Origin of the sequence: Undibacterium sp. GrIS 1.2 (assembly GCF_040544435.1) — a bacterium.
Taxonomy (GTDB): Bacteria; Pseudomonadota; Gammaproteobacteria; order Burkholderiales; family Burkholderiaceae_D; genus Undibacterium.
On record NZ_JBEONP010000039.1, the window covers coordinates 1 to 48,249 of the forward strand.

Here is a 48,249-nt window from a genome sequence, read left to right on the forward strand (position 1 = left end):
CCAATACTGGGATCGGCGGCATTACCCCGAAACAAAAGCTAGCACTTGCCGCTTAGCCTCTACTTATCGGCCGCATTAAAAATGGGGGGATTACCGTCAATCTGCGCATACTGTTTGAATATCCGCCAGAGATACGCAAAGCGATCTATACGACGAATGCTATCGAATCATTGAATAGCGTCATCCGCTCGGCTACAAAACGTCGCAAGCTATTTCCAAGTGACGACTCAGCACTCAAAGTCGTCTACCTTGCGATTGCACAGGCATCAAAAAAATGGACGATGCCCATTCAGAATTGGCGTATGGCGCTGAATCGATTTATGATTGAGTTTGGTGACCGTATTCAACAATACGACCACTAAGTTGTTCCGTGGCATTTACACAGAATTTCTTACAGGCTCTGCTTTTCTGGCCGGAGAATTTAATATTTACTTTTTCGACATGATTGTTGATGACAATTGGCTTCAGTTTTAATGTTCTTGGCAAGCTCTTTTGTCAACGCTTTGCGTTTCTCTCAGTCCATTACAATGTCTATCGGTAAGTTCCTCGTTTGAGGTTAATAGACCGCGGACATTTACACAAATTTATTTACAGGCTCTATTGCACTTGAAAAAAATAGAGTAACAAAATTTTTGTTCGTGCTAATTCTTATACTAATTCCATCCCTTTACCAGGCAATCGCCGCAAAACTAACGCCGACGTCCTATATCGGGATCATCACTTAGATATGCGTTTTATCACTCCAGCCATTCCTTCGTTGCTTAAAATTTCCCAAGTCCGTTTACTTATTCTTCTACGATGATCGGCATTCAATAATGCTTGCAAGAGATGTGCTGTCAATAATCCTAAACTCAATTGAGACTGACTTCTCCCAGCCTGAAAACCTGGCGTGAGTATTTTATGTAGTCGGACTATTTCTAATGCCTCGGTAGTCCTATCAAACAGTTTTGGGTATTCTGATTTGCCATTGGATTCTATCCAGGCCTTAAAACTATCTTGACCAGTTAAATAAGGATTTGGAAACTTTTTTTGTAGATCTATGCGTTCGCGATAGATCATGCGTTCCAGTGGACTGATCTTATTTCCATTGGCAAAACTGCCAAAATGCCACGAAACCTGGCTCAACGGATCAGTACTTAAATTCTCTGTTACTGTGCTATACCAATTAACCAGATCGGTAACTGTTTGATTTCCTGTTGCGTTCTTTTTTGACATGGTCATGTGTGCTCCACTGTCAAAGCCTGTGAAGTGATAAAAGCCTAATGACTCTCCGTTAACCAATACTTGATCTGGTACTTTGCCGGTTAGTTTGCGTGTTGTGAGATTCCATGGGGCGACGTTGAGTCTTGGTGATCGTAAAATACACACCCCTTCAAAGAACGCAGGTGCCAGATCAACCCAGCGTTGATCTGTAAATAAGCCGTTTGGAATATCCGCTCGACAAAAATAATATAAACGTTCAGCCCACCATGCTGCAAAAGTCTTGCCAATTTCGGTTACATTAACAGCAAAAAAACCTAAATTATAAATGCCGTGTTTCAGGCTACAAATTTCATTGTCCATCACTGATGCGACAGAAGACTCAGGCTTCAGCTGATGTGGAGTCAATGCTAGATTACAGTTTTCAAGCGCTGTTATAACCTCATCTAGCCGGGAAAACAGCACAGTATCCGGATCGAGATAAATTACGCCGGCACAGTCGTCACGATCCAACAGGGTTTTTAGCATAAATGGTTTGATCGCTGTCGAAAGTTCGACAATATTATGACAAAAAGACCAACCCATAAAATCAGGTATACCCAAACTATCTGCCGGATGAATTTCATCAAAAGGCTCTTTGGACAAATCTATTTCAGGTGGAAGTTGATCGGACAATGCCAAGTGAACGACCCATTCTGGATGCCATTGTTTAATGGATTCTATTAATACTCGAACTTTCGGAATGTAATTACATGCAGCACTGGTAAAAACGTGTATTTTTTTCATGCTAACGCGCTCAACCATATAACTTCTTTCTTTTTTAAGGCTATTTGCCGCCAAAAACATTGTAGTTCATCCAGTATTGTAGCGGGTTGCATCGAGCTCAGGACCAATCCGTTCTCGTACGCTTTGGCTAGGTCTGCGGGAGCACCAAAGTTAAAGCAAGCAAATGGAACACCCATATCGACCAATTCATGTGAGACGTACGAGAAGGTTTCTGCCCAAATTGAGGGTAACAAAAATACGTTTGCTCCCGATTCTTGAACGATGCGACTAAGTTCTTTTGGATGATATGGACCCGTGATATCAACAATATGGCTGGGAACTCTCGCCTCTATCGCGCCGATAATAGTTATTTTTATATTTGAATGTCGTTTTTGGATTTCACGTGCCAATCCGTTGACGATTTCAGCACCTTTATGCTTACCTATCATACCCACTACACCAATATGCAGTTCCTTTGAATGAGATATAGAGATTCTTTTAACTGATGTATGAAGTGCATGCGGTTGTACTCGCCAATTATTTTGAGGAACGTCAGGATATGCCCGTTGTAACAGGCGTTTGGACGCTTCGGAGAATAATCTTACTTCATCTGAAGCGATAAGCAATGCCGACCAGGCGAGACGCCATTGGCGTATGTCTCTGATGTTGCTGACAGAGACGAATCCGTCAGTATGCTCGTTAATGCAACGCTGACATTCGTTAATGCCTGGAACATCACAAAACGTGCCTTTATCATTAATCAAAAAATGGCTAGGGCAAATGGCAAAGTAATCGTGTACAACAACCTGTAATTCACAATGCATATGCTTTCTTAGAGTGACTAACATCTTGACTACGCTAAGTGGCTGTCTGAACGATACAGCACAGTTATAAAGGATATGGTGTATTTTGGCATGCCCTAGCAAATAGACAAACGCTTCTATAGATGTAATCGAATAACGTATTGGTGATCTACCGTCAAAGAACTCAACAAAGTATTGCAAGCTAGCGATATGAAAGCCTAGCATCAAAACATTCTCATCAGAAGCGAGCCGCTCAGCAATATGTCTCTGGCGATATATATTAGCACCGCCTCCCATATCATGATCAATCACTACAGCACAGGGGCGTGATTTAAGTTGATGAATGAGTTTTTTCCAAATTACTGAGTCTAGCGCTTTTGGTTTACCCGAGTTGTAACGTAAAATCTTATTAACTACCGCTTTAGGGCCTGAGTTTTTCAGCAATAGCAGAGATTTTTTTGCTAAAACAGCATAGTGAGCTACCTTGCTAAGAGCGTTTTCATGCTCCTGACGCTGAGTGAAATGAACTGGTGTCGTGAGGATGCTGTTATCCGATAATTCCCAACGTAGCTCTATGCTTGAAATTTTTTGCTCACCTGTCTCTGCTAGTAATAAAAATCCAGCATCACTTGCTTCCGGTATGACGTGGTATTTTTTACGAACGTCATCCCTACGTTGACCATAATTAGCGTCAAGCTCAATATTTGCCTTTATTCTATCGAAGTGCAAGACAAGCACAACTTTACGTATGTTTAGTCCTGGCACAAAACCCCAGCCATACGCAAAAATTTGATTTTCTCGAATTAAAACGTGATCAACACCATGTTTTAACATTAGCCCCCCTTCTTGTCTTATCAAGATAAGAGTTGCGCCAAGCATAAGTAGTTCATAAAATAATTTGGTGTAAAAATCTAATGAAAGAATTTTTACGCTCCCGCAAGACTTAGTACCTCATCAACGGTTGTAATGCCCTGCCACACCTTAAGTATGCCATCGTCGCGCAGCGAGCGGACATTGCTTAAGCGTAAGTAACGAACGATATCTGCTTCACTCGCGCCTGTCAGAATTTGATGTTGCAAAGTAGCGTCGACCTCGAACAGTTCATAGATCGCTACGCGACCGCTGAAACCGGTCTGATTACAATTACGACATCCTACGGGACGACGTAATTGAGGTTTCCTGACAAGCTCGTCGCTCCAATGCTTCACACCTTCCAGTAAAACTCGATGGGTTTCCTGACTTACCTCTGTTGGCTGCGAACAATGTTCGCACAGGCAGCGGACCAGGCGCTGAGCCATGACACCTTTAAGGCTCGATCCTAACAAAAATGCTTCAATTCCCATATCGACTAGACGGGTAACTGCACCTGCAGCACTATTGGTATGCAAAGTTGAGAATACTAAATGGCCTGTTAATGCTGATTGCACGGCGATTGCGGCAGTTTCCTGATCGCGAATTTCACCAATCAACACTACGTCTGGATCATGTCGTAAAATGGAGCGCAAAGCAGCGGCGAAGGTAAATCCAATATCAGCATTGACCTGAATCTGAGTAATATCTTTTAACCGATATTCGACCGGATCTTCTACAGTAATAATCTTGTTGAGTCCATCATTACCGATATCTAGGGCGGTATACAGTGTCGTGGTTTTTCCTGAGCCGGTCGGTCCGGTAACCAATACGATACCGTTCGGCATCTGGATCCAGCGCTTAAACAATGCTGCGTGATCTGGCATCATGCCTAGATCTTCAAGATGGTAGGGTTTGCGGTCTTGGCGTAACAAACGCATTACTACAGACTCACCCATTGCACCCGGCAGTACCGATACACGGACGTCAAAAACTTCGCTATTAACGCGCGCTGTCATGCGACCATCTTGTGGTAATCGACGCTCTGCAATATCCAGCTGAGACAAAATTTTGATGCGGCATACCGTCGCATCAAATTTATCCAGTGGCATACGGCTCAGTTCTTGCATTACACCGTCTACCCGCAAGCGAACCGCAAACTCGTATTCACCTGGCTCAACGTGAATGTCTGAGGCACGGCGTGTTACCGCCTGGGACAACACCGTGTTTACTAGCTCAATGATTGGCCCTTCTTCTGCTAGCTCGCGCAAATGTATGACGTCGCCGGTTGCTGCCATCTTTGGTTCGCGTCGTTCCAGCGCAGCATAAAATGCTTCAAAGGTGGACGGGCGTATCAACGAGTACTGTAAGACAATATCTGGCGGCGACTTAAGTCGTAGTACTTCTTGTACGTTGGCGCTGATTGCTTCTTTTGCTGCGCATTGTGTAACGTTGGAATCTTCTTGTTGCCAGAGAATCATACCCTGAGCCTGGCACCAGTGAGACAGCAGACCCCATTGATTGATCGTCGGTTGAAAGGTGATTTGTGCATGATGTAAGTCATCATCGTTTACCAGTGGCATGCCGCTATGCAGGGCCATTTGCTTATAAAGAACATCTTCTGACAATGCTCCCATCCGTACCAGCAGCGCTGGTAGCGGGGTGAATTGTTCCCGTTGAAGCAAGCGCGCATTATTCAGCGTCTCTGGAGGAACGATCGCATTGGTTTCTAGAAATTGTTCAAAGGAGATAAAGGTACTCATTACCAGATCAAATTTATTTATTGAGGGTTAAAGCCCAAAGGAGCTATTTAGTTGCAATTTTTATATCATTTGTAACGCTATACCATTTACCCCCCGCTCGTACCACTAACAGCAACTCGCTACTTTTCGCCAGTTTTATTGTGACGCGAATATCAGCCTTACCCATATTCGGGATTTCCTGTGCTGCTAACACGGCAGATTCACCTTTAGCTGTAGTCGCATTTAAAAGTAAAAAAAATTCTGTGCCCGGCAATTCACTCATTAGGTGAAGTGGAATTTGACCTGCGGGAGCTATAGCGGGATTGTCTAGCAATAAATAATCGGATTTTACTAGTTGAGTTTTACTTACAGGTGGTTTGAAAATGGCCAATACTTTTTCGACACTATCCGCTTTCAATAGATCCGGCATGAGGCTCTCTAATGATGTGCCTGGTACACCGCCAACGCTAATTTGTGCTTGAGTCGTTGTTGCGAATGATAGTGCTATAAGTGTAACAGCGAATATTCTATAAATATGGTGAATGTCTTGGTTGGAAATGCGGGTCAAATAAAACATAAACATTTCGCCTTTTGTAAGAGCTTGAACAACGTAGTGAAATTAACTTACGATATTGTATACCTTGCCACTACTAAGATCTCTCGAATTATCCTTATCTGTGAATAATAATCACAGAAACAAAAAAGGGAGGCTTTCGCCTCCCTTTTTTAACTAACTAGAAAGATTATTTTTTCAGGCCAGTTTGTGCATCTTGATCTTGGTATTGACCTTCAAGAGCTGGTGCACGATCAGTTGTGCCATCAAAGTCAACGCCTTGGGTAGAGGACGCTTCGATGAAGTTCTTGCTATCTGGGTTGTACAGGTAGTTTTGTACGCGCAGGGAGCCTACACCCTCAGCTGTAATACGCAGACGATCACCAGCACCGTTAGGATTAGCTACTGGTTGAGCTGCGCCTGGTGTTACGGATACTGGTACGTTAGTTAACAATGCGTTGATTGCAGTTGCTGTCATATTGGATACAGCGCGTGGAGCCAATGAACCCAATGTACCCCAGTTACCATATGTACCGTCAGCGTGTATTAATTGAGCATACACAACTGCTGTGTTCACTTCGCTTGGGTTGATCAGACGAATAACGCTAGTCCAGTTACCGCCAGTGGATGGTGTTGCGTAGTTACGTACATCAATCTTTACGCCACCGCTTAATGGGAACAGTGGACCATTGCATGAGTTGTTTTGCTCAGGAAACGGCAACGCGCCTGGAGCTTTTGTCAACACTGCAGTAGCAGAAAAAGTCGATGTAGGAATAGCTGCTGTTGCCGCTGAAACGTCGTAGCAAACATACACCGGGTTAGTACCTGTTGCTCCGAATGCTGCATTTACCTCTGTACTTGCCAATGACAATGTTGCGGTAGTGCGGTCAGTGCTATAAACAGCTGGGTTTGCAACGTTAATGGTACCTGCGCACGTCGCTGAGGATGACAAATAAGCATTGCCGCCAGCTACGAAGCCTTTAGGCGCACTGACAGTCACGTCGAAAGATTTAACTTCAACTGCACCCGTAACGCCAACTGCAGTTGTAACGCCTTTAACACCTGCAGGAGCTGTGACAGCATCAGCTAAGATATATGGCTTGGTCAAGCCGCTATCGTAGCCGTTAGCTTGTTGTTTCAAAGTGGCGTTACCTAGATTCAACAAGGTTGGAGTGATCAATGTTGCGCTAGTGCCGCCGGCTACACCAGTAGTAAATTTAGTGTTACCTGCAGCTGGATCAACTTTAGCTGGACCAGCGGTAGACGTTACCGCTACAGTAATATTCGTTGGGAAGCTCATCAACACGTTATTGTTGTTGGAACCGGCACGAGCACTTTCATCTTCAAACGCACCGTTGATACCATTCACTGCTAGAGTCGTGCTGCCTGGAGCAACGCCCGTAAAATGCTTGACTTTGAATGGCAATTGAGTCGAATTCTTGTCGCATGCTACTACTGAGCCTACCACGGAGAACAAGTTATTCAAGCTCGATTGTGTACCAGTACGGTTGAATGACACAACTGGTGTTTTGTAAACCTGGCCATCTTGTGGAAAAGTCAAAGTTACAAACAAAGTAGAACCGTCTGCGCTAACAGAAGGTAACACCGGCGCGCCAGTTGGTAATATTTCAGTCAGGCCGTCGGCCTTAAAAACTCTAATAGAACCGGCAGTTACGGCTGCTGGATCCCATTGACCGCCACCAGTCAAGATCAATTGCACTTGCATTGTCTGGATCTGGGAAGCTGTGTTCAAGTCACCTTGGAATGCATATGACGCTTCTGGTGCTTTAACGTCTTGTGTATTCGCTGTAATAACTTCACGTGCGATTTGCGGGTTGGAAGATGCAACGTTACCTGCAGAAGCTACGTTAGCAGCAAAGGCTGCCACTAGGCTAGCTGCCAGGATACTTAGTTTTTTTTGATTCATTTGAATAGCCTCTCTAGAAAAGACATTTAGTTGTTACTTAAATAAAATGTACAACGTACGTTTAATACAAATACTTGTCATACGAGTACTCATATGACTAGCCGAGTCGGATTAGATCATGTTTTTACAATTACAGCAAGTTACTCTGCGCAAATAAATTTAAAACCTAATTTTAGGCAACATTTCCTCCCCTATAGGTCATATCTGTAAGATCGACAATTCTATAGTATGCTGAGGTGGCGGTTAGTGCACGTGATTCTTAAAATTTGTGCGAATGGTTGTTGTTACATGGGTACATATGATGGTTTAAATCATTGATTTCTGCTTTTTGGAAATGGATTCTTGCCTAAATGGTCATTGATCGTGAGGTTCGTATTACTGCAATGCAATAGGTGCGTTTCGCCGGATGAGGGTCGGTCTGATCTTTTGCTGGATACAATCCTAAGCAATTTACTCCTTGTGGCTATTACTCACTCGCTTAATGAAATACAATTCGATATTTTTTAAAGTCATATATTGTCAAATTTGTGCCTACGTCGGACGCAGTCGCTTTGCGTGTGCAAACAGTTGGTTTGCCAGTTAAATACTTTTGATAGGTATGTCATTTTCTTGAATTGTTAAAGTCACTATGCCTGAATATCGTTATCAAGCAACTGAACCTCAAGGCGGTATCGTTAAGGGTGTTCTTACTGTTGAAACAGAGGCCGAGGCAATGTCGCAACTGCAGCGGCGCGGCTTAATGGTATTTGAGATGCAGCAAGCGGCTATTCCCAAGTCGATACGATTATCTCAGCCAAAGCGAGCTGGAAGAGACGCATTATTGGTTGTATTGCAAGAGTTGGCTACGCTGCTGGATGCTGGTGTGACACTTGCGGATGCTGTGGAGAACGTAGCTCGGGGCTACGTCGATTCTCCGCTGGGGGTTGCCTTCACTAAAATTTATGCCCAGCTACGTGGGGGTGTAGCTTTCTCCAGAGCGCTGATTGAGGCTGATTTACGGTTACCCAACTATGTTATTGAGCTTTGTAAGGCAGGAGAGTCCACGGGTAAGTTGGCAGGCTCTCTGCGATCCGCAGCTGAGCAGTTAGAGCTTGAGCAGAATTTCCAGCGTGAAGCGCGTAACGCGTTAATCTATCCCATGGTGTTGGTTATTAGCGGTTTTTTGGCGACGCTCTTGGTGTTTGTATTTGTTGTGCCGAAGTTTGCAAATATTTTAAGTAATCCGAAAGCAGATATTCCGCTTTTGTCTGTTTGGGTGTTGGCGACAGGCATGTGGTTGACAAAAAATAAGTTGCTGTTGGCGGCGATAGTCGTCGGGGCTGGCATCGGAGGTTATCTGTTAGTCCGTCAAGAAAAGATACAGCAAAATCTTTGGAATTGGGCTGCTGGACTGCCCGTTATTGGTAGCTGGATCATGCATACTGAAATGGCTCGCTGGAGTTCGATGTTTAGCGTGTTATTACAAAATCATGTTTCGATATTGGAGGCACTGGCGCATGCACAAAATGCTTTGCGTGGTGATGTGTGGCGACAGAAGGCGTCGTTAATTCTAGGTGACGTCCGAGGTGGTAAGACTCTTGCAGAGTCGCTGCAACTACATCAGTTTATTGACGCTACCGGCGTAAATCTCGTGCGAGTTGGTGAGCGGTCGGGCGCATTGGGGAAGACGACGGCTTCCCTAGCAAACATGCATCGTTTGCATAGTCAGCAACAGATGAGGCAATTTTTAATTTTGCTCGAACCAATAACCATATTACTAGTCTCAGTTGTGCTGGGCGGTATTATGATTTCTGTTATGTTGGCGATTACTAGTTTGACAAATGTTATTTAAACAGGATTGGTGTAGAAATTACTGTCTCGTATTGAAAAGACATCGAGCCTGGGCAAAAAGCCAGTTTAGATGTTACTTGTCCTGATGACACACAGCCGAGTGTGAAAGCTCTTTGCGCGCACCGACTAGGCTCTTCTCATTTTCAAGTTTGTCCGAGAGGACATATGAGATGACCAAATATTGTGCTGAAGCTTGGTCGTCCTTGTTGGAACGAAATGCGACTGGAAGTTGTGCGTAGACTGCGAATTTAATGTCGTCGTTTTCTCTCCTGTGTGAGAGTAAATATCACAGATAAATGTTATAAAGTTCTGTTTTGAAAGGGTGTTATGTGTAGAAAATTATGGAAGCAAAGTAAAACTAGACAATCGGCAGGTTTTACCTTGCTGGAGATGTTGGTGGTGATGGTGATCATTGGTTTGTTAGCTGGTTTGGTTGGGCCGCGTATCTTCGGAAAAGTAGATTCTTCTAAGGTGCAAACTGCGCAAACACAAATCAAAATGCTGGAGAGTGCATTAAACATTATGCGACTCGACGTAGGACAAGTGCCTCCTCCAGAACAAGGGCTCCAATGGCTCTTAACACCTCCCTTAGATCCAAACCTGCAACCGTTATGGAAGGGGCCTTATATTGAGGGAGCAATTCCTCTTGATCCATGGAGTAATCCATATCAATACAAAGTTCCGGGCATTGATAACAAACCGTATTCCGTGTATTCGTTTGGTGCTGACGGTAAAGCAGGCGGAGAGGGACTGAATGCAGATATTGGCCTCGGCACCCCAGCGAGATAATTAATTGGATTTAATGTTTGCATTTTAGCAGAGTACTTTTTGTGACGATTTTATCTCTTCGACATCAGGTTGGCCCTGATTGTCAACACCTTGTTGCCAAGCGGGAGATTGCGCGTGGCTTTACTCTGATCGAAATGATGGCAGTCCTAACGCTGACTGCTATCATGGCTGGCGTAGCAGTACCTGCTATGCAAAGGTGGTTTGATTCTGTTTCCGAGCGTGCACAATTGACTGAGATATCGATACAGTTTCAACGGCTGGCATCTCGAGCAGCATTGTTGTCCGAAACGGTAAAACTAAGTAAAGTAAATTGGATGAGTAAATTGGGCGACGGTACTGCCGCGCTTAGTTTGCCGGACGGCTGGTCTATTGCGAATGGAAAACCCGTAGTTTTTTTTCATAGCGGGATATGTGAGGGTGGAATTATTGAACTTATAGATCCGCAAGCACGCAAGGTGAAATTGAATATTGAGCCCGTCAGTTGTGACGTTAGTATTATTAGATCATGAATGCATTTATGCCGGCGATGTCCCAAAACAAAGTGAGCCTCATTCAATCGCGATCACTCAATGGAAAGCAGTTTGGCTTTAGTCTGTTGGAGATGATCGCAGCACTAGCTATATTGACCATAGGTTCAGTCGTTTTATTTAGTTGGCTTGGGCAGACGATGGGGCAGCTCAACCGCTTTCAATTGCAGGAAAAAGAATCTCTGGCAAAAATACAGGCGATTGATTTTCTTTCTATACAAAATCCTGCGTTAGCTCCAGACGGTAAGCAGGTATTCGATTCTTTTAATATGGAATGGCGCAGTGAGCCCGTTGCGGAGGTAAGAGATGCCGTGTCACCTTCCGGCGGTTTGGGCCTATATCAAATGAGTATGTACAAAGTTCAAGTGAAAGTACGCGACAAAACAGGCCGTACATGGTTTGAGTTCCCATTGAGACTGGTTGGATATAAGCAGGTTCGCCAGCCAGCAGCAGCGACGCCATTTTGATATGTTAAGTCTGAAACATGCCTATTTGGACGAGTGTGATCCTGCGTTTAGCAAAGCGATTCCTAGTCTGAAACAAGATGGGCTAACCTTGATTGAGTTGCTAGTCAGTCTAGTGATCTTAGGGTTTGTCGTCGTGATTATGTCTGGGGCATTTTTTCAAGTTGCGCAAGTGGTGCGCATTGCTGAAACCGTCAATGGCCAATTTCAGTCCCAATGGATACGTATTAACTCACTTAATGACCTAGTCGGCAATCTTGTATTGCCTGAGAATGTAGAGAAACCATTCCAAGGCGATAGCAATGGCTTTGAGGCTTATTCTTTATCTATGCCGAAAAATGATTGGGGTAATCTGCAACAATTTAAGACGAAATTAAGCCCTGCTAAACAGGGCAAAACTGATTTGCTTGTTATCGTAGGTGACGCGCAACCGGTGGTTATTGGTACTTGGGATATGCCCATTCAACTGGAGTATCTAATGCTAGACGGAACCACCTCATCAATTTGGCCTCCACTAGGAAAAGTGATTGATGACATGCCTCGCGGGATTATTGTGCGAGCTACTTCGGGTGACCGATTGTTGCAGACAATTGCTGTTTATGATGGACTGCGTAAGGTTGAGCCAAATACAAAAAATGAAATGGGTAAATTGCTCGGGGTAGATGTGAAGTGATTAGGGTGTTTCATGTTATTGCTACCAAAAATAAGAATGGGTTTGCATTAGCTGCCGTGTTGTGGTTGTTGGCTGGACTCACCATATTGGCAGCTATGATTAGTCAATCCAATCAGATACTGGCGGAGCGTCAAGCTAAGCTAAAACAGCGCGCTGACGCCGAGCAGGCATTTTTATCTAGTCGCAGCGATGCGTTGTATTGGCTCTCGACTAGCAAAGCGACAGAAGGTGGCTTTGGCTGGTCTGGGCAATATTTGCGTGTTGACAGCAGAGGGTATGCTGCTGCGGATAATAGCACTATACAATTTCAAGATGTACGAGGATTATTAAATTTAAATCGTCCAAAACGGAATCTATTGTCAAGGCTACTGGTTAGCTGTGGTGCCGATGAGTCTCAAACAGACGCGTTGATGGATGCGTTAGAGGACTATTCTGAGCCAGGTAAATTGAAGAGATTAAATGGTGCCAAGGATTTTGAATACTCTATGGCTAGCTTACCACCGCCGCGTGGTGCACCGTTATTGGCTGAGCCAGAGATATGGAGCGTCTATGGTTGGCAAAAATTACACCTAATATGGGATGAGCGCCACTGTTTTGAAGATGTCACTGTTTGGGGGGATAGTAATTTTAATCCAGGTACTGCAACAGCTAAGACTCTTGCAGCGTATGGACTGACACCTGAACAAGTAGCTACTGTTGATAAGGAGCGCGCAGTCGGCGAATCGACTACGATCAACGCTCTGCAACAAAGCAATCAGGCAAATAACTTTTTAGGTTTGCCTGACGGAAGGTATCCCGCACGAACTTTGCGAGTTACTCATTCTATGCCTGGTATGTCATGGGTTCTCCGTTATGAATTAAAATTGCGGTCCAACTCTGAAGGTGCTCCTTGGGAGATATCTTCACCTCGCCGAATACCATTGGCTTCGGTTATTATGCCGACTGGTCGTGCCGAATGGCCAAAAATCGACCAAATTTCTGATACGGACAAGAATGCAATTACGCAACCGATACTACCTTTCTGACTTCGCCGAATCTTCCAGCTCGTCCAAAAACGATGCTGCCAGAGAGAAGCCCTTTATGCAGTCGAGTTGGATTAAACCATTATGGATAATGCCGCGTGCCTGGTGTGTTACAACTTCATTGAAAGCTAAAGGCGTGCCTAGTCACAAAACAGCGGCGCTTGTGCAATTGCATTTAAGTCGATTGGTTCCTTTTGCAGATTGTGGTGTTTATGCCTGCCGCTCAGGAGATTGGGTGCATCTTTGGTTTTGGGAAAATAGGCATGTTCGGGAATTTTGTACTAAAAGCGGGCTGGACTTCGCTTCTCTTCAACTTGTTCCAGAAAGTGTGTGTTTTCCAAAACGTAAAGATGGCGCAGTTGTTTATCAATGCAAAGAAGGCATTGAGGCGCAGTTATGGCACCAGGGTATCTTGATAGACAGTGCCTGGTGGCCAGACAGAATTACTGTTAAGGAATGGGATGAGTGGCGTCCTACCTCTGCTGCCGGAGCGGGCGATCGCACTCAACTTGTAAGCTGGCCGGAAAAAATGCCGGCATATGTTACGCCCGTTGAAGTGTTGCCTGTCGTTGATTCGGCGCGACTTGCAGAGCCATGGGGTCGCAATGTCCTAGGTGCCCAATGGTGGCATATCGTCAAAGATTTTCGTGTTGATATGCTACTGGTACTCGCCGGGGGGCTTTTGGCGGGATTTGCCGCGTATTTATTCATACAGTGGTGGTCTTTACAGGCTTTGCAAAAGAAGATCGAAGAAAAAATCGTCACATTGTCGGTACGTGTTGATCCTTTGAACGACGCTCGCAATAAAGCAATGTTACAACAACAATGGATTGATAAATTAGCGGCACTACGCAATCAGGATGGAATTCAGGACATGCTGAAAAGTTTGCAGCCTGTTCTGCAGCAACAAGAAGCTGCTTTGCGTGAATTCGAGTATCTCGATGGGGAGTTGCGATTAATGCTCGTGCCGATTAATACGGAGTTAAACATTGTTTCGTTGATACAAGATATGGAGTCGCTGCCCAAATTACGCAATATACGGTTGTTGCCGGATAGCGATGTAAAAGTCGTCAGAATATCTGCGAAGATGCAACGCTTTGGGAAATCATCTGGTGATCTGCTGGTTTTGGGGCAAATACAAAAACCAGTTGAGCCGCTCAAAGCTGATCAATCTCCCTCGATAAATAGAAGCGGCAAACGAGAAAAGGGGGAGTGAAATGAAAACTAGTGAACGTTTTTGGCAGTTGGTTGGCATAGTGATGTTGATACTTGTTGCTTATGGGCTTGCTGAGTTGTATGACGTAATTGTGATACAACAAAAACAGTTAGAAAGTCAGAATCAATTATTGGGTCGCCAAGAAGGTCTGTTGAAGAACAATCGATGGCGTGAGAATTTGCAAGATGTGCAAAAAGTGCAAAAAGCTTGGGTCGAATTTTTACCCTCTGAAAAGTCGCCTACTTTTGCTAAAGCGAGATTACTGAGTGATATTCGTGATTTAGCTAAGGATGCGAGAGTTGCTAATCTTGTAGTGACGGCTACCGATGCTGAGAACGGCGATAAAACTGGCCTATCTGCCGGAGCGTATGGAGCAAAACAACCTTATCAATCTAATGACGATAAAAATAAGCTTGATATGTTACCTTCTGGCGTTCAGATGATCAAGTTGACGGTGACAGGTCGGTTTGACCCGCTGGCATTTACCAAACTATTGCATTCTCTGGAGGAGACGCAGCGATTTACTGTTATCGAACGAGCAATAGTTCGCGGAGCACAGATGGAAATTGCTATTCGCTGCTATTGGCGTGTTGATACTACGCTTATTAAAGATAAAACAGACATTCAATCTATATCGAAGGCACTCTGATCTGAAATGCTTATGTTAAATACAAAGAAATTTTCTAGCCAACAGTGGGTCGCTATCATTTCTATAATTGGGTGTGCAGTTGTCGGTGCTTTATTAGGTCGGTATGTTTTATTTGATTCTTTGACCCAAATGCGGAGTGAGAATGAACGAAAACAAGCGCTGTCAGATCCTGCTTTTATAGTGCCAGCAGCTCCTCCAGAAAAAGTGAAAAAGGACGAAATTCTGAGTGCCGAAGATGCGTCAAAAGGGAGCGTAGATCCGGGTGAGCTCCGTGTTTGGGAAGTTACGGTTCGGCAGCCACTACCTCCAAGGAAGGAAGCCTTGACGCCGCCTCGCTGGAGAATAGTTGGCGTGACCTCTGTGGGGAATGAGAAAAGTGTACTCCTTTTGTTTGAAAATCAACCTGCGACAGAGATTAGAAAAATTGGTGAGAAATTACCCGGTGGTGCCAAGATTGTTGAGATCGCCCAAGACCAATTAAAAATTTCTTTGAATGGCCAACTTATGAAACTGAATTTACGTAAGCAATGAAAAAATCTTCTTCCCGACTTAATACAAGAATTCTGGTGAATCGTCTTGTCCCAGTTTCTGCGATAACTATGCTGTTATTTTTATCTGGCTGTGCAGATCCAAAACTGAATATTCCTAAGAAAATAGAATTTGAACGCAGCTCACAACTAAGTTCAGCGTCCTTATTAGGGGATGAGCAAATAAAGCGTAAATATTCAGAAACTGATACCCCTAAAATGCCATCGATAAAAAATGGGAGTAGTAAAAATACTGCTGTTGTATCGGGCGATTCTACGAGTGAGAAGTCTGAGTTGTCAGTGTCTTTTGATCAGATGCCTTTGCCGACATTCATTCAAGCTGTATATGGAAGTGTTCTCAAAGTAAATTATTCGATGGATGGTGCAGTAGCTGCAAGAACTGACTTGATAACCTTTCACACCCCTAGACCACAATCGCATAGTCAAATGGCAGATCTTGCCAGAATGCTATTGAAAAGTTACGGTATTGCTGTTCAGGATTTCGGTGGAGTTATTCGACTCGTGCCTGACACCGCATCTAATAGCTATTCTCCCGCTATCCGCCGTGGTCGAGCGCAGCCTGATACTCCTCCTAGCTTGCGACCTATTTTTCACTATGTAGAGTTGGATGCAGTTAGAGTTAGTGACTTTAGTAGCTTATTACGTACGATGTTTGGTAATAAAATTCAGGCTCAAGACGATTTACCTAGAAACGCATTGTTATTAAGTGGCCAGCCAGAAGATATCTCCGCCGCAATGGAAGTGATACAGGTTTTCGATCAGCCAATTATGCGAGGTTTGCGTACTAAAAGAATTAGCCCTGTCTTTTGGACCGCAGAGGAATTCGGTAAACGTTTAGTGGAGGTATTATCTGCAGAAGGTTATTCAGCCAGTACTTCATTAGGAGCTGGAACGCCAATTCTTATTTTGCCTATTGCACCAATTAATAGTGTCATTATTTTTTCGTCGTCAGAAGTGATTTTAAACCATACTCTCCAGTGGGCTAAAGACTTAGATAAGCCGTCCGACAATCAGGCTGGGGGAGCATTTTTTACCTACCCTGTCAAATATGCGGATGCGCAGGCACTGGCGAAAACTTTATCCGAATTGATTGGCGGAGGCAGCAGCAGTACAATCGCGCCAATTGGATCTACTGCCGCACCAACTACATCGACACAATCGCCGACGTCTTCTCGTGGAGCATCAAAAATAGTTGTTAATAACGCAACAAATAGTTTGATTATTCAAGGCGGTGGCCCTGATCAATATCGGCAATGGATGGCATTGCTGGCAGAGCTGGACAAACCAACGAAGTCCGCACTAATCGACGTGATGGTCGCTGACGTATCAGCCGGAAGTATAAATACTCTTGGGGTAAACTGGAATTTTCGCAATGATGCAGCAACAGGAAACTCAACTACAAGTAGCCCTCGAGGAACTGTTACTTCAGCTTCTGCGGGGGGGGGGGGGTTAGTTTTTAGTTTTTTGAATTCTGCAGGATTGTTAAGAGCAGATGTATCCGCATTGGTATATGCATCGGGTGGTCAAATTTTATCCAGTCCTAAATTGATGGCGCGTAACGGTGAAACTGCGACGATTCAAGTTGCCGATGAAGTTCCAGTTTTGGCTAGCCAAACGGTTACGCCAGGATTTCTTTCGGGGACTACAACTACTCAAACTGTAAACTATCGTACAACCGGTATGATTTTGAAAGTCAGGCCCGTCATCAATTCTGGCAATAGAATTGACTTGGATGTTTCTCAGGAAGTGAGTAATGTCAAACAAGGGGTTTCCGGCGGGCTCCCTTCGCCAACGATTAGCACGCGTAAAGTGGATACTAAATTGACTTTGAGAGATGGTAGTACAGTCATGTTGGCCGGTCTTATTTCGAATGACAATTCCTCCAGTGATTCGGGAGTTCCTTTACTTAAGGATATCCCAGGTATTGGTAGCTTATTCAAATCAGAAACTTCCAGCAAAAATAAAAGAGAACTTATTATTCTAATTACTCCTTACATTATTAATGATGATTTTGAGGCGGAATCCATTAGTAACGCTTTTCAGAGTTCTTTGGGTGATTGGGCTAAAGATTTGAAGGAGAGGACTGATCTGCGTGCATTGAAACGCACACCATCTCCCAACGATTCTGCAACGGATATTGTCCCGGTTAAGACGCAAGACACTATCAATCAATCTGTGGTTGAGCCAACTCGAAAAGAGATGATGTCTGATGATGTGCCAGTTGAGCACAGTGAGGGACAGCTTCAGGGGAAGTTAGGTAGCAAAGAATCTTTGACTGATAAAGACTCTTTAGATTCTTCGGAAGTAATTATGAGTAAGCCCGAAACACCAACGCTACCTTTATCAGTACCGAGTGGGAAAACGGAAGCGAGTAAAAAAGCCAAAACAAGTACTTCAAACACAAAGCCGGTTCCTTTGTTGCCAGGAACAAAGTCGGTTGAAAATGCGGATCTGCTAGAGGAATTAAGAGGTGCTGTCGAGAAGCGATAATAGAAAAGGGCTGCAATTAAGCAGCCCTTATGTTTTGCAGCGATATGGTTGAATTTTTTACCTGCAATATTTGCTCAGATTCTAAATTACGCCCTACTTGCACTCGCTCAAATTAGGTTTGCACTCCCATATTTTGAACGATATGCTGAGACTGCGGCTTTATGTTCAATCATTTGAATATCTTTATCTAAGGACAGGTAGTCAAATAAATCGTCTAAATTACCGATAGATACTACGGGCATCTCATATGATTTACTAATTTCCTGTACAGCCGAAAGTGAAGATAGAGCATCGTCTTTTCCGGATCGCTCCATACGATCAAGCGCTATTAATACTGCACACGGCGTTGCGCCCGCTGCATAAATCAATTCAACTGATTCTCGCACTGACGTGCCCGCTGAAATAACGTCGTCGATGATGACGATTTTGCCGGCGAGTTTGGCGCCGACGACGGTGCCGCCCTCGCCGTGATCTTTTGCTTCTTTGCGGTTATACGCAAACGATACATTACGTCCCCTGGCAGCCAGCGCGACGGCAGTGGCGGATGCAAGTGTAATCCCTTTATATGCAGGGCCAAATAGCATATCAAATTCTATTCCGGAGTTGATCAGCGTATCTGCATAAAAATTGGCTAACTTCCCAAGGTTTTCCCCATCACTGAACAGCCCAGCATTAAAAAAATAAGGTGACTCACGGCCAGCTTTTGTAATAAAGCTGCCAAACTTAATCACTCCCGATTTCACTGAGAACTCTATAAATTTTTGTCTTAAATTGGTCACTATTTCCTCAACATATTATCTGAACGGCTCATCCCATTAGCTCGCTAATTTTTTCTTTAATAGTTCGTTCACCTGAGCTGGATTGCCTTTGCCTTTGGTAGCTTTCATCGCTTGGCCTACCAGTGAGTTAAAGGCTTTTTCTTTACCTGCGCGATATTCATCAACGGATTGTTGATTGGCCGCCATGACTTCGTCTATGATTTTTTCTAGTGCGCCTACATCGGAGATCTGTTTAAGACCTTTGCTGTCGATGATCTGATCTGCCAAGTTGATGTCAGAGGATACTGCTTGCCACATGGCTGCAAAAACTTCTTTGGCGATTTTGTTGGATATCGTGCCATCGGTAATCCGTTGCAACAGCAATGCTAATTGGCTGGCCGTGACGGGAATGGCGCCGATATCGATATTTTCACGGTGCAGGGTGGACGATACGTCGCCCATCATCCAGTTTGCGATTTGCTTGGCTTGTGCTGCTGGATTGCCGTTGGCGTCAATAGCACCTGCGGCCATAATTGCGGCCTCAAAGTAGGTTGCGGTGGCTTTTGACTGAGTGACGATCATGGCGTCGTACTCGGAGATGTTGTATTGCTGGATGAGGCGTGCACGCATGGCGTCGGGGAGTTCTGGCATTGTTGTTCTTACGCGCTCTATCCAGGCGGCGTCGATCTTCAACGGTGGCAAATCGGGATCTGGGAAATAGCGGTAATCTTGTGAATCTTCTTTGCTGCGCATGGAGCGTGTTTCTTTGCGATCTGGATCGTAGAGACGTGTCTCTTGTACGACCTTGCCACCGTCTTCGATCAACTCAATCTGGCGGCGTACTTCAATGTTGATGGCTTCTTCCAGAAAGCGGAATGAGTTGAGATTTTTGATCTCAGCGCGCGTGCCGAATTCTTTTTGTCCGGCCAGACGCACTGACACGTTGGCATCGCAGCGGAAAGAACCTTCTTGCATATTGCCATCGCAAATATCCAGCCACATGACTAGTGAGTGCAGGGCTTTGGCGTACGCGACGGCTTCTGCCGCGCTGCGCATACAGGGTTCGGTAACGATTTCTAATAGTGGTGTACCAGCGCGATTCAGATCTATCCCTGTCATGCCCTGGTAGTCTTCGTGCAGCGATTTTCCGGCGTCTTCTTCTAGGTGGGCGCGGGTGAGTTCGATGACTTTTACTTCGAATTTTCCGTCTTTTTCGACCACGCAAGTGACGCTGCCGCCTTGTACTACAGGGATCTCAAATTGGCTGATTTGGTAACCTTTAGGCAGATCAGGGTAGAAGTAGTTTTTGCGGGCGAAAATAGATTCTGGCGCAATGACCGCACCAACGGCTAAGCCAAACTGTATTGCTTTTTCTACAGCAGCCTTGTTCATTACCGGCAGTACTCCAGGTAATGCCAGATCAACGGGACTCGCTTGTGTATTTGGCTCGGCGCCAAATTGGATGGCAGAGCCACTAAAAATTTTTGATTGGGTTTTGAGCTGTGCGTGAGTCTCAAAACCGATGACGACTTCCCATTGCATGTTGAATCCTTTTTTCGTTCATTTGCATGAATTGCATTAATTTCTTTTGCACTACCGGTCGGCTTGATTTTAATAAGCGACTTTGATTACAACTTATTTATTCATCGTAGCGACATTGACCGCTTTTAAGATTGACTGTCAGTGCTGTAAAGTTCACCCTTGATCCGCATAAGGCGGGGCATGTAGGTTTGATTTGCAAATCATTTCCTACACGTTCTAACCGAATGCTGCAATTGAAGCCGCGATCAAAATCATATCCACGTCGTGTGCGTGCTGCACGCGCATCTTTTAAGCTGATTCGCCAGCCCTTCTCAGTCACTTCTGCCTGCGGGTCATCACTGAGATCGATGCTGCATTCATTGCCGTGGTTACTTCTGAACAAACTGGATTCCCACTGAAATGTTTTAATCACGTTGCCCTCAATGCGGATATGCGCCTGATCAGCGTAATCCAAACGTTCACCACCATTAGTTTCTTGCTGCACCAAAGCGCAGGAGAAATTAGCTTCCAGTACATCGGTCTTAGACGATTGCTGTGCTTTTGCCGTAGTCGCCGATGTCACTGCTGCTGGTGTCGCCGCCGATAATGTGGGCTTTTCTGTCTGCGCGAAAGCGCCACTGCACGCGAGCAAAAGTGTTGGAACAAGAAGCGAGCGGATTGATTTCATATGGGCGCTTTTTGATGCCAGTCAGTCGCCAATTGGAATTGGTGTGCGACATTCAGTAATTGGGCTTCTTTAAAATAATTACCAATGATTTGTAGACCGACGGGGCGCAGGCTATTTTTTTCACCTTGTCCAAAACCACATGGAATTGACATGCCAGGCAAGCCTGCCAAACTGGTCGATAAAGTAAAAATATCTGCCAGATAATTAGCGACAGGATCATCTGTTTTATCGCCTAAATCCCATGCAACAGTGGGCGCCACAGGCCCCATGATGACGTCACATAGCTCAAATGCAGCCTTGAAATCTTGCGCGATTAAGCGCCGTATTTTTTGTGCCTGCAAATAATAGGCGTCGTAATATCCGTGCGATAAAACATAAGCACCAACCAGGATACGACGTTTGACTTCATCCCCAAAACCTTCGGCACGCGATTTTTTGTACATGTCGTTAAGATCTTTGTAATTGGCTGCACGATGGCCGTAACGCACGCCGTCGAAACGGCTTAAGTTCGATGATGCTTCTGCCGGAGCGATAACGTAATACACCGGGATCGACAGTTCAGTTTTTGGTAAGGAAATATCGACTAAGACGGCCCCTAATTTCTCATATTCGGCGAGTGCAGCTCGGACGGCTTGTTCTACATCTTTTGCTAAGCCTTCACTAAAAAATTCACGCGGCACACCGATACGTAAACCTTTTAAATCTCTGTTTAAATCCCGATTGAAGTCTTCTTTTGGTCTTTCTAAGCTGGTTGAATCTTTTGGGTCAAAACTCGTCATTACATTGAGTAGTAGTCCGCAATCTTCAGCACTTTGTGCGATGGGACCGCCTTGGTCTAGTGACGAGGCGAAGGCAATCATGCCGTAACGAGAGACGCTGCTATAGGTTGGTTTAATCCCGGTTACACCACAAAATGAGGCCGGCTGGCGGATCGATCCGCCAGTATCAGTTGCTGTTGCCGCTGGCGCTAAACGTGCCGCAATCGCAGCGGCTGATCCGCCCGAGGAACCGCCAGGTACTGCACGTAAATCCCAAGGATTTTTAACCGCGCCAAAAGCAGAATTTTGATTGCTGGAGCCCATCGCAAATTCGTCACAATTGAGTTTGCCTAGTGTGACCATACCAGCTTGATTAAAATGTTCTACTACTGTTGCGTCAAATGGACTAGTGTAGTTTGCCAGCATGTTGGAACCTGCGGTAGATCGCCAGCCACGCGTAACAAAAATATCTTTGTGCGCAATCGGAATGCCTGTAAGTACAGTGGCATCACCATTGGCTAAACGTACATCAGCCGCTGTGGCTTGTTGCAAAGTTAATTCTGGATCAACATGCAAAAACGCATTCAGCTCACTAGACTGAATTCTACCCAAATAATGCTGCGCCAATTCAGTGGCGGAAATCTGCTTGCTGTGCAGCATGGCAGACAATTGTTTTAAAGAGTGCTTATGCATGTTCTGAAATATCCTGATGATTCTCGAAATAAGTCCTAATTTTTTTCTAAGACGGCTCTACGGCTACTCTAAGACCTTAGGTACAAGATACAGTCCGTCTTGAGTTGCCGGCGCAACTGCCTGGTAGTCGTCGCGACGATTGGTCTCACTGACGATATCTTCTCGCAGGCGCAATCCTAGTTCTGGCATTAACGCCGCGATTGGATGGCTGAGTGGCGTGATGCCGGTGGTGTCAACAGCTTTGAGTTGCTCAACCAGCGAAAAAATGCCATTCAGTTTGTCCAGCGTGCTGACGGTTTCTGATTCGGATAGTTCGAGTTTTGCTAAGCTGGCAATTCGCTTAACATCGGATAGGTCTAGTGACATGGCTAAATCGCGTAGTGCGCGTAATGGGTAAATAAAAGTATCGAATTGTAATAATAGATGGTGATAACAACTCTTGTAGATAGAAGCAAATGGAAACAAAAGCAAAATTTACAAGACTAAATGTCGGTTAATGTTGCCAACATCGGTAAAAAATCCATTTTCAGTAGATATGGTAGATAGCCTAATATTCCTAAGATTATAAGGTAGAATATAGGGTTAATACCTCATGAAGCTCTGAAAACCTGCTGCGCAGCACAATATTGCGTTTGTGAAGCCTGCCTTATCTTCGAAATACGATAAAGCTGAGTTTCTCGGCCTGCATTGAAACGCTTGCGAGGGTTTTGAGGGCTTCTTTGCTTATGGTGATTCGTCATTGTTCATCATTATTATTCGGCATAAGTATAACGCTGAGCTTAAAGCAAGATGCGGTTAGACAAATTCGCGCAGAACTGCTGCGCATGACGACAACACAAAATACAGGATTCTTACATGTTTGGTTTTTTTCGTAGTTACTTTTCTAATGACCTGGCAATTGACCTGGGTACAGCAAACACGCTGATTTATGTGCGTAACCAAGGTATCGTATTGGATGAGCCATCCGTTGTTGCCATTCGTCAGGAGGGTGGTCCTAACGGTAAAAAAACCATCCAGGCTGTCGGTCGGGAAGCCAAGCAAATGCTGGGCAAAGTACCTGGCAATATCGAGGCTATTCGCCCGATGAAAGACGGCGTCATTGCTGATTTTACGGTGACTGAGCAAATGCTCAAGCAGTTTATCCGCATGGTGCATGACACTAAGTTTTTTAAGCCTTCTCCACGTATCATCATTTGTGTGCCTTGCGGTTCTACCCAGGTAGAGCGCCGCGCGATTCGTGAATCAGCTTTAGGTGCAGGTGCTTCTCAGGTGTATTTGATTGAAGAGCCTATGGCTGCGGCGATCGGTGCTGGTTTGCCTGTATCTGAAGCAACAGGCTCTATGGTTGTAGATATTGGTGGCGGTACTACTGAAGTCGGGATTATTTCTCTAGGTGGCATGGTGTACAAAGGTTCAGTGCGTGTTGGTGGTGATAAATTCGATGAAGCGATTGTCAATTACATCCGTCGCAATTACGGTATGTTGATCGGCGAACAAACTGCTGAGGCGATCAAGAAGGCAATTGGTTCTGCGTTCCCCGGTTCTGAAGTTAAAGAGATGGAAGTGAAGGGACGTAATCTTTCAGAAGGTATTCCACGGTCATTTACTATTTCCAGTAACGAAATCTTAGAAGCGCTGACTGACCCTTTAAACAACATTGTCTCCGCTGTAAAAAACGCGCTGGAACAAACTCCGCCAGAATTGGGTGCTGATATTGCTGAAAAGGGCATGATGCTGACAGGCGGTGGTGCATTGCTTCGTGACTTGGATCGTTTGCTGATGGAAGAAACGGGCTTGCCCGTCATTGTCGCCGAAGATCCACTCACTTGCGTAGTGCGTGGCTCAGGAATGGCGTTAGAGCGCATGGATAAGCTGGGATCTATTTTCTCTTACGAATAATTTCCCTAAGTGGTGCGAGACTAGGTGCAATTTGCTCCTTGCTTGATGTCGACATTTTATCGACGAGTTTTAGTCCGAACTTTTATCTAATTTATGCAATACAGTCCACCACCACTTTTCAAACAAGGCGCTTCTGCCCGCGCCAAAGTGGTGTTCTTCGCGATTTTGGCGATTTTTTTGCTAGTCGTCGATTCTCGTCTAAATACATTAATCTTTGCTAGGCAGATGTTGGGAACGGTTTTGTATCCCATCCAAATGCTTGCTGTGGTTCCGCGCGATGCCGCAACGAAGGTTTCTGCCTACCTCACATCTACCAGCGTTCTAGAAAAAGAAAACGTTCAGCTGAAGCGTCAGCAAATTTCCAATGCCGAGGCACTGCAACAAAATGGCCAGCTATCAGCTGAAAATATGCATTTACGGAAAATGCTGGATGCACGTGAAAAATTAACGGTGAAATCCGTTCTGGGCGAGATTATTTACGATGCTCGCGATAGTACTACTCGTAAAATTATTCTGGATCGTGGAAGCCAAAATGGTGTCGCTCTCAGTCAGCCAGTGATTGATGATCTAGGTGTTGTGGGTCAGGTCACACGGGTTTTTCCTTTGACGTCAGAGGTGACATTGTTGACCGATAAAAACCAGGCGATTCCAGTCGAAATTCTCCGTAACGGACTGCGTAGCGTCGTGTATGGACGAGGTCAATCGGGCTACCTGGATATGCGGATGACGTCTAACGCAGATGTTCACAACGGAGATGTGTTGGTAACATCAGGTATTGATGGCGTATATCCCGCTGGTTTGGCAGTGGCTAAGGTAGTTAAGGTGGAGAACAAAGCAACAACTCAGTTTGAGAATATTCTTTGTACACCCTCAGCAGGTATTGATAGAAATAAGCAATTGCTGATCTTGCTAGTATCGTCTAATAATTTGCCGCGCCCCGACACCGAAGATATCCGCGTAAAAAAAGAAAAATTAAATCGCAAAGTAACTCGAGATGCTGCCAGAGAGGCTCCGCCGGATACACAATCCATGATGCCGCAAAAATCAGTTGATACCGTTATTCCAGCGCCACTTGTGACGCCTGCAAAGGATTCCAGTAAAAATTCCGGCAAAGACAATGGAAAAGAAGTCGTTAAGGAGATCGCAAAATGAATAGCCCACATTACATTTTGCTGCCTGTTAGTTCGACTTTCATAGCTGTTAGTCTGGTATGTGCTTTTTTCTTGAATTTTCTTCCTTGGGGTAATTGGATTGGTGTTCCCGATTTTGTTGCTTTAGTGTTGGTATTCTGGAGTATCCATCAACCTCGCAAAGTGGGCATTGGCGTTGCATTTACGATGGGATTATTGATGGATGTACATGACGCAATTTACCTTGGTGAAAATGCGCTGGCGTACACTTTATTATCTTACTTTGCAATAACCATTCACAGGCGCGTGCTGTGGTTTAATCCATTGACGCAATCATTGCACGTGCTACCTTTATTTCTGATGGTGCAAGCGGTACAGATTGCGATACGCTTAATGGTTGCTCCGAGCGGACAATTTCCCGGGATTTTGTATTTTTCCGAAAGCTTTATCACAACCTTGCTTTGGCCAGTCGTGACATGGTTGTTGCTCGCACCTCAGCGTCGTGCAATTGATAAAGACGATACCCGCCCCATTTGATCTAGCCACTTGAGCTTGACAGAGTAGATATGACCGAACTCAAGAATACCGAACGCGAACTTTATCTTTTCAGAATGCGCTTATTTTTTATAGGCGTTTTTGTTTTTGTTTGCTTTATTTTGTTGATCTCCCGCTTTGTCTGGTTGCAAATTGTAAAGCATGACCAGTACGCTTTACAGGCTGACGAAAACCGTATCTCTATCGTTCCGGTAGTGCCTAATCGTGGATTGATCTTAGATCGAAACGGCGCAGTTTTGGCGCGAAATTTTTCTGCATATACTTTAGAAATAACTCCATCAAAAATCACTGCTGATTTAGACGTTGTGATTGATGAGTTAGCACTACTTATTGATATTCAACCAAAGCATCGTAAGCAATTTCGTAAGTTAATCGAAGAGTCAAAAAGTTTTGAGAGTCTGCCAATCAGAACCAAGTTAACTGACGAGGAAGTCGCTCGGTTCACTGCACAACGGTTTCGTTTTCCCGGGGTTGATATCCAAGCCCGATTATTCAGACAATATCCGCTTGGAGATGTCGCATCACATGTGATTGGTTACATTGGACGCATCAGTCAAAAAGATGCAGAAATAATTGATGATAGTGAAGATGACGCTAATTACAACGGCACTAGCTATATCGGTAAAGAAGGTCTGGAGAAAAGTTACGAGAAACTTCTCCATGGCACTACGGGTTTTGAGGAGGTCGAAGTATCAGCCGGTGGCCGTGCAGTGCGTACGCTCTCTCGCACCGCACCCACTTCTGGTAAAAACCTAATTCTTTCGGTAGACATAGAACTGCAAAAAGTCATCGAAGACGCATTTGGTGATAGACGCGGTGCTCTGGTCGCGATTGAACCAGCCACCGGTGATGTGCTTGCTTTCGTTTCCAAGCCAACTTACGACCCCAATCTATTTGTTGAAGGTATAGATCAGCAAAGCTGGAATGAGCTCAACACGTCTGAAGATAAGCCCTTGCTTAACCGGCCTTTGACCGGAGCTTATCCTCCTGGTTCTACCTATAAGCCGTTTATGGCACTAGCTGCGCTTGAGTTAGGGAAACGTACGACGACACAGGCGATCGCTGATCCGGGTTATTTTGTTTTTGGTAATCACCGCTTCAATGATGACAAAGTTGGTGGTCATGGCATGGTGGATATGTATCGGTCCATCGTTCAATCTTGTGACACTTATTACTACATGCTTGCCAACGATCTGGGCGTTGACACAATGCATGATTTTATGATGCCTTTTGGTTTTGGCCAAATTACAGGTATTGATCTTGAGCATGAAAGAAAAGGCTTGTTACCTTCTACCGCATGGAAACGTAGCGCCTTTAAAAAGCCAGCGCAGCAGCGCTGGGTATTAGGTGACACTATTTCGCTTGGAATTGGCCAGGGACAAAATACTTTTACACCTTTGCAGATGGCACATGCAGTTGCTACGCTTGCGAATAACGGGGTAGTGATGAAACCCCATTTAGTTAAAATTATAGAAGACCCACAAACCCATGACCGTACTTTGACTGTGCCAAAAGAAAGTTTTCGGATCTCATTGAAGCAAGAAAATATCGATTTTGTAAAACAGGCGATGGTTGGCGTGACACGGGAAGGTACCTCAAGTGCATCATTCCTTAATGCCGGCTATGCATCTGGTGGTAAAACAGGAACTGCACAAGTAGTCGGCTTAAGAAAAGGTGAGAAATATGATGCGAAGCGTGTTGCAGAACGCCATAAAGATCACTCTTTATATATCGCATTTGCACCTGCTGATCATCCTAAGATTGCGATAGCAATTATTGTCGAGAATGGCGGTATGGGCTCTGCCGCTGCCGCGCCGATAGTGCGTAAAGCACTTGACTATTATTTGCTGGGTAAGCGGCCGCAGGATAAAGATAAAACACCTGCACTCAAGGCTGACCCTGCTTTATATCGCACTGATGAGGACATCAAAGCGGCTGCCGAAATGAGTAACGAACTTAAGCCTGGCGGTGAAACCGAAGGGAACAAGGATTGATCATGAACAATAGAGCGTTCAACTGGAGAGCAATCCGGTCCCGTATCATGGTCTTTGATGCAGCTTTGTCGATCATCATTTTTTTGATTATGTCGATTGGCATCATTACATTGTATTCCGCTGGGATTGATTTTCCGGGACGTGTTGAAGATCAGCTTCGGAATATAGTGATCTCATTTGTAGTGATGTGGATTATGGCAAATATTCCACCACAAACGCTGATGCGTTTTGCCATACCGATTTACGCATTTGGCGTAGCTTTATTAATTGCTGTTGCAACATTCGGCATGGTGAAAAAAGGTGCTCGCCGATGGATTAATATCGGCACTCCCGTCCAACCATCCGAAATGATGAAGATCGCTGTCCCATTGATGCTAGCTTGGTATTTTCAGAAGCGTGAAGGCACGCTGCGTATGCAGGATTTTGTAATTGCTATTGTGATTTTGGCGGTTCCTGTTGGATTGATCGCTAAGCAGCCTGATCTTGGTACCGCCTTGCTTGTAGTCGCTGCAGGGTTTGCTGTTATTTTTCTGGCTGGTCTGTCATGGAAAATTCTAATTTCGATCGTAGTATTTGTTGCTGCCGTTGTCCCCACTGTAATCTGGCCTTATATGTTGCATGACTATCAGCGTGATCGTGTAATGACCATGCTTGATCCTAGTCGAGATCCTCTAGGTAAGGGCTTCCATATTATTCAGGCGACTATCGCTGTTGGATCTGGTGGCATCAATGGCAAAGGCTGGACCAAAGGAACACAAGCCCATCTTGAATTTATACCTGAGCGGACCACTGATTTCATCTTTGCGGTATTTTCTGAAGAATTTGGTTTTATCGGAAATAGTATTTTAGTCGTACTTTACTTGTTACTAATTATTCGTGGCTTAATGATTGCTGCAAACGCCCCAAGTTTATTTACGCGCTTGATGGCGGGGTCGGTTACGATGATTTTTTTCACCTATGCTTTTGTTAATATGGGTATGGTTAGTGGTATTTTGCCCGTGGTTGGCGTCCCTCTTCCTTTCATGAGTTATGGTGGTACGGCATTGGTTACGCTGGGTATGGGTGCAGGTATTTTGATGAGTGTGCAACGTAATCGTAAGCTGGTGCAAACTTGAGACAACGATCAATTAGTCGCAAATTCCAATTCTTCGCAATTACTAGCGCATTATTTTTGGCTGCTTGTAGCAGTGCCCCTAAGCATTCTGCCGTGTCGACTGATCAGCCCCGTCCAGTGGCTGCAACTGCTGGAAAGCCAGCAACTAGTGCAACAAATACCGCGCCATATTTACCCAAAGCAAACTCAGGCAAAGGTGGCTATTACAAGGATGATGGTCCCGGCGATAATCCGCCGGAGGGGTTAGAGAACACGGTAGAGCCTATTCCTACCATGGAGGCTTATTCCCGCTCTGGCAATAGACCTTATGTCGTATTTGGTAAAACTTATACGCCATTAACGGATAGCACGACACCATTTGTTCAGCGCGGTGTTGGCAGTTGGTACGGTAAAAAATTTCATAATCAAAAAACCTCATCCGGTGAGTTGTACGATATGTACAAAATCACTGCCGCGCATCCTACTTTGCCGATTCCTTCTTATGCCAGAGTGACCAATCTTTCTAACGGCAAGCAGGTAATTGTACGGATTAACGATCGCGGCCCTTTCCACTCTAGCCGTATTATCGATTTGTCTTACACCGCTGCGCTAAAGCTAGATTATCTTGGTAAAGGAAGCACTCAGCTTGAGGTTGAGCGTTTGCTGCCTGACGATATAGAACGTATGGCAGAGAATCGTAAAAATCAACGTCCGGTGATTTCTAATACTGTTATTGCTTCTTCCGTGGTGGCTTTAACTTCAGCGGCTACGACAACCCCTAGTGTTGCTGCCGTTCCGCAAGCTGATCCAAAGACAGCTCAGATATCGATGGAGGAATTATTGGCGCAACAAAGTAGTAAGCCAGTAGAAAAAATTGGAAGTATACGCAATACCGCTAGCGCAGAAAATGTTGCTGGCGATACTGCTATGACTACGAATACAGCCACTAATTCGGTAGCAGGGTTTTACATACAATTTGGCGCATATGCCATACGCGCCAATGCAGAAGCAACGATGTCCCGGTTAAAAGATCAGGCGCAAAGCCGCTTACCTAGTTTTGATATCGTCCAGCAAGGAAGTTTATATCGTCTTGTGAGCGGGCCATTTGCCAGCCGCGCAGATGCATCCAGCGCTATTGTACAAACTGCTGATTTAGGTGTCGCCAAACCCATTGTGGTTCAGCGTTAATCTGCCGCACTCTCTTAACTCTAAGCTCCCAACTCAGTTGTTATCAGTCGTTATCAGGTGCTTCTTGTTTCATTTCAAGCGCAAGCTGATATAAGCCATTTTTCTTTTGACCTGTGATTTTTGCAGCAAGCGATGCTGCCTGTTTGACTGAGCACTCCTCAAGCAAAATACTCAAAATGTGACGTGCCTCTTGCTGGCTATCCTCCAGATTACTTGGCGCACCTTCCAGCAAAATAACGTATTCGCCTTTTTCTCTGTGCGGATCAGCGCTAAGCCAATTGATCGCCTCCGATAAATTACAGCGATGAATTTCTTCAAATAATTTGGTTAGTTCACGCGCAAATACGATCTGGCGTTCGCCTTGAAAAACCGTTTGTAGCGCTGTGATTGAATCGATGATTCTATGTGGCGCTTCGTAAAAAATCAGTGTCGCGTTGATGGTCAACACGCTGCGCAGAGCCGTGTCACGCTGGCCAGCTTTTGCTGGTAAGAATCCAAAAAAATAAAACTGATCGTTGATTAAGCCACTGGCAGACAATGCGCTAATTGCAGCCGAGGCACCGGGCAAAGGCATTACACGCAGGCCAGCTTGCCGCACTACGTCAGCGATTTTTGCACCAGGATCTGAGACTCCAGGCGTACCGGCATCAGACACCAGTGCGATGCGCTCACCTGCTTGCAGGCGCGTTACGATTTTCTCAGCAACTTCTCGTTCATTGTGTTGATGTGCCGAGATCAGGGGCTTATTAATGCCGTAGCGATTGAGTAGTTGCGCGGTATTACGTGTATCTTCGCAAGCGATCGCATCTGCCATTGCCAGCAAGTGCAGAGCCCGTAATGAAATATCGCAAACATTTCCTATGGGCGTTGCAACTACATATAATGTGGAAACGGGATAACTCTGGCTGGCTACTGCTTGCATGATCGTCGCGTTGGCAAGCGAATAAGCTTCAGTCGTGTTTTCGGACGGATTTTTAGGCGCATTCTCAGGCGTGTTTGCAGATGTTTTTGCGGATGTGTCTTCTGACATATTCATAGGTATTCATTCGAATTCATTGTGATTCAATCAGACTTACATTAATCAAATCAGGATTGTACGACAATGGCTGAGCAGAGTTGGCTAGCAAAACGGATTGCATCAGTGAGAACCAGTCGGCAGCGTACTGGTGACGCTGCCGAAGAGCAGGCACTTTTGTATTTGCAACAGGCAGGTTTAAAATTAGTACAGCGCAGTTTTTTGTGCAAAGGTGGTGAAATTGATTTAATCATGCAAGATCAGACCACCTTGGTTTTTGTTGAAGTACGAAAACGCACTTCCTCCCAGTTTGGTGGTGCGATTGCCAGCGTGACACCTGCAAAACAACGCCGCATGGTACATGCGGCACAAGTATATTTACTGACACAACATACAGAACCCGCATGCCGTTTTGATCTGTTGGCTATTGATGATCAAGAGATTAACTGGCTTAAAAACGTGATCATCGGGTAGTTTGCCACTGACCTGCTTTATAATCGCCCCACCATGACAAATCAACGCATCCTTGCGCACTTCCACGAAAGTGCCGAACTCAAAATTCAAGCGGCCAGTATTCTGGCTCGTCCTATCGAACAAGCAATCGAACTAATGTTCGCGGCGCTGTCTAACGGTAACAAGATACTGGCTTGTGGCAACGGTGGTTCTGCTGCTGATTGCCAGCATTTTGCAGCCGAGTTAGTTGGGCGCTTTGAGCGTGAACGTTTGCCTTTGCCCGCACTGGCACTGACAACCGACACCTCAATTTTGACCGCTGTAGCCAATGACTACAGCTTTCAGGAAGTGTTCTCTAAGCAGGTACAGGCTTTTGGTCAGGCAGGCGATGTCTTACTCGCCTTATCCACATCGGGTAATTCTACTAGTGTGATTAATGCGATTAACGTTGCAATTGACCGTGATATGCGCGTGATTGCGCTTACAGGTAAGGGTGGCGGACAAATCGGTAAAATCCTGAGCGACGCCGATGTCCATATTTGTGTGCCGCATGACCGGACAGCCAGAATACAAGAAGTCCATTTATTAACCATACATTGTTTGTGTGACGGCATCGATGCCGCTTTATTCGGAGGTGATGCAGATGATTAAGAATCTAACTAAGAGTTTAGTGACCAAGACCGCTCGACCGGTACTGGTAATCAGTTTATGTTGTGCTACTGCGATGAGTTTGCAGGGTTGTATAGAAATGATGGTAGGCAGTGCAGTAGTCGGTACCTTTGCTGCTACCGACAGGCGTACATTTGGTGCTCAGACTGAAGACAAGTCGATTGTCCTGAAGGGCGAAATCCGCTTGTCCAGAGCGCTGGGTGATTCCTCCCATGTCAACGTCAACAGTTTTAATCGCCGTGCTTTGTTGACCGGTGAGGTGCCTGATGAGGCCACTAAAACCAAGGCGGAGACAGAAATGCGTGCGGTAGAAGGCGTGCAATCCGTTGCAAACGAGCTGCAAGTTGCCGGTTTGTCCAACTATTCTTCGCGCTCCAGCGATGCTCTGATCACGACTAAGGTCAAAGCCTCTTTTGTCGACACCAAAGATTTATATGCCAGTGCTTTTAAAGTAGTCACTGAAGCCAGCACGGTTTATTTGATGGGGCGCGTCACACAGCGCGAAGGTAATCTGGCAGGAGAAGTCGCGCGCGGTGTCAGTGGCGTACGCAAGGTAGTCAAAGTGTTTGATTACATCAGCGAGACTGAATTAAAAGAACTGTCCGCTGAACCTAAGAAGCCAGATACGAAGTCCGAGAGTACGACTGAATCCAAATAGCCGCGTAGTCAATACTAAGCTAATAACAAGCTAAGACTAAGCCAAGACGAAGCTAATCGCCGAGCGATAACAACTACAGGGTTTGTACTTTGGTTCAAACCCTTTTTTTCCATCAGGAGAACCCATGTTAATCATTTTTTTAGTCGTCGTTGCTGTGTTTGCATTCTGGATCGTCGGTGCTTATAACCGGCTGGTGAGCTTACGTAATCGTTTCAAAAATTCGTTTGCACAAATTGATGTTCAGCTAAAACGTCGCTACGACCTGATCCCAAACCTGGTAGAAACAGCTAAAGGCTACATGAAGCATGAGCGCGAAACGCTGGAAGCCGTCATCGCAGCACGCAATCAGGCAGTGACCGCTAATACGAAAGCGGTAAGTGATCCCTCCGACGCCGCAGCGGTGCAGCAGATGGCCGCAGCAGAAGGTACTTTGACGGCATCTTTAGGAAAAATGTTCGCCTTGTCAGAAGCCTACCCTGACTTAAAAGCCAACCAGAACATGATGCAATTGACAGAAGAATTGACTGGTACAGAAAATAAAATCGCCTTCTCTCGCCAAGCTTATAACGACAGCGTGATGCAGTACAACACCTCCATCGAGCAATTCCCCGGTTCTATTATTGCCAATATGTTTGGCTTCAAAGCTGGCGAACTCTTGCAGGCCACCGAGTCGGCAGAAGAACGCAAAGCTGTTAAAGTCTCTTTCTAACCGCTGCTGTTTTCTATAAATCCGTATGGATTTTTTCGAGCAACAAGACCAGGCACACCGCCAAAGTAAGAAGCTTTTATTCTTGTTTTTTCTGGCGGTGGTGGCGATCGTGCTGGCGGTTAATCTTAGCCTTGCTTTGGTCTGGATTTGGTCCAGCGGCCAGCGCTTTGCTGGCGTGCACCACTACCCCCGCGGCTTCTTTATTCTGAACACTTTTTTGACTCTGCTGTTCATCGGCGGCGGTACTTTGGTAGAAATGTTCCGTCTGCGCGACGGTGGTGATGCCGTGGCTCAGTTGGCTGGCGGGCGTCTAGTGATGCCGTCTTCGCAGGATTTGCAAGAACGTCGTCTGCTCAATATTGTGGAAGAAATGGCACTGGCCTCTGGCATCGCATGTCCCCGCGTTTATGTGATGGATCATGAAGAGGCAATTAACGCGTTTGCCGCGGGCTATCATCAAAATGAGGCAGTTGTTGCCGTCACGCGAGGCACTTTGGTGCGCTTGACCCGCGATGAATTACAGGGAGTGATAGGGCACGAGTTCAGCCATATTCTCAATGGCGACATGCGTATGAATATCAAACTGATCGGTATGCTGTTTGGGATACAGATGATTGCCAGTTTTGGCCAGCAACTGATGTATTGGGGTTCTAGCATCGGGTCGTCACGTAGTCGTGATGAAAAAGGTCCATCGTTGCAAACGATCTTTTTTCTAACTGGCGTTGCTCTGTTTGTGATTGGCTATGTCGGGATTTTCTTTGGCCGTTTGATTAAGTCTGCAGTCTCCCGTCAGCGTGAATTTTTAGCCGACGCCAGCGCAGTTCAATTTACGCGTAACCCTGAAGGTATTGGCGGCGCATTACGTAAAATCGGCGGATTAACGCTCACCAACCAATGCGGATCACGTATCGATAGCCCACATGCAGAACAGCTTTCTCATATGTTTTTGGGCGCAGCCCGACCTAATTTACTAGACGGTTTTTTTGCGACACATCCGCCGTTAAAAGAACGTCTGCAACGTTTGTATGGCCGGAATGTAGAGTTTTTAGATGCCAGTGAAATTATTGATGTTGACGCTGGTGCCGGTTTGCCTGAGGGCGTATATGGATTTGGCGCACGCAATTTTATGGCAGCGCAAGCGGCAACGAACAACAGCGTACCTGGTTCTACCTTGGCAATTATCGACTCTCCGGGCACAGCGAAATCAGGTATTGCATCAGGCGCAGTAACATCAGACGCCGCAACATCCCACGCATTAACATCAAACGCATTAACATCAAACGTAAGTAATCAACTCGGCCTGGGATTTGGCAACCACGCATCAACAAAAAATCGCATGCCAAGTGAGTTACTGGATGCCTTGCGCGATCCTTTGGGCGCTAGTGCCGCGGTATATACTTTGTTGTTAGATCGCGGTGACACCCAAGCCTACACAATACAAATTACCATTTTGCAGCAATCCGCCACAGCGCAATCTGCCTTAGCACTAAGTTTGTTGCCACATATTGAGGCCATGCCGCGCAGTGCGCGCTTACCGTTGCTTGATCTGGCAATGCCCGCATTAAAACTATTGTCGGTGGAGCAGAGGGCGAGTCTGTTAACGATCGTTGCTAGGCTGATCGCAGCGGACCAAAAGATGACTCAGGCCGAGTTTGTTTTGCAAACGGTACTTGATCGCCGATTGGGGCCGTTAGCAGGACGTGCCGTGCCGGTACGTTTTGGTCAATTGGCTGCGCTGAAAAAAGAAACCGCATTGTTGCTGTCTTTAGTCGCCTACACCGCCAGCGGCAAAGATACGGCGGCGTTTGATGCCAGAGGCGCATTTTTACGCGCTGCCAGTAGCATGCCCGACCTGGGCTTAAATGCTACTGATATGTGTGTGATTAATATAGCTGCGATCAACACAGCTCCGATCAACACCAGTCCGGCGGTCACAGTATCGGTGAATGCACCCGACTTTTTTGAGGTGAAGCAAGCGCTGGATAAATTGAATCAGCTAGCGCCTTTGGCTAAGCCATTTTTAATTCGTTTGCTGGTCGCCGCCGCAGCCTTGCCAAACGAGCGACTCAATCCAGACAGCGCAGATTTACTCCGTTGTATTTGCGCTGCAATCGACGCACCTGTTCCGCAGAAAGTTGGCGAATTTACTTTGTAATAGAGTTAAGTTAAATATACTCCCCCTTATTTTTGATAAATATGCCGTATTGTCCAATGATTCTATGGACAACTAAATATACTATATGGGAGTATATTATTTATGAGTTTGGCGTAAGGGAAGTATGCGTTGCAGACAAAGTGCTGAATCGTTGGGGGAATTGCTGGATTAGTAAGCGCGCTTCTATATTCTTTTCCAAGCTTGTTTGTAAGCTCTCCTCCAAGCACCCGACCACTTGCCGTAATCGGGTTTATTCCAATCAGGTGCGGCCTACAATGGCTGCTGTCGCCATTAAATCATCGATCAAAGCCAAAGAGTTTTTGCCGGACATCAGATGCGGATTGAGTTCTGGCAGGGCTGAGTATTTCAATAAAATCGACGGGTTGATTTTGCCCAAGTTGGCTTGTCCCATAGTCCAGCCAGAATAGCGCCGCTCGTTGATTTCTTCGTAATGCAGCAGAGTCACATCCGTGTGGCGCGGATCGCGCAGTATGTGCGCGTAGAGCGTATTCACAGCCTCGCGCCCACCTTCCAACACTTGCATAAACACACTGTCGCTGTGACACAAAATACCGGTAATGCCATTTTGTGGATTTTGTGTACGCGATTGCTGCATGATGCCTAATATCATGTTGGACATCTGTTGATCAACGGCACGGCTGGCGTACAAAAGTCGGACTAGCATGATGATCTCTTTGAATAAAGTTAGCTTGCCATAAGTGGCATACAAGTGGTCGAACTGGTTTTTTGATCAGCGCACATGTAAAGTAAATTTAAAAACGAATTTAAAAACACGCTATCGTTTGATCAGCGATAAAAATTCCCTGCGCAAGTTAGGATCTTTTAAAAATGATCCGTGCATGACGCTATTGATCATTTTTGCGTCCATATCTTTGACGCCGCGCCAATGCATACAAAAGTGATCTGCTTCCATCACCACGGCCAAGCCATCTGGCTGCATTTTTTCTTGCAAGGCATCGGCCAATTGCACCACGGCTTCTTCCTGAATTTGGGGGCGGCTCATGATCCATTCTGCGATACGCGCGTATTTGGACAAACCGATCAGATTGGAATGTTCGTTGGGCATGACGCCGATCCATACCTTGCCAATAATCGGGCACAAGTGATGCGAGCAAGCGCTGCGTACCGTGATCGGGCCAATGATCATCAGCTCGTTGAGATGCGATGCATTTGGGAACTCAGTCACCGCCGGCATATTGACATAGCGTCCCTTGAAGATTTCGTTCAGATACATCTTCGCGACACGGCGACCCGTATCTTGCGTATTGTGGTCGCTATCGGTATCAATGACTAAACTTTGCAATACGCCTTTGAGTTTTTCTTCCACTTCATCAAGCAATAATTCTAACTCGCCTGGCTGGATAAAATTAGCAATATTGTCGTTCGCATGGTAGCGCGTTTTGCTCGCCACAATTCGCTCACGTATCCGCTGCGAGACTGGAACGGGTGTCGGTAGTTGTTTTAATTCAGAAGACAAATCAGATGGCATGCTAGATTCCAAGAAAGGGCGCACAAACAGACATTTGCGGTCTTGCCTGCGCTTACAAACACCACAAAAACACTATGGTAACTGAATTGCCGAACTCAAGTTTTGTAGCGCTGCCCGCTCGGCTTTCCACTCGGGCAAACATTGTGGACAAAAGCAACTTGCATCCATGTCCAATTTACCTTCTGGTAGCTGGGCGAGTGGGATCGGTGGTAGTGCAACACACCAGCAAGCTTGGCCAGTATTGTCTGCCATCGCGCAAGTAAAGCTGGTTTGGCAGCGTGGGCAGGTACTCATTTTGGACGATCTGGCCCAGAGCTATCATCTTGCATCGGTAGCTGGCGCATAGCTTTACGCAATAATCGCATTTGCCCATTAAAGTTAGTGCAGGCGTCACACATGGTCAGATGCATTTTCAGACGCGTGCGCTCGCCTAGTTTTAGCTCGCGGTCCAGACCTTCCGAGACCATCTGGTGCGCTTGTTTGCAGGTGAGTAGTAGTCTCATGATAAGTAGGTAGAGGATAGGACTTACGCAAAAACCGCCTCAGCTGCTTTCCAGAGTCTGGTCGTACTAAAGACCATTTTCTTCGCCAAGCTGTGCCAGGACAATGTTGCGTAAGTCCTAAATTATATAAAATGAATTAGTACTTTAAATACTAACTTGAAGTTTTAGCTTTAAGATTTAGCTCAGATTTTATTGGCAAACCAGTTTAAATCCAGGCACTCCCGCAAACGTAATCTGGCTCGGTAGAGCAGCACCCATAGATTAGACGTGGTCAGGCTCAATTCCTTACAAATTTCTTCAGTTTCTAAGTCCAGCCATTCGCGCATCATAAATACGCGTGCTGTTTGCGCTGGTAGTTTTTCAAGGCATACCTCTAATACCCGGAAAAAATCCTTTTGTTCCAGCGTTGCGTCCGGGTTACCCCAAGCACGCGGTTGCTCTATCGTATGCCCGTCTTGTTTAAAAAGACTATCGATCAAATCCGCCTCCGACTCGCCGTCTTCTACCTGCAAAGAGACTTCTTTATTCGAGGCTCGTAAGCAATCAATAATTTTATATTTAAGAATCCCTGTGACATAGGTGCGCAATGAAGATTGTCCGGCAAAGCTATCCGGTTTTTCCAGTACGGCAAGCAAAGCCTCTTGGACGGCATCTTCTGCCAATGCCTGATTCCGCAATTGCAACAGGGCGAAGCGCAACAAAACGGGTCGCATGACCTCAAGTTGTTGATGTAGGGCGGGGAGTGATGTCATTTTTTAAATAGATAATTTTGACAAATAACTACGATGATAACGTCAAGGCATCATTAGCTTGTGCAAATGTAGGGTCGCATGGCTGCATGATACTTTTTCCCTGTAAAATTCAGGACACTTCCAAATGACCACAGGATATTTTCATTATGAGTAGTGTAACCGACACAGCGATCTCTTCGACGGATAAATTGGCTGGCGTTGCGTCAGAGATTAAGGCCGAAATCTTAGCAGAAGCGCTTCCTTACATCCGTAAATTTCACGGTAAAACGATCGTCGTTAAATACGGCGGCAATGCAATGACAGAAGAGCGTCTGAAGCATAGTTTTGCCCGCGATGTTATTTTGCTCAAGCTGGTCGGGATGAATCCGGTAGTCGTCCATGGCGGTGGGCCGCAAATTGATAACGCGCTTAAAAAAATCGGCAAACAAGGTTCGTTTGTGCAAGGCATGCGGATTACCGATGAAGAAACCATGGAAGTGGTGGAGTGGGTGCTCGGTGGCGAAGTGCAACAAGATATCGTGATGTTGATTAATCATTACGGCGGCCAGGCAGTTGGTTTGACTGGCAAAGATGGCGGACTCATCCGTGCCCGCAAGATGCAAATGCCAGATCGTGAAAATCCGGGCAAATTCCTGGATATCGGTTTTGTCGGCGAGATTGATGCGATCAATCCGGCGGTGGTGAAGGCGTTGCAGGATGATGCGTTTATCCCGATTATTTCACCTATCGGTTTTGGTATTGATGGCCAGGCCTACAATATTAATGCTGACGTAGTCGCGGGCAAAATTGCCGAAATCCTGAAGGCTGAAAAGTTGATCATGATGACCAATATCGCTGGCGTGCAAGATAAACAAGGTAATTTGGTCACAGATTTATCTGCGCGCGAGATTGATGAAATGTTTGCTGATGGCACCATCTCCGGTGGTATGTTGCCAAAGATTTCTTCCGCTCTGGATGCCGCTAAATCAGGCGTCAATACCGTGCATATTATTGATGGCCGGATTGAACATTCTTTGTTGCTGGAAGTGCTGACAGAACAAGCGTTTGGTACCATGATTCGAAGTCACTAATGTAGTCAAAATAGACTTAGTAGCGATGGACTTAGTCGCTACTAAGTCCATCGCAATTTATCCAATCACATTCGCAATCAGCGATTACCCGAGTTGCTTATAATGAAGCCAAAACGTTCAGATCCGCTTTGGCTGTTCGATCTTGACAATACCTTGCATAACGCCAGTCATGCGATTTTCCCTGCGATCACGCAGAATATGAATCGCTTTATGGCGGACTTGTTGGGTGACGGCGTTACTCCTGCCGATGCCGCAACTGTCAACGCCGCAAGAGCTTTGTACTGGCAACGGTATGGCGCAACTTTATTGGGTCTGGTAAAGCATCATGGCGTGCGGGCAGACAGCTTTTTGCATGCGGCACATAGCTTTGATAATCTGACCGCCATGATCAGGGCAGAACGTGGTTTGGCGCGTCTGTTACGTCGTTTGCCCGGACGCAAAATTTTGCTGACTAATGCGCCGCGCGACTATTCGCGTGAAGTGATACGTCACTTGGGTTTGCACCGGCATTTTGCTGCACATATACCAATCGAGGCAATGCGCGTACATGGACATTTACGACCTAAGCCATCAACGCAATATTTGCGTAAACTAGTGGCAAAGCAAAAAGTGCGTGCAGCAGATTGTATTTTGATTGAAGACACCGTCAGCAATTTACGCGCAGCCAAGCGGACCGGTATGCGCACCGCATTGATTACCCGTTACTTGCAAGCCAGCCAACCCGGTCATAAAGAGCTAGATGCGTTGCATCAATACAAGATTAAAAAATCCTATGCCTGTGTAGATGTCGCAGTAAAATCCGTATTAGATTTACCCCAGCATATTCATCGTCTACGCTAAAAATAAATAAAAATGGCAACCACCAAACCCGGCGAGCGCAAGCTACAGATATTACAAACACTGGCAGCAATGCTAGAAAATCCCAAGGGCGAAAAGATCACGACCGCTGCTCTGGCTGCCAAGATCGAAGTGTCAGAAGCCGCTTTGTACCGGCATTTTGCCAGTAAGGCGCAGATGTTTGAAGGCTTGATTGAGTTTATCGAAAGCTCGGTCTTTGGACTCATCAATCAGATCAGTCAACAGCAAGAAGATGGTTTGTCTCAAACGCAGGCAATTGCGCTGATGCTACTCAATTTTGCTGAGCGCAATCCCGGTATGACCAAGGTATTAATTGGCGATGCTTTGGTGAATGAAGATCCGCGTTTACAAGTCCGCATGAATCAGTTTATGGAACGGATTGAACTCGCTTTCAAGCAGTCATTACGCATCGCCAGCAGTCAAGGCAATCTGCTTGAAACGGAAGCTGCCATGCGGGCAAATTTGCTGAGTAGCTTTGTGATGGGGCGTTGGCACCGCTATGCTAAAACCGGTTTTAAATATCTACCTGGAGAGCAAGCTGCGCATCAGCTTGCGCTGTTGTTGCGCTAAAAATCCGCCAGGTATTGGTGCCTGAGTATTTGGCTTCTTTTAACGCCAGATCGGTATTGTGTAAATAAAGGCGTTGTTCTTTTCCATGCAGTGGGCAGCATGCGACACCGACGCTGGCCGTAATGGTCAATTTTTTTCCACGCAAAATCAAGGGTTCGCTGATTGCTTGTACTAAGCGATCAGCTAAAGTCTGCGCCATCTCTACCGTTCCGATATCGGGCAAAATTGCTGCGAATTCATCTCCATCGACCCGGCACAATGTGTCGGTATTGCGTAAAACGGCCGACAGGCGATTTGCCATGGTTGCCAGAATTAAATCACCAGCGTCATATCCATGTAAATCGTTTAAAACTTTGAAGTGATCAATGTCGATAAATGCGAGTGCAGCCATTTTTTTGGTTTCAACTGCTTGCTCTACGCTATTACTTAACAGACGATGGAAATAGTGACGATTCGGTAGCTTAGTAAGGCTATCGTGATTATCTAAAATAGTGATGCGTCGTTCTTCTTCCAGTCGTTGATTGGCAGCGACTTGCACATCAGACTCCCACGATTCTATGTGCGACATAAGCTTATTAAAGTGCTGACTCAGGCTGCCCAGTTCACTGCTGTCATGATGGCGTGCACGCAAACTATAATCTTCTGATACAACGACTTTTTCAATAATCCGGGACAGTTCAAAAACAGGCGCCAGACGCACCAATTGTCTTTGAGTTAACAGGTAAACACCCGCCAGTGTAGTAATCGCTAATAACAAGAAACCCAAGACAAAATACAGTACAAGATCTTTGTAAAAGCTACTTAAACTGATCTGCATTTGCACAAAACCAGTTAGCTCCAGCCCATTCATGATTGGCACTGTCACCTCAAAATAATCGCTTTTAAAACTTGATTGCGTATGGTTGCTTGATGTTGGAGGAACGATCGCTGCCAGGTTTTCTGCTTTACCAAAATACTCAAGGCGATTCCATGTGATTTTAGGTGTGCCATTTTTGTCAAACACAGCGATGCTTAAAACATCGGGTGCAACACTGACGTTAAGTATTAACTTATTTGATTGTCTTGGATCAGTATTGCTCATACTGTCGTCCAGATTAGCCGCTAAGGTACTGGCTTTATACATGCTGGCAGCGCGTAAATTCTTTTGTGCCATGTAACCAAACACCAATAAGAAAAATACCAGCGCCGACGACAAGGCAATCACGATCGCAATGAAGTTATCGTGCAATAGCTTTTTTGCTAGAGGCAATCTGAGAAATGCGGTTTGCATGAGTATTTGTCTCGATATTGACATTATTTTGTTCCGTATTATCAGCCAATACTGCCTGAGTATTCGCTCTAAAATAACTTAGCTTTAGATTTAGTTGTAATTATTGTAATGCTAATCCTCGCTTAGCTGTGCAATGCTTGGTATCTGCGAGTAAACTCCAGCGCATTCTCTACTTTTGGTTCTCATAGTGTCTTTTTTGCCCAACACCACTCCCGATTGTTTTGCCTTGTTAGACGATGCGCATGCCGAAAATGGTCTTGCCAGTTCGCGTTTGTACACCGGCTTAGTCCAAGTCTTGCAGTGTGACGCCGAGAATGCTGCCAATACGATTCAAGCGGCTTGGCAAGATTTATGGCAACGCACGCAACAAGCTTTGCAGTCGGGCATGCATGCAGTGGCTTTACTTAGTTACGAAACCGGTGCGCGCTTGCAGGCGATTGACGATTGGAGCGCAGTAGCAAATCCCGCTCAGCACACTAACCGGGACGCGGTATCACGCGTCTTGTTATTCACCCGTTGCGATTTGCTGAATCGTGAACAAGTGGCGATTTGGCTCGCAGATGCGGAGAGAAAAAATCAGGCTAGTGTCAATCTGCCTGCCGATGCAGACAAGGCTACGGCCAGCATTGCCGGCATCCGTGCCAGCGTAGACGAGGCCGCATTTACACTAGCGATCTCGCAAATACGCGCCTATATCGCTGCGGGCGACACCTATCAAGTTAATTACACTTATCGCCTGCATTTTGATGTGTTGGGGTCGCCGCTGACGCTCTACCGGCGTTTGCGCCAGCGCCAGCCGGTACCGTATGGCGCGCTGATTTGTCTGCCGGATGGCGAAGCTGTTTTGTCGCTGTCACCGGAATTATTCGTGCGTCATCAGGCAGGTGAATTATTTGCTCGACCGATGAAGGGTACAGCCGCAGCTACCGGCGATGCAGTGACTGACGCTAGGCTGGCGCAAGAACTGGCGGCTGATCCAAAAAATCGGGCAGAAAATCTGATGATCGTGGATTTGCTCCGCAATGATCTGGGGCGGATTGCGGTGCCGGGATCAGTCAAAGTCCCTGCCTTGTTTGAGGTCAATCGCTTCTCCAGCGTATTACAAATGACATCGAGTATTACCGCAACCCTACAGCCTGAGTTGGGTCTGGCAGCGATCTTATCGGCGTTGTTTCCTTGTGGCTCTATCACCGGTGCACCCAAACACCGCACCATGCAAATCGTGCGTGAAGTAGAGACCGAGCCGCGTGGTTTATATACTGGCGCAATCGGCTGGTTTGATCCGCCAGAAACCAGCAATAGCGCCAACGTTAGCGCAGCCCGAGAAGTCGGCGATTTTTGTTTGTCCGTACCGATCCGTACCTTGATTTTGCAAGCGCCGGAGCTGGAAAAAGAAGCTGATGTGCGCCAGGCCGTGATGGGTGTCGGTGCTGGGATTGTGTATGACAGCGTGGCCGCGGAAGAGTTTGCCGAATGCCAGCTCAAAGCAAAATTCTTAACCGATCTGCGTCCTGAATTCGCCTTGTTTGAAACCATGCATGCCAGTCGTGAGCACGGTTACCGTCATCTCCCGCGCCACTTACAGCGCCTGCGCAACTCTGCTCAGTATCTGGGGTTTGCTTATGATGAAGAAAAGATTGTCCAGGTAATCCTTGGCTTTCAGGCCGATTTGCCTCCAGAAGCCGCATTCCGCCTGCGTCTTACGTTGCAGAGTGACGGCACGACCAGCCTCCAAAGCGCGCCTTTGCTTGCATTCGCCGACGCTTCTAAGCCAGTCAAGTTAGTGTTAGCAACACAGCATACGCAAAGTGGCGACGTATTCTTACGCCATAAAACCACGCAGCGTCAGCAATACGATCAAGCGTGGCAAGCTGCTGAACAGCAAGGCGCATTTGATGCTTTGTTTTGCAACCAGTATGGCTACCTGACTGAAGGGGGACGTAGTAATTTATTTGTACAGATTGATGGCAAGTGGTTCACGCCGCCATTGAGTGACGGCGTATTACCCGGTGTGATGCGTGCAGTGATGTTAGACGATTCTCAATGGCAGGCCAGCGAAAAGCAATTGCGTATGGACGACTTACGCCATGCAGATCAGGTGATGGTTTGTAATTCTTTGCGCGGCGCAATGCTTGCAGAAGTGATCTGGTGATGCGTTATTTAGCGCACTGCCGATAACAAATCCTCATTCAACCAAGTCTGCAACCATCCCGCAATTTGCATCGTACTGTCTGGATTTTTTTCGGCGGCGGTTGCGCAAACCTCTGCAAAACTTTGACCTTCGTTTAGTCCGGTTAAAGCCGTATATTCTGCTGCGCTAATGGACCGAAAATGCGCTTGCAAATCTTTGCGCCAGATCAGCCAGATAGCGCCTTCTTCTGAATACACCGGATCAGGTGGGCTTTGCTGCTGAACCTTTTGCTGAGCTTGCTCTCCCAGCGCCATCCACAGCGCAACGCTATTCCAACGGGCGTGTAAAAAATGTTGCGATGCCTGACCCACAAAGCCAATTTGCGCCCAATCTTCCGGTGCCACGGTTGCCATGTCTGACAGCCTTAATACGGGCTGATCTTCCGCATCAAACGCCAGACTCAACAGCCACTCAAACTCGGCCAGCTCTGCCGCGATCGGGTAATCCGATAAATAAGTTTTTAAAAACGTGGGAAATTTTGCGCCGTACCAGCGTAAATTACGCGACAGCGATGGGTGTGTCTGGCAATATTCATGACAAGCTTGATGAAATAAGTCATCCCCAATATAGCGATGGGTTTTATCGAACGCGTCTGACAAAGCCTCACGTAAGCGAAGGCGATAAGCATCGTAATAAATCGCCAGCCGCGCATCGGTAGCAAAGTCCGACCGGCCAGATGAATGGCCAATATGTTGACCGAAAGCAGTATCAGCTTGCGGTCCCAAAATAAAATCTTGAAATTCTTGCTGCAATTCCAGCAAAGGAAGCTTGCCTGCCGTTTCTAATTTCAATTCCATCCCCAATGTTGTTGATGCTTGCGTACTCATACCAACAACCCCGCGGATCGCATTTGCAGCTCTCTTGTTACTGCTTGTTCTGTCTTCACACGTTGGGCGATGCGTCGCGCAATAGCTAGCTCTTCCACCAGCTCCGTTAATGGAGGGATATTGTCGTCGCGCTCTATCATGCTGGCGACTTGTCCAAATCGACGTAGTGCGTGCGCATATAAATCCCATACCGGATCAGCGACAGGATGATCGTGGGTATCCACAATGTAGTTACCGTGATTGTGATGACCTGCAAGATGGATTTGCTGCACCCGTCCTTGTGGAATCCCGTTCAGATAGTCCAATGCATCAAAGCCATGGTTGACGCTGCTGACGTAAATATTATTCACGTCCAATAGCATCAGGCAATCTGCCTCAGTGACAATCGCATTTAAAAATTCCCACTCGCTCATTGCATCGCTAGCAAAGGTCAGGTAGCTAGAGACATTTTCGATAATTAAGGGGCGTTCTAATATGTCTTGTACGCGACGGATATTTTGCACCACCAGTGCGACAGTTTCCTCGGTGTACGGCAAGGGCAGCAAGTCGTGCATATTTTTACCATGCACACCGGTCCAGCATAAATGATCCGACACCCATAGCGGTTGTACCCGCTGTATGAGTTTTTTCAGGTCGCGCAAATACGCTTCATCAGGGCCTTGCGCGGAGCCTATCGACATCGACACGCCGTGCATCACCATCGGGTAATCACGTCGTATTGCATCCAACATGGCGAGCGGTTTTCCGCCTGGCACCATATAGTTTTCAGACAGAATTTCAAACCAGTCTATCGCTTGTGAGAAGCTATTCGGCGTCGCCAAAATCTCATTGTAGTGATCGGTACGTAAGCCTAGTCCAAAACCCGGCGATGCAATTGTCGTCATCATGGCAGACATCTTTTAAAGATATAAAGTGCGCCGTCGCATGATTGGCCGATGTGACCAAAAACATACTACAGCGCACTCAGGGTATTACTTTTGATCGATGACTTTGCCGTTTTTAGCTTTGCAATCAGCAGAGCTTGTTGCGATAAAGCCGTGACCTTTGCAAGAATTTTGGCCTTTGCATGCGTTTTCTGCAGTTTTGCAATCGCTAGTACCTTTGCAGCTATTGATGCCTGAACAATGCACCATGTCACCAGCACTTGCTGTAGTAGAGGCAGCGAAAGTCGCGCCAGAGAAAGCCATAGCAGCAGCGGCAGCAGCGATCAGGGCACCAGTTTGGATAGCTTGTTTCATGTTGTTCTCCGATATAAAAAAATTGAATTAAAAATAGGAATGAATAAAAGTGTCAGCAATTAAAAATGTAAAACACGTCAGCTTTGGTTCAACTACAAAGTCCATCTCAGAGTCTTGCGTTTTGTTCTCTGCCTGAACTTATGCATCTGTCGTGAGCAGAGCGCGATTACTTACACTTGATTTCATTTATTTTTAAAAATATTTTTTTAGGGGCGAAATTAGGGATGGTGAGATGGGCGAACAAGATGTGAATATTGATCGATGTGTTCGTTGTGCAGGATAGCGAACGATATCTAATTGGCGGTGTTGTATTAAGGCACTTTATATATACTCCTCGCCTGGGAGGTAAACGCAAGGCCAAGACCTTTGTTTTGAGTGAAAAGCAAAACTTACTGTACTCAGTGGCTAGACTCTCTTGATGCTTCAACTCAACTTTACCTCATTAGTGCGACAGAACCCGTTACACTAATACTGCTTGTCTTAACGCACGGTTTTTCTGTATTCTGAAGCTTCCTCGCTTAAGGAGGATAATAGAATTTCCCACTTGAATTATTTCGTTACGGAAACTAATCATGCTTGATAACATTAAGATCAAAACTCTGATCACCGCGGCTGTAGGCATGCTGATCGCGATGCTGCTAATTGTCGGCGCGGCCGGGATATATTCCACGAAGCACACGTCGACGCTTTTGCAGGGCAAATCACTGCGGAACGTAAAAGTCGTCGCGATGATCGAAAAAATCCGTTTCAAGATGGAGATAAATCGTAGCCAGATCCTTCAGGCATTACAGCACAATCCGGCCACTGAATGGGCCAAATTGCACGATCATCCACTAACCGTACATTACAAAATCATCGACGACACGACTGCGGAAATCAACACCTTATGGAGTAGTTACCTAAGCGACATCACAGATCTTAACGAAAAGGCCTTGGCTGATACTTGGTTCGACAAAAGTGGAAAACTCGGCACTGTAAGCATTGCGGCTGCTAACGCTGCAATTCAGCAAGAGAAGTGGGACGACGCGGAGCTACTCCTGATCAAATCTATTAATCCTGTTCTCCGAACTTCGGACGTCGATCTGCGCGCACTCACAGACCTTTTAGCCAACCGCGTCGCTGGCGACAGTGAGACTGTTGCCACCGACATCAGAAATACCAGCTATCTGATGATTGGCGTGTTGATCGTTTCGGTGCTGATCGGTGCCGCAACGATATTCTTGCTGATTCGCGGCATCACATCACCGTTGCGCCAGGCAATTAAGATCGCCGAGAGGGTCGCGCAAGGAGATCTGACTGGACAAATCAGCAGCCGTTCACGTAACGAGTTTGGGGTGCTAATTAATGCGTTAGGCTCCATGAACACTAATCTTTTAGGGATCGAGGTTCTTGCAAAACGAAACACCGGAGAGTAATTTTATTGCGAGAAGCGCAAAATAGATGAGAAAGGAGCGGCCATTTCTGGCAAGATGAAAGT

The 48,249-nt window shown here is 45.9% G+C and carries 46 protein-coding genes and 1 pseudogene; 27 read left to right on the forward strand and 20 right to left on the reverse strand.

Annotation, left to right across the window (positions count from 1 at the left end):
- Positions 1–98 precede the first annotated feature (98 nt).
- A pseudogene (locus AAKU61_RS15830) lies at positions 99–362 on the forward strand (transposase); the annotation flags it as partial.
- A gap of 355 nt (positions 363–717) precedes the next feature.
- Here the strand turns inward: AAKU61_RS15830 and AAKU61_RS15835 are convergent.
- The 5 genes from AAKU61_RS15835 to AAKU61_RS15855 all read right to left on the reverse strand — a co-directional run bounded on the left by AAKU61_RS15835 (position 718) and on the right by AAKU61_RS15855 (position 7,839).
- Positions 718–2,004: a glycosyl transferase gene (locus AAKU61_RS15835; protein ID WP_354333797.1), complete on the reverse strand. Its 1,287-nt coding sequence runs from the start codon at positions 2,002–2,004 to the stop codon at positions 718–720.
- Positions 1,983–3,647, reverse strand: a complete 1,665-nt coding sequence (locus tag AAKU61_RS15840) for a glycosyltransferase (RefSeq protein ID WP_354333798.1) — start codon at positions 3,645–3,647, stop codon at positions 1,983–1,985. The genes AAKU61_RS15835 and AAKU61_RS15840 overlap by 22 nt, the downstream gene beginning before the upstream one ends.
- A gap of 47 nt (positions 3,648–3,694) precedes the next feature.
- Entirely contained in the window at positions 3,695–5,380 is a 1,686-nt protein-coding gene (locus AAKU61_RS15845) for a GspE/PulE family protein (protein ID WP_354333800.1), read from the reverse strand.
- Between the two features lie 43 nt (positions 5,381–5,423).
- Positions 5,424–5,936 carry a hypothetical protein gene (locus tag AAKU61_RS15850; protein WP_354333802.1) on the reverse strand — a complete coding sequence of 171 codons (513 nt, stop codon included), beginning with the start codon at positions 5,934–5,936 and terminating at the stop codon, positions 5,424–5,426.
- Between the two features lie 166 nt (positions 5,937–6,102).
- A complete protein-coding gene (locus AAKU61_RS15855; protein WP_354333804.1) occupies positions 6,103–7,839 on the reverse strand; it encodes a hypothetical protein in 1,737 nt (578 codons plus the stop codon).
- A gap of 628 nt (positions 7,840–8,467) precedes the next feature.
- Here AAKU61_RS15855 and AAKU61_RS15860 point away from each other — a divergent pair.
- The 10 genes from AAKU61_RS15860 to AAKU61_RS15905 all read left to right on the forward strand — a co-directional run bounded on the left by AAKU61_RS15860 (position 8,468) and on the right by AAKU61_RS15905 (position 18,047).
- On the forward strand, positions 8,468–9,670 hold the full coding sequence (locus AAKU61_RS15860; protein WP_354333806.1) for a type II secretion system F family protein: 1,203 nt from the start codon (positions 8,468–8,470) through the stop codon (positions 9,668–9,670).
- A 326-nt stretch (positions 9,671–9,996) separates the two neighbouring features.
- Positions 9,997–10,458 (forward strand): type II secretion system major pseudopilin GspG, encoded by a 462-nt coding sequence (gene gspG, locus AAKU61_RS15865; RefSeq protein WP_354333808.1) that lies wholly within the window; start codon positions 9,997–9,999, stop codon positions 10,456–10,458.
- A gap of 41 nt (positions 10,459–10,499) precedes the next feature.
- Entirely contained in the window at positions 10,500–10,967 is a 468-nt protein-coding gene (locus AAKU61_RS15870; RefSeq protein ID WP_354333810.1) for a pilus assembly FimT family protein, read from the forward strand.
- Positions 10,964–11,452, forward strand: coding sequence for a PulJ/GspJ family protein (locus AAKU61_RS15875; RefSeq protein ID WP_354333812.1), 489 nt, complete (start codon positions 10,964–10,966; stop codon positions 11,450–11,452). Before AAKU61_RS15870 ends, AAKU61_RS15875 begins: the two co-directional genes overlap by 4 nt.
- A gap of 1 nt (position 11,453) precedes the next feature.
- Complete coding sequence (locus tag AAKU61_RS15880; RefSeq protein ID WP_354333814.1) at positions 11,454–12,122, forward strand: type II secretion system protein; 669 nt, start codon at positions 11,454–11,456, stop codon at positions 12,120–12,122.
- Positions 12,123–12,217: 95 nt separating this feature from the next.
- Positions 12,218–13,147: a hypothetical protein gene (locus AAKU61_RS15885; RefSeq protein ID WP_354333816.1), complete on the forward strand. Its 930-nt coding sequence runs from the start codon at positions 12,218–12,220 to the stop codon at positions 13,145–13,147.
- Positions 13,116–14,360 carry a hypothetical protein gene (locus AAKU61_RS15890; RefSeq protein ID WP_354333818.1) on the forward strand — a complete coding sequence of 415 codons (1,245 nt, stop codon included), beginning with the start codon at positions 13,116–13,118 and terminating at the stop codon, positions 14,358–14,360. The genes AAKU61_RS15885 and AAKU61_RS15890 overlap by 32 nt, the downstream gene beginning before the upstream one ends.
- A 1-nt stretch (position 14,361) precedes the next feature.
- A complete protein-coding gene (locus AAKU61_RS15895; RefSeq protein WP_354333820.1) occupies positions 14,362–15,009 on the forward strand; it encodes a hypothetical protein in 648 nt (215 codons plus the stop codon).
- Between the two features lie 12 nt (positions 15,010–15,021).
- Entirely contained in the window at positions 15,022–15,540 is a 519-nt protein-coding gene (locus AAKU61_RS15900) for a hypothetical protein (protein ID WP_354333821.1), read from the forward strand.
- Entirely contained in the window at positions 15,537–18,047 is a 2,511-nt protein-coding gene (locus tag AAKU61_RS15905; RefSeq protein ID WP_354333823.1) for a secretin GspD/PilQ domain-containing protein, read from the forward strand. Before AAKU61_RS15900 ends, AAKU61_RS15905 begins: the two co-directional genes overlap by 4 nt.
- Before the next feature lie 107 nt (positions 18,048–18,154).
- Here the strand turns inward: AAKU61_RS15905 and pyrE are convergent, their stop codons facing one another.
- The 5 genes from pyrE to gatC form a co-directional block, all read right to left on the reverse strand.
- On the reverse strand, positions 18,155–18,826 hold the full coding sequence (gene pyrE, locus AAKU61_RS15910; protein WP_354333824.1) for an orotate phosphoribosyltransferase: 672 nt from the start codon (positions 18,824–18,826) through the stop codon (positions 18,155–18,157).
- Positions 18,827–18,862: 36 nt separating this feature from the next.
- Positions 18,863–20,347, reverse strand: a complete 1,485-nt coding sequence (gene gatB, locus AAKU61_RS15915; protein ID WP_354333826.1) for an Asp-tRNA(Asn)/Glu-tRNA(Gln) amidotransferase subunit GatB — start codon at positions 20,345–20,347, stop codon at positions 18,863–18,865.
- Between the two features lie 97 nt (positions 20,348–20,444).
- Positions 20,445–21,014 carry a hypothetical protein gene (locus AAKU61_RS15920; RefSeq protein ID WP_354333828.1) on the reverse strand — a complete coding sequence of 190 codons (570 nt, stop codon included), beginning with the start codon at positions 21,012–21,014 and terminating at the stop codon, positions 20,445–20,447.
- On the reverse strand, positions 21,011–22,465 hold the full coding sequence (gatA, locus tag AAKU61_RS15925; protein WP_354333830.1) for an Asp-tRNA(Asn)/Glu-tRNA(Gln) amidotransferase subunit GatA: 1,455 nt from the start codon (positions 22,463–22,465) through the stop codon (positions 21,011–21,013). Before gatA ends, AAKU61_RS15920 begins: the two co-directional genes overlap by 4 nt.
- Before the next feature lie 63 nt (positions 22,466–22,528).
- Positions 22,529–22,831 (reverse strand): Asp-tRNA(Asn)/Glu-tRNA(Gln) amidotransferase subunit GatC, encoded by a 303-nt coding sequence (gene gatC, locus AAKU61_RS15930; protein WP_354333832.1) that lies wholly within the window; start codon positions 22,829–22,831, stop codon positions 22,529–22,531.
- A gap of 489 nt (positions 22,832–23,320) precedes the next feature.
- On the opposite strand from gatC, the gene AAKU61_RS15935 reads away from it, so the two are divergent.
- The 6 genes from AAKU61_RS15935 to AAKU61_RS15960 all read left to right on the forward strand — a co-directional run bounded on the left by AAKU61_RS15935 (position 23,321) and on the right by AAKU61_RS15960 (position 30,324).
- Positions 23,321–24,364 (forward strand): rod shape-determining protein, encoded by a 1,044-nt coding sequence (locus tag AAKU61_RS15935; RefSeq protein ID WP_323492742.1) that lies wholly within the window; start codon positions 23,321–23,323, stop codon positions 24,362–24,364.
- Positions 24,365–24,457: 93 nt separating this feature from the next.
- Positions 24,458–25,516: a rod shape-determining protein MreC gene (gene mreC, locus AAKU61_RS15940; RefSeq protein ID WP_354333834.1), complete on the forward strand. Its 1,059-nt coding sequence runs from the start codon at positions 24,458–24,460 to the stop codon at positions 25,514–25,516.
- A complete protein-coding gene (mreD, locus tag AAKU61_RS15945; protein ID WP_354333836.1) occupies positions 25,513–26,031 on the forward strand; it encodes a rod shape-determining protein MreD in 519 nt (172 codons plus the stop codon). The genes mreC and mreD overlap by 4 nt, the downstream gene beginning before the upstream one ends.
- 29 nt (positions 26,032–26,060) lie before the next feature.
- Entirely contained in the window at positions 26,061–28,043 is a 1,983-nt protein-coding gene (gene mrdA, locus AAKU61_RS15950) for a penicillin-binding protein 2 (protein ID WP_354333838.1), read from the forward strand.
- Positions 28,044–28,045: 2 nt separating this feature from the next.
- Positions 28,046–29,158: a rod shape-determining protein RodA gene (rodA, locus tag AAKU61_RS15955; RefSeq protein ID WP_354333840.1), complete on the forward strand. Its 1,113-nt coding sequence runs from the start codon at positions 28,046–28,048 to the stop codon at positions 29,156–29,158.
- Positions 29,159–29,250: 92 nt separating this feature from the next.
- Entirely contained in the window at positions 29,251–30,324 is a 1,074-nt protein-coding gene (locus AAKU61_RS15960) for a septal ring lytic transglycosylase RlpA family protein (RefSeq protein WP_354333842.1), read from the forward strand.
- 43 nt (positions 30,325–30,367) lie between these two features.
- On the opposite strand, the gene rsmI is transcribed toward AAKU61_RS15960, so the two are convergent.
- Complete coding sequence (gene rsmI, locus AAKU61_RS15965; protein WP_354333874.1) at positions 30,368–31,246, reverse strand: 16S rRNA (cytidine(1402)-2'-O)-methyltransferase; 879 nt, start codon at positions 31,244–31,246, stop codon at positions 30,368–30,370.
- Between the two features lie 180 nt (positions 31,247–31,426).
- On the opposite strand from rsmI, the gene AAKU61_RS15970 reads away from it, so the two are divergent.
- The 5 genes from AAKU61_RS15970 to AAKU61_RS15990 all read left to right on the forward strand — a co-directional run bounded on the left by AAKU61_RS15970 (position 31,427) and on the right by AAKU61_RS15990 (position 35,983).
- Complete coding sequence (locus tag AAKU61_RS15970) at positions 31,427–31,813, forward strand: YraN family protein (protein WP_354333844.1); 387 nt, start codon at positions 31,427–31,429, stop codon at positions 31,811–31,813.
- Positions 31,814–31,846: 33 nt separating this feature from the next.
- Positions 31,847–32,443 (forward strand): phosphoheptose isomerase, encoded by a 597-nt coding sequence (locus tag AAKU61_RS15975; RefSeq protein WP_354333846.1) that lies wholly within the window; start codon positions 31,847–31,849, stop codon positions 32,441–32,443.
- Positions 32,436–33,119: a BON domain-containing protein gene (locus tag AAKU61_RS15980; protein ID WP_354333848.1), complete on the forward strand. Its 684-nt coding sequence runs from the start codon at positions 32,436–32,438 to the stop codon at positions 33,117–33,119. The genes AAKU61_RS15975 and AAKU61_RS15980 overlap by 8 nt, the downstream gene beginning before the upstream one ends.
- 124 nt (positions 33,120–33,243) lie before the next feature.
- Positions 33,244–33,828 (forward strand): LemA family protein, encoded by a 585-nt coding sequence (locus AAKU61_RS15985; RefSeq protein WP_322120891.1) that lies wholly within the window; start codon positions 33,244–33,246, stop codon positions 33,826–33,828.
- Positions 33,829–33,853: 25 nt separating this feature from the next.
- Positions 33,854–35,983 (forward strand): M48 family metallopeptidase, encoded by a 2,130-nt coding sequence (locus AAKU61_RS15990; protein ID WP_354333851.1) that lies wholly within the window; start codon positions 33,854–33,856, stop codon positions 35,981–35,983.
- Between the two features lie 259 nt (positions 35,984–36,242).
- On the opposite strand, the gene AAKU61_RS15995 is transcribed toward AAKU61_RS15990, so the two are convergent.
- From AAKU61_RS15995 to AAKU61_RS16015, 5 genes are all read right to left on the reverse strand, one after another.
- Complete coding sequence (locus AAKU61_RS15995; RefSeq protein ID WP_354333852.1) at positions 36,243–36,668, reverse strand: BLUF domain-containing protein; 426 nt, start codon at positions 36,666–36,668, stop codon at positions 36,243–36,245.
- Positions 36,669–36,779: 111 nt separating this feature from the next.
- Positions 36,780–37,493, reverse strand: a complete 714-nt coding sequence (gene folE, locus AAKU61_RS16000; protein WP_354333853.1) for a GTP cyclohydrolase I — start codon at positions 37,491–37,493, stop codon at positions 36,780–36,782.
- 72 nt (positions 37,494–37,565) lie between these two features.
- On the reverse strand, positions 37,566–37,787 hold the full coding sequence (locus AAKU61_RS16005) for a cysteine-rich CWC family protein (RefSeq protein WP_354333855.1): 222 nt from the start codon (positions 37,785–37,787) through the stop codon (positions 37,566–37,568).
- Complete coding sequence (locus AAKU61_RS16010) at positions 37,784–37,996, reverse strand: zf-HC2 domain-containing protein (protein ID WP_354333857.1); 213 nt, start codon at positions 37,994–37,996, stop codon at positions 37,784–37,786. Before AAKU61_RS16010 ends, AAKU61_RS16005 begins: the two co-directional genes overlap by 4 nt.
- A gap of 182 nt (positions 37,997–38,178) precedes the next feature.
- Complete coding sequence (locus AAKU61_RS16015) at positions 38,179–38,748, reverse strand: sigma-70 family RNA polymerase sigma factor (protein WP_322120897.1); 570 nt, start codon at positions 38,746–38,748, stop codon at positions 38,179–38,181.
- Positions 38,749–38,894: 146 nt separating this feature from the next.
- Between AAKU61_RS16015 and argB the strand changes: the two genes are divergently transcribed.
- From argB to slmA, 3 genes are all read left to right on the forward strand, one after another.
- Positions 38,895–39,818, forward strand: a complete 924-nt coding sequence (gene argB, locus AAKU61_RS16020) for an acetylglutamate kinase (RefSeq protein WP_322120898.1) — start codon at positions 38,895–38,897, stop codon at positions 39,816–39,818.
- Between the two features lie 102 nt (positions 39,819–39,920).
- Positions 39,921–40,658: a pyrimidine 5'-nucleotidase gene (locus tag AAKU61_RS16025; protein ID WP_354333860.1), complete on the forward strand. Its 738-nt coding sequence runs from the start codon at positions 39,921–39,923 to the stop codon at positions 40,656–40,658.
- A 12-nt stretch (positions 40,659–40,670) separates the two neighbouring features.
- Entirely contained in the window at positions 40,671–41,246 is a 576-nt protein-coding gene (gene slmA, locus AAKU61_RS16030) for a nucleoid occlusion factor SlmA (RefSeq protein WP_354333862.1), read from the forward strand.
- Here the strand turns inward: slmA and AAKU61_RS16035 are convergent.
- Positions 41,191–42,516: a diguanylate cyclase domain-containing protein gene (locus AAKU61_RS16035; RefSeq protein ID WP_354333864.1), complete on the reverse strand. Its 1,326-nt coding sequence runs from the start codon at positions 42,514–42,516 to the stop codon at positions 41,191–41,193. The genes slmA and AAKU61_RS16035 overlap by 56 nt on opposite strands.
- 187 nt (positions 42,517–42,703) lie before the next feature.
- Here AAKU61_RS16035 and pabB point away from each other — a divergent pair, with 187 nt between their 5' ends.
- A complete protein-coding gene (pabB, locus tag AAKU61_RS16040) occupies positions 42,704–44,668 on the forward strand; it encodes an aminodeoxychorismate synthase component I (protein WP_354333865.1) in 1,965 nt (654 codons plus the stop codon).
- Positions 44,669–44,676: 8 nt separating this feature from the next.
- Here pabB and AAKU61_RS16045 read toward each other — a convergent pair whose 3' ends face one another.
- The 3 genes from AAKU61_RS16045 to bufA2 form a co-directional block, all read right to left on the reverse strand.
- Positions 44,677–45,534, reverse strand: coding sequence for an HvfC/BufC family peptide modification chaperone (locus tag AAKU61_RS16045; protein WP_354333867.1), 858 nt, complete (start codon positions 45,532–45,534; stop codon positions 44,677–44,679).
- Complete coding sequence (bufB, locus tag AAKU61_RS16050; RefSeq protein ID WP_354333869.1) at positions 45,531–46,421, reverse strand: MNIO family bufferin maturase; 891 nt, start codon at positions 46,419–46,421, stop codon at positions 45,531–45,533. Before bufB ends, AAKU61_RS16045 begins: the two co-directional genes overlap by 4 nt.
- Positions 46,422–46,505: 84 nt before the next feature.
- A complete protein-coding gene (bufA2, locus tag AAKU61_RS16055; protein ID WP_354333871.1) occupies positions 46,506–46,772 on the reverse strand; it encodes a BufA2 family periplasmic bufferin-type metallophore in 267 nt (88 codons plus the stop codon).
- A gap of 572 nt (positions 46,773–47,344) precedes the next feature.
- Here bufA2 and AAKU61_RS16060 point away from each other — a divergent pair.
- Complete coding sequence (locus AAKU61_RS16060) at positions 47,345–48,187, forward strand: Tar ligand binding domain-containing protein (protein WP_354333872.1); 843 nt, start codon at positions 47,345–47,347, stop codon at positions 48,185–48,187.
- The last annotated feature ends 62 nt before the right edge of the window (positions 48,188–48,249 follow it).

Bases quoted from the DNA above. Each gene is read 5' to 3' on its own strand.
- AAKU61_RS15835 (WP_354333797.1), bottom strand. From the start codon at position 2,004: ATGGTTGAGCGCGTTAGCATGAAAAAAATACACGTTTTTACCAGTGCT.
- AAKU61_RS15840 (WP_354333798.1), bottom strand. From the start codon at position 3,647: ATGCTTGGCGCAACTCTTATCTTGATAAGACAAGAAGGGGGGCTAATG.
- AAKU61_RS15845 (WP_354333800.1), bottom strand. From the start codon at position 5,380: ATGAGTACCTTTATCTCCTTTGAACAATTTCTAGAAACCAATGCGATC.
- AAKU61_RS15850 (WP_354333802.1), bottom strand. From the start codon at position 5,936: ATGTTTTATTTGACCCGCATTTCCAACCAAGACATTCACCATATTTAT.
- AAKU61_RS15855 (WP_354333804.1), bottom strand. From the start codon at position 7,839: ATGAATCAAAAAAAACTAAGTATCCTGGCAGCTAGCCTAGTGGCAGCC.
- AAKU61_RS15860 (WP_354333806.1), top strand. From the start codon at position 8,468: ATGCCTGAATATCGTTATCAAGCAACTGAACCTCAAGGCGGTATCGTT.
- gspG (WP_354333808.1), top strand. From the start codon at position 9,997: ATGTGTAGAAAATTATGGAAGCAAAGTAAAACTAGACAATCGGCAGGT.
- AAKU61_RS15875 (WP_354333812.1), top strand. From the start codon at position 10,964: ATGAATGCATTTATGCCGGCGATGTCCCAAAACAAAGTGAGCCTCATT.
- AAKU61_RS15880 (WP_354333814.1), top strand. From the start codon at position 11,454: ATGTTAAGTCTGAAACATGCCTATTTGGACGAGTGTGATCCTGCGTTT.
- AAKU61_RS15885 (WP_354333816.1), top strand. From the start codon at position 12,218: ATGATTAGTCAATCCAATCAGATACTGGCGGAGCGTCAAGCTAAGCTA.
- AAKU61_RS15890 (WP_354333818.1), top strand. From the start codon at position 13,116: ATGCAATTACGCAACCGATACTACCTTTCTGACTTCGCCGAATCTTCC.
- AAKU61_RS15895 (WP_354333820.1), top strand. From the start codon at position 14,362: ATGAAAACTAGTGAACGTTTTTGGCAGTTGGTTGGCATAGTGATGTTG.
- AAKU61_RS15900 (WP_354333821.1), top strand. From the start codon at position 15,022: ATGTTAAATACAAAGAAATTTTCTAGCCAACAGTGGGTCGCTATCATT.
- AAKU61_RS15905 (WP_354333823.1), top strand. From the start codon at position 15,537: ATGAAAAAATCTTCTTCCCGACTTAATACAAGAATTCTGGTGAATCGT.
- gatB (WP_354333826.1), bottom strand. From the start codon at position 20,347: ATGCAATGGGAAGTCGTCATCGGTTTTGAGACTCACGCACAGCTCAAA.
- AAKU61_RS15920 (WP_354333828.1), bottom strand. From the start codon at position 21,014: ATGAAATCAATCCGCTCGCTTCTTGTTCCAACACTTTTGCTCGCGTGC.
- gatA (WP_354333830.1), bottom strand. From the start codon at position 22,465: ATGCATAAGCACTCTTTAAAACAATTGTCTGCCATGCTGCACAGCAAG.
- gatC (WP_354333832.1), bottom strand. From the start codon at position 22,831: ATGTCACTAGACCTATCCGATGTTAAGCGAATTGCCAGCTTAGCAAAA.
- AAKU61_RS15935 (WP_323492742.1), top strand. From the start codon at position 23,321: ATGTTTGGTTTTTTTCGTAGTTACTTTTCTAATGACCTGGCAATTGAC.
- mreC (WP_354333834.1), top strand. From the start codon at position 24,458: ATGCAATACAGTCCACCACCACTTTTCAAACAAGGCGCTTCTGCCCGC.
- mreD (WP_354333836.1), top strand. From the start codon at position 25,513: ATGAATAGCCCACATTACATTTTGCTGCCTGTTAGTTCGACTTTCATA.
- mrdA (WP_354333838.1), top strand. From the start codon at position 26,061: ATGACCGAACTCAAGAATACCGAACGCGAACTTTATCTTTTCAGAATG.
- rodA (WP_354333840.1), top strand. From the start codon at position 28,046: ATGAACAATAGAGCGTTCAACTGGAGAGCAATCCGGTCCCGTATCATG.
- rsmI (WP_354333874.1), bottom strand. From the start codon at position 31,246: ATGCAAGCAGTAGCCAGCCAGAGTTATCCCGTTTCCACATTATATGTA.
- AAKU61_RS15970 (WP_354333844.1), top strand. From the start codon at position 31,427: ATGGCTGAGCAGAGTTGGCTAGCAAAACGGATTGCATCAGTGAGAACC.
- AAKU61_RS15975 (WP_354333846.1), top strand. From the start codon at position 31,847: ATGACAAATCAACGCATCCTTGCGCACTTCCACGAAAGTGCCGAACTC.
- AAKU61_RS15980 (WP_354333848.1), top strand. From the start codon at position 32,436: ATGATTAAGAATCTAACTAAGAGTTTAGTGACCAAGACCGCTCGACCG.
- AAKU61_RS15985 (WP_322120891.1), top strand. From the start codon at position 33,244: ATGTTAATCATTTTTTTAGTCGTCGTTGCTGTGTTTGCATTCTGGATC.
- AAKU61_RS15990 (WP_354333851.1), top strand. From the start codon at position 33,854: ATGGATTTTTTCGAGCAACAAGACCAGGCACACCGCCAAAGTAAGAAG.
- AAKU61_RS15995 (WP_354333852.1), bottom strand. From the start codon at position 36,668: ATGCTAGTCCGACTTTTGTACGCCAGCCGTGCCGTTGATCAACAGATG.
- folE (WP_354333853.1), bottom strand. From the start codon at position 37,493: ATGCCATCTGATTTGTCTTCTGAATTAAAACAACTACCGACACCCGTT.
- AAKU61_RS16005 (WP_354333855.1), bottom strand. From the start codon at position 37,787: ATGAGTACCTGCCCACGCTGCCAAACCAGCTTTACTTGCGCGATGGCA.
- AAKU61_RS16010 (WP_354333857.1), bottom strand. From the start codon at position 37,996: ATGAGACTACTACTCACCTGCAAACAAGCGCACCAGATGGTCTCGGAA.
- AAKU61_RS16015 (WP_322120897.1), bottom strand. From the start codon at position 38,748: ATGACATCACTCCCCGCCCTACATCAACAACTTGAGGTCATGCGACCC.
- argB (WP_322120898.1), top strand. From the start codon at position 38,895: ATGAGTAGTGTAACCGACACAGCGATCTCTTCGACGGATAAATTGGCT.
- AAKU61_RS16025 (WP_354333860.1), top strand. From the start codon at position 39,921: ATGAAGCCAAAACGTTCAGATCCGCTTTGGCTGTTCGATCTTGACAAT.
- slmA (WP_354333862.1), top strand. From the start codon at position 40,671: ATGGCAACCACCAAACCCGGCGAGCGCAAGCTACAGATATTACAAACA.
- AAKU61_RS16035 (WP_354333864.1), bottom strand. From the start codon at position 42,516: ATGCAAACCGCATTTCTCAGATTGCCTCTAGCAAAAAAGCTATTGCAC.
- AAKU61_RS16045 (WP_354333867.1), bottom strand. From the start codon at position 45,534: ATGAGTACGCAAGCATCAACAACATTGGGGATGGAATTGAAATTAGAA.
- bufB (WP_354333869.1), bottom strand. From the start codon at position 46,421: ATGATGACGACAATTGCATCGCCGGGTTTTGGACTAGGCTTACGTACC.
- bufA2 (WP_354333871.1), bottom strand. From the start codon at position 46,772: ATGAAACAAGCTATCCAAACTGGTGCCCTGATCGCTGCTGCCGCTGCT.
- AAKU61_RS16060 (WP_354333872.1), top strand. From the start codon at position 47,345: ATGCTTGATAACATTAAGATCAAAACTCTGATCACCGCGGCTGTAGGC.